Origin of the sequence: Paenibacillus sp. E194 (genome assembly GCF_000935845.1) — a bacterium.
In the GTDB taxonomy this organism is placed as follows: Bacteria; Bacillota; Bacilli; order Paenibacillales; family Paenibacillaceae; genus Paenibacillus_B; species Paenibacillus_B alvei_B.
The window spans coordinates 1-53,599 of record NZ_JMDX01000008.1; the positions used below are offsets into that span (position 1 = coordinate 1).

46 protein-coding genes, 2 pseudogenes and 1 riboswitch are annotated in these 53,599 nt (G+C 47.8%); of the genes and pseudogenes, 33 read left to right on the plus strand and 15 right to left on the minus strand.

Going from position 1 to position 53,599, the window contains the following annotated elements:
* Positions 1 to 110: 110 nt before the first annotated feature.
* The 3 genes from AZ66_RS02135 to AZ66_RS30330 all read right to left on the minus strand — a co-directional run bounded on the left by AZ66_RS02135 (position 111) and on the right by AZ66_RS30330 (position 2,553).
* A complete protein-coding gene (locus tag AZ66_RS02135; protein ID WP_044353398.1) occupies positions 111 to 1,505 on the minus strand; it encodes a sensor histidine kinase in 1,395 nt (464 codons plus the stop codon).
* Positions 1,502 to 2,182: a response regulator transcription factor gene (locus AZ66_RS02140; protein WP_082061411.1), complete on the minus strand. Its 681-nt coding sequence runs from the start codon at positions 2,180 to 2,182 to the stop codon at positions 1,502 to 1,504. Before AZ66_RS02140 ends, AZ66_RS02135 begins: the two co-directional genes overlap by 4 nt.
* Before the next feature lie 164 nt (positions 2,183 to 2,346).
* Positions 2,347 to 2,553, minus strand: a complete 207-nt coding sequence (locus tag AZ66_RS30330; protein ID WP_028533730.1) for a hypothetical protein — start codon at positions 2,551 to 2,553, stop codon at positions 2,347 to 2,349.
* 196 nt (positions 2,554 to 2,749) lie between these two features.
* Here AZ66_RS30330 and AZ66_RS02145 point away from each other — a divergent pair, with 196 nt between their 5' ends.
* Together AZ66_RS02145 and AZ66_RS02150 are read left to right on the plus strand one after the other, a co-directional pair.
* Entirely contained in the window at positions 2,750 to 3,412 is a 663-nt protein-coding gene (locus tag AZ66_RS02145; protein WP_044353399.1) for a YheC/YheD family protein, read from the plus strand.
* 271 nt (positions 3,413 to 3,683) lie between these two features.
* Positions 3,684 to 3,833, plus strand: a complete 150-nt coding sequence (locus AZ66_RS02150; RefSeq protein WP_028533731.1) for a sporulation histidine kinase inhibitor Sda — start codon at positions 3,684 to 3,686, stop codon at positions 3,831 to 3,833.
* A gap of 20 nt (positions 3,834 to 3,853) precedes the next feature.
* Here AZ66_RS02150 and AZ66_RS31155 read toward each other — a convergent pair whose 3' ends face one another.
* Both AZ66_RS31155 and AZ66_RS02155 read right to left on the minus strand, forming a co-directional pair.
* Positions 3,854 to 4,129: a hypothetical protein gene (locus AZ66_RS31155; protein ID WP_156159870.1), complete on the minus strand. Its 276-nt coding sequence runs from the start codon at positions 4,127 to 4,129 to the stop codon at positions 3,854 to 3,856.
* Between the two features lie 63 nt (positions 4,130 to 4,192).
* Positions 4,193 to 5,200 (minus strand): NAD(P)/FAD-dependent oxidoreductase, encoded by a 1,008-nt coding sequence (locus AZ66_RS02155; protein WP_197081640.1) that lies wholly within the window; start codon positions 5,198 to 5,200, stop codon positions 4,193 to 4,195.
* Between the two features lie 519 nt (positions 5,201 to 5,719).
* Between AZ66_RS02155 and AZ66_RS02160 the strand changes: the two genes are divergently transcribed.
* Positions 5,720 to 6,916: an NAD(P)/FAD-dependent oxidoreductase gene (locus AZ66_RS02160; protein ID WP_021258538.1), complete on the plus strand. Its 1,197-nt coding sequence runs from the start codon at positions 5,720 to 5,722 to the stop codon at positions 6,914 to 6,916.
* Between the two features lie 218 nt (positions 6,917 to 7,134).
* On the opposite strand, the gene hemQ is transcribed toward AZ66_RS02160, so the two are convergent.
* Positions 7,135 to 7,887, minus strand: coding sequence for a hydrogen peroxide-dependent heme synthase (gene hemQ / locus AZ66_RS02165; protein WP_044353402.1), 753 nt, complete (start codon positions 7,885 to 7,887; stop codon positions 7,135 to 7,137).
* A 249-nt stretch (positions 7,888 to 8,136) separates the two neighbouring features.
* On the opposite strand from hemQ, the gene AZ66_RS02170 reads away from it, so the two are divergent.
* The 6 genes from AZ66_RS02170 (at position 8,137) to dnaI (ending at position 16,397) form a co-directional block, all read left to right on the plus strand.
* Positions 8,137 to 8,430, plus strand: coding sequence for a YuiB family protein (locus AZ66_RS02170; protein ID WP_044353424.1), 294 nt, complete (start codon positions 8,137 to 8,139; stop codon positions 8,428 to 8,430).
* A gap of 479 nt (positions 8,431 to 8,909) precedes the next feature.
* Positions 8,910 to 10,649 (plus strand): ribosomal protection-like ABC-F family protein, encoded by a 1,740-nt coding sequence (gene abc-f, locus AZ66_RS02175; protein WP_044353403.1) that lies wholly within the window; start codon positions 8,910 to 8,912, stop codon positions 10,647 to 10,649.
* Positions 10,650 to 10,892: 243 nt separating this feature from the next.
* Entirely contained in the window at positions 10,893 to 12,737 is a 1,845-nt protein-coding gene (locus tag AZ66_RS02180; RefSeq protein WP_044353425.1) for a S9 family peptidase, read from the plus strand.
* An 86-nt stretch (positions 12,738 to 12,823) separates the two neighbouring features.
* Positions 12,824 to 13,630 (plus strand): phosphotransferase, encoded by an 807-nt coding sequence (locus tag AZ66_RS02185; RefSeq protein ID WP_231586699.1) that lies wholly within the window; start codon positions 12,824 to 12,826, stop codon positions 13,628 to 13,630.
* A 274-nt stretch (positions 13,631 to 13,904) separates the two neighbouring features.
* Positions 13,905 to 15,419 carry a DnaD domain protein gene (locus tag AZ66_RS02190; protein WP_044353404.1) on the plus strand — a complete coding sequence of 505 codons (1,515 nt, stop codon included), beginning with the start codon at positions 13,905 to 13,907 and terminating at the stop codon, positions 15,417 to 15,419.
* 30 nt (positions 15,420 to 15,449) lie between these two features.
* Complete coding sequence (gene dnaI / locus AZ66_RS02195) at positions 15,450 to 16,397, plus strand: primosomal protein DnaI (protein ID WP_021258533.1); 948 nt, start codon at positions 15,450 to 15,452, stop codon at positions 16,395 to 16,397.
* Between the two features lie 158 nt (positions 16,398 to 16,555).
* On the opposite strand, the gene AZ66_RS31160 is transcribed toward dnaI, so the two are convergent.
* Positions 16,556 to 16,705, minus strand: a complete 150-nt coding sequence (locus AZ66_RS31160; protein ID WP_005551050.1) for a hypothetical protein — start codon at positions 16,703 to 16,705, stop codon at positions 16,556 to 16,558.
* Between the two features lie 247 nt (positions 16,706 to 16,952).
* On the opposite strand from AZ66_RS31160, the gene trxA reads away from it, so the two are divergent.
* A complete protein-coding gene (gene trxA / locus AZ66_RS02200) occupies positions 16,953 to 17,273 on the plus strand; it encodes a thioredoxin (protein WP_005551049.1) in 321 nt (106 codons plus the stop codon).
* A 189-nt stretch (positions 17,274 to 17,462) separates the two neighbouring features.
* Complete coding sequence (uvrC, locus tag AZ66_RS02205; RefSeq protein ID WP_052648344.1) at positions 17,463 to 19,613, plus strand: excinuclease ABC subunit UvrC; 2,151 nt, start codon at positions 17,463 to 17,465, stop codon at positions 19,611 to 19,613.
* A gap of 149 nt (positions 19,614 to 19,762) precedes the next feature.
* On the opposite strand, the gene AZ66_RS02210 is transcribed toward uvrC, so the two are convergent.
* Positions 19,763 to 20,164 carry a GNAT family N-acetyltransferase gene (locus tag AZ66_RS02210; RefSeq protein ID WP_044353405.1) on the minus strand — a complete coding sequence of 134 codons (402 nt, stop codon included), beginning with the start codon at positions 20,162 to 20,164 and terminating at the stop codon, positions 19,763 to 19,765.
* Between the two features lie 402 nt (positions 20,165 to 20,566).
* Here AZ66_RS02210 and AZ66_RS02215 point away from each other — a divergent pair.
* From AZ66_RS02215 to AZ66_RS02255, 10 genes and pseudogenes are all read left to right on the plus strand, one after another.
* A pseudogene (locus AZ66_RS02215) lies at positions 20,567 to 21,486 on the plus strand (carbohydrate ABC transporter permease).
* A 16-nt stretch (positions 21,487 to 21,502) separates the two neighbouring features.
* Positions 21,503 to 22,314: pseudogene (locus AZ66_RS02220) on the plus strand (carbohydrate ABC transporter permease).
* Positions 22,315 to 22,354: 40 nt separating this feature from the next.
* Positions 22,355 to 23,143, plus strand: coding sequence for an SDR family NAD(P)-dependent oxidoreductase (locus tag AZ66_RS02225; RefSeq protein ID WP_156159872.1), 789 nt, complete (start codon positions 22,355 to 22,357; stop codon positions 23,141 to 23,143).
* Between the two features lie 37 nt (positions 23,144 to 23,180).
* Positions 23,181 to 24,656: an aminomethyl-transferring glycine dehydrogenase subunit GcvPA gene (gcvPA, locus tag AZ66_RS02230; protein WP_044353407.1), complete on the plus strand. Its 1,476-nt coding sequence runs from the start codon at positions 23,181 to 23,183 to the stop codon at positions 24,654 to 24,656.
* 6 nt (positions 24,657 to 24,662) lie between these two features.
* Entirely contained in the window at positions 24,663 to 26,246 is a 1,584-nt protein-coding gene (gene gcvPB, locus AZ66_RS02235; RefSeq protein WP_044353408.1) for an aminomethyl-transferring glycine dehydrogenase subunit GcvPB, read from the plus strand.
* A gap of 3 nt (positions 26,247 to 26,249) precedes the next feature.
* Positions 26,250 to 28,004 carry an amylo-alpha-1,6-glucosidase gene (locus tag AZ66_RS02240; protein WP_197081641.1) on the plus strand — a complete coding sequence of 585 codons (1,755 nt, stop codon included), beginning with the start codon at positions 26,250 to 26,252 and terminating at the stop codon, positions 28,002 to 28,004.
* A 244-nt stretch (positions 28,005 to 28,248) separates the two neighbouring features.
* Positions 28,249 to 30,003: a cache domain-containing sensor histidine kinase gene (locus tag AZ66_RS02245; protein ID WP_231586700.1), complete on the plus strand. Its 1,755-nt coding sequence runs from the start codon at positions 28,249 to 28,251 to the stop codon at positions 30,001 to 30,003.
* Positions 29,984 to 30,280, plus strand: a complete 297-nt coding sequence (locus tag AZ66_RS33495) for a response regulator (RefSeq protein WP_331436876.1) — start codon at positions 29,984 to 29,986, stop codon at positions 30,278 to 30,280. The genes AZ66_RS02245 and AZ66_RS33495 overlap by 20 nt, the downstream gene beginning before the upstream one ends.
* Before the next feature lie 20 nt (positions 30,281 to 30,300).
* On the plus strand, positions 30,301 to 31,227 hold the full coding sequence (locus AZ66_RS02250) for an AraC family transcriptional regulator (protein ID WP_331436877.1): 927 nt from the start codon (positions 30,301 to 30,303) through the stop codon (positions 31,225 to 31,227).
* Positions 31,228 to 31,365: 138 nt separating this feature from the next.
* A complete protein-coding gene (locus AZ66_RS02255; protein ID WP_044353409.1) occupies positions 31,366 to 32,637 on the plus strand; it encodes an ABC transporter substrate-binding protein in 1,272 nt (423 codons plus the stop codon).
* A 175-nt stretch (positions 32,638 to 32,812) separates the two neighbouring features.
* On the opposite strand, the gene AZ66_RS02265 is transcribed toward AZ66_RS02255, so the two are convergent.
* Entirely contained in the window at positions 32,813 to 34,513 is a 1,701-nt protein-coding gene (locus tag AZ66_RS02265; protein WP_044353411.1) for a CPBP family intramembrane glutamic endopeptidase, read from the minus strand.
* 248 nt (positions 34,514 to 34,761) lie between these two features.
* Positions 34,762 to 34,920: riboswitch (cyclic di-AMP (ydaO/yuaA leader) on the plus strand.
* Between the two features lie 58 nt (positions 34,921 to 34,978).
* Between AZ66_RS02265 and AZ66_RS02270 the strand changes: the two genes are divergently transcribed.
* On the plus strand, positions 34,979 to 36,337 hold the full coding sequence (locus AZ66_RS02270; protein WP_044353412.1) for a TrkH family potassium uptake protein: 1,359 nt from the start codon (positions 34,979 to 34,981) through the stop codon (positions 36,335 to 36,337).
* 39 nt (positions 36,338 to 36,376) lie between these two features.
* Positions 36,377 to 37,060, plus strand: coding sequence for a potassium channel family protein (locus tag AZ66_RS02275; protein WP_021252661.1), 684 nt, complete (start codon positions 36,377 to 36,379; stop codon positions 37,058 to 37,060).
* A 95-nt stretch (positions 37,061 to 37,155) separates the two neighbouring features.
* On the opposite strand, the gene AZ66_RS02280 is transcribed toward AZ66_RS02275, so the two are convergent.
* Both AZ66_RS02280 and AZ66_RS02285 read right to left on the minus strand, forming a co-directional pair.
* The gene (locus tag AZ66_RS02280; RefSeq protein ID WP_044353430.1) at positions 37,156 to 37,926 is read right to left on the minus strand and encodes a hypothetical protein; all 771 of its coding nucleotides are present in this window, start codon (positions 37,924 to 37,926) and stop codon (positions 37,156 to 37,158) included.
* 108 nt (positions 37,927 to 38,034) lie between these two features.
* Positions 38,035 to 38,940 (minus strand): LysR family transcriptional regulator, encoded by a 906-nt coding sequence (locus AZ66_RS02285; protein WP_044353413.1) that lies wholly within the window; start codon positions 38,938 to 38,940, stop codon positions 38,035 to 38,037.
* Between the two features lie 330 nt (positions 38,941 to 39,270).
* Between AZ66_RS02285 and AZ66_RS02290 the strand changes: the two genes are divergently transcribed.
* From AZ66_RS02290 to AZ66_RS02320, 7 genes are all read left to right on the plus strand, one after another.
* Positions 39,271 to 39,942: a succinate dehydrogenase cytochrome b558 subunit gene (locus AZ66_RS02290; protein ID WP_044353414.1), complete on the plus strand. Its 672-nt coding sequence runs from the start codon at positions 39,271 to 39,273 to the stop codon at positions 39,940 to 39,942.
* A gap of 16 nt (positions 39,943 to 39,958) precedes the next feature.
* Positions 39,959 to 41,716: a succinate dehydrogenase flavoprotein subunit gene (gene sdhA / locus AZ66_RS02295; RefSeq protein ID WP_044353415.1), complete on the plus strand. Its 1,758-nt coding sequence runs from the start codon at positions 39,959 to 39,961 to the stop codon at positions 41,714 to 41,716.
* 2 nt (positions 41,717 to 41,718) lie between these two features.
* On the plus strand, positions 41,719 to 42,483 hold the full coding sequence (gene sdhB, locus AZ66_RS02300; protein WP_021258512.1) for a succinate dehydrogenase iron-sulfur subunit: 765 nt from the start codon (positions 41,719 to 41,721) through the stop codon (positions 42,481 to 42,483).
* 209 nt (positions 42,484 to 42,692) lie between these two features.
* Complete coding sequence (locus AZ66_RS02305) at positions 42,693 to 43,055, plus strand: hypothetical protein (RefSeq protein ID WP_231586701.1); 363 nt, start codon at positions 42,693 to 42,695, stop codon at positions 43,053 to 43,055.
* Positions 43,056 to 43,419: 364 nt separating this feature from the next.
* The gene (locus AZ66_RS02310) at positions 43,420 to 44,250 is read left to right on the plus strand and encodes a metallophosphoesterase (protein ID WP_052648348.1); all 831 of its coding nucleotides are present in this window, start codon (positions 43,420 to 43,422) and stop codon (positions 44,248 to 44,250) included.
* A gap of 139 nt (positions 44,251 to 44,389) precedes the next feature.
* Complete coding sequence (locus tag AZ66_RS02315) at positions 44,390 to 45,142, plus strand: metallophosphoesterase family protein (protein ID WP_044353417.1); 753 nt, start codon at positions 44,390 to 44,392, stop codon at positions 45,140 to 45,142.
* A gap of 88 nt (positions 45,143 to 45,230) precedes the next feature.
* The gene (locus AZ66_RS02320; protein WP_231586702.1) at positions 45,231 to 46,316 is read left to right on the plus strand and encodes a DMT family transporter; all 1,086 of its coding nucleotides are present in this window, start codon (positions 45,231 to 45,233) and stop codon (positions 46,314 to 46,316) included.
* A gap of 294 nt (positions 46,317 to 46,610) precedes the next feature.
* On the opposite strand, the gene AZ66_RS02325 is transcribed toward AZ66_RS02320, so the two are convergent.
* Together AZ66_RS02325 and AZ66_RS02330 are read right to left on the minus strand one after the other, a co-directional pair.
* Positions 46,611 to 47,423, minus strand: a complete 813-nt coding sequence (locus AZ66_RS02325) for a histidinol-phosphatase (protein WP_044353418.1) — start codon at positions 47,421 to 47,423, stop codon at positions 46,611 to 46,613.
* A 57-nt stretch (positions 47,424 to 47,480) separates the two neighbouring features.
* Positions 47,481 to 48,383, minus strand: coding sequence for a LysR family transcriptional regulator (locus AZ66_RS02330; protein ID WP_044353419.1), 903 nt, complete (start codon positions 48,381 to 48,383; stop codon positions 47,481 to 47,483).
* Between the two features lie 324 nt (positions 48,384 to 48,707).
* On the opposite strand from AZ66_RS02330, the gene AZ66_RS02335 reads away from it, so the two are divergent.
* The gene (locus tag AZ66_RS02335; RefSeq protein WP_044353420.1) at positions 48,708 to 50,021 is read left to right on the plus strand and encodes an MFS transporter; all 1,314 of its coding nucleotides are present in this window, start codon (positions 48,708 to 48,710) and stop codon (positions 50,019 to 50,021) included.
* 141 nt (positions 50,022 to 50,162) lie between these two features.
* On the opposite strand, the gene AZ66_RS02340 is transcribed toward AZ66_RS02335, so the two are convergent.
* The gene (locus tag AZ66_RS02340; protein ID WP_044353421.1) at positions 50,163 to 51,014 is read right to left on the minus strand and encodes a hypothetical protein; all 852 of its coding nucleotides are present in this window, start codon (positions 51,012 to 51,014) and stop codon (positions 50,163 to 50,165) included.
* Between the two features lie 148 nt (positions 51,015 to 51,162).
* Between AZ66_RS02340 and AZ66_RS02345 the strand changes: the two genes are divergently transcribed.
* Positions 51,163 to 51,591: a helix-turn-helix transcriptional regulator gene (locus tag AZ66_RS02345; RefSeq protein ID WP_044353422.1), complete on the plus strand. Its 429-nt coding sequence runs from the start codon at positions 51,163 to 51,165 to the stop codon at positions 51,589 to 51,591.
* Between the two features lie 11 nt (positions 51,592 to 51,602).
* Positions 51,603 to 51,836 carry a GyrI-like domain-containing protein gene (locus AZ66_RS30335; RefSeq protein ID WP_197081642.1) on the plus strand — a complete coding sequence of 78 codons (234 nt, stop codon included), beginning with the start codon at positions 51,603 to 51,605 and terminating at the stop codon, positions 51,834 to 51,836.
* 82 nt (positions 51,837 to 51,918) lie between these two features.
* On the opposite strand, the gene ppk1 is transcribed toward AZ66_RS30335, so the two are convergent.
* Positions 51,919 to 53,599, minus strand: a 1,681-nt coding sequence (gene ppk1, locus AZ66_RS02350; RefSeq protein WP_156159873.1) for a polyphosphate kinase 1, incomplete at its 5' end; no start/stop codon positions are given.

Below are 53,599 nucleotides of genomic sequence, written 5' to 3' on the forward strand. Positions count from 1 at the left end.
AGTAAACTCTCTCCTTTGTTTCGTCATTCGCATGGATGATAGGAGTGTACCGCAGTTGTATGAACCCAATATGAACAGAACATGACAACGGGTCATGTTCTGCTTATACGCTATTTAGGGAATCGGATCATGAATATGGTTCCTTGTCCTACTTCGCTAGACACGCGGATCGTTCCGTTGTGCAATTCAATGATTCGCTTTACGATGGCTAAGCCAAGCCCTGTTCCATGCTGGCTCTGTCCTGGTTCAGCAAGCTCACTGTATTTGTAAAATCGCTCGAAGATATGTGGCAGTATATCCTCTGGAATACCTCTCCCCGTGTCAGATACAACTACGATAATGTCTTCTCCTTGTTGTTTGCATTGTATCCCGATGGTTCCGTGCGACGCAGTGAATTTAATCGCATTCGTTAGCAGATTTGTCCATGCTTGATACAGCAATCCTGTATCTCCCGTTAACATCACGCTATCAAGCTGAAGATCCAGTTCGATGTCTTTCACGTTCCATTGCGGCTCAAGCAGGATGATGACTTCTCGCAGCTGTTCATCCAGTCGGATAGAGGCTTGCTTCATCATCTCGCTTCCTCGCTCCAAGGAGGCAAGCGTCAGCAATTGCCGACTTATGCCGGATAACCGCCGCGACTCATCCGCAATGATGTGCAAATAGCGCCGTTCTTGTTCGGGCGGCAGCGGGTGATCCATGAGCTGCTGCGCTAATCCTTGGATCGAAGTCAAGGGAGATTGAATCTCATGGGACACATTCGCGACGAACTGCTTCTGTACGGCGTCCAGTTGCCCAAGAGCTTCAGCCATTACGGTGAATCGTCTTGCAAGCTCACCAATTTCATCATTGCGGTGGAGATCCAGCTTAACTTCGTAATTGCCTTTTTCCAGTTCCATAGTGGCTCGGGTTAACCGCTGCAGCGGCTTAACGAGATAGCGTGTCTTCACGGAAATGAGCACTAGGCTGATAACGAAGGTAGAGACGAGTAGCACCGCAATGAGAACACGCACTTCTTCAGTCTGCTGCACCATATCTGGGCGAATGAACAGAGCGTGCTGCACGCCATTAACTGTGAGCGGGATACCGTGGCTCAAGGCAAGTCGATTCTCGAATATAGCGGGGACGAAGAAGCTGCTCCATGCTCTTTGCTGAAGCATGCCGCGATACGTATTCCCTTGAAGAACGCTGTCAATCGCTTCAGGAGCAAGATCAGCATGCTTGAATGGTCTGCCGAATGTCTTCACATGATGATCAGGATCGATAAGGTACAGCTGATAGCCCAATTCAGCGAGATTCGTTAACGCCTCGTCAGCCGTGTCTTCACCAGACGATAACATGTTGTTCATGCGTGCCAGTGCTTGCCCAACCTTCTCCATCTTCTGCTCGTAATGACTGGAGATCGCTTGATTGTGCGCGATATTCGCAAGAAAGACGCCGCATACGAAGCTGATGAATACGATTACAGCTGAGAAAAACACGATTCGGGTATACAGTGTCTTCAAGGTTCAAGAACCTCCAATTTGTAGCCAAGGCCTCGGATTGTAGTGATTCGGAATCCACTTGCATCCTCAGGAAAACGCTCCCGCAGACGCTTAATATGCACGTCAATGGTTCGGCTGTCTCCTTCGTAGTCAGTACCCCATATCCAAGCCAGCAGCTGTTCGCGTGTGAAGATGCGCCCTGGATAGGAAGCAAGCTGCGCTAACAGCTCAAACTCCTTGCGGGGAAGAGTCAGTTCTTCGCCGGAGGCTGCAACGGTATAGCTCTTGCGGTCGATAGTTGTTGCACCAAGGCGTATGAGGCTGTCAGATACGATCTGATACCTCCGAAGCAGCGCCTTCATGCGGAATAGCAGCTCCTTTGGCTCGAAGGGCTTCACCATATAGTCATCGGTGCCGGCTGCGAAGCCTTGCTCCTTATCTTCAAGTTCGCCGAGCGCGGTGAGCATAATCACCGGGATATCATATTGCTGTCTAATTTCGGCGCATAATGTCCAGCCATCCTTCAGCGGCATCATGACATCTACGATCGCAATATGAATGGTTTCCTGCTCCAATAGTTGTGCTGCAGCTTGTCCATCACTCGCGTCGAACACATGATACTGCTCAGATTCGAGCACAAGCCGCAGCATCGTTACAATATTCGGGTCATCATCCGCAACGAGTACATGAATGATCAATGCGATTTACCTCCATTCCAAGGTGGGGAGTGATCAGGTCTAATTATGAGGGGAGAAGCACAAAAATCCCTGGAGCAGGCGCCAAGCGCGAAGTCCAAGGATTTTGCCCCATTGTCCGTCTTGCGGGAGTCGATCAAGTCTTCCTTGATGATCAGAACTGACAATTATAAAAACGTCTTGTTGATCATGATGGAGATCAAATAAAAACAAAATACCGAAAACAGCCAGCACGCTGTTCCAAGTACCCGTCTATGCTTTCTCCAAAATTGAAAACCGATCGCAAGTATACCTACATTGGCAAGCACGAGTACGACAGACATAGATACGATCGCAATCCAGTACAACGCTTCATATACAGCTGCAGTTGACATGACGGTCGCTCCCATCCTTTATATCCATCCATTATTATCCCTTATACGATACCATCCCAATCTTGAAAAAGACAAGCACTATGCGTCCACTTGATCTAGTTTTGTGCAATTCAGGCACATGCCATGGACAATCATACAAGAATCGGATGGGAGCCATGAGTATGTATAAGTATTAAGGACGAAAGGGGAGTGGCGAATGGAAGGCAGACAGTTGGCCAGCAAATGGTTGAAAACCGCGGCGCTAATATCGGATTCACGTGTAGCAGGGCATATTCCGGCAACGCGTATATACAATACGTCTAATCTCCATGAAATGTTAAACATACACGGCTTCGTCGTCATCAAGCCTGTCGTTGGTTCTGGCGGTGCCGGTGTTATTAAAGTAACGAAGAGCGGATCGACTTATCGATATACGTATCGGGCCAATACACGCAGCTTTGGAGATTTCGATGCCATGGTGCGATCATTGTCTGGTACGAAAAAGAAGCGTACCTACCTGATTCAGCGGGGAATCCATCTAGCTACGATTAATGGAAGACCGATCGATTACCGGGTTAAAGTAGTGAAGTCAAATGGCAAATGGGGTGTACGCTCGATGGTTGGGCGCTTGGCGAGAAGAGGCTTGTTCGTGACGAACTTGTGCAAAGGAGGTACGATGGTAACCGCAGCACAAGGAATTGCAAGATCGCTCTCTGGACAGAGCGTCCGCGCCAAGAAGAGTAAGATGAGATATTTGACACGGATCTGCACATCGCTATTAGAGAGGAAATATCCGGGGATTGGCCAGCTCGGCTTTGATTATGGCATTGATCGCTCCGGTCATATCTGGATATTTGAGGTGAACACAAGACCACAGTAAGGGTCAGTCAGCGTGGGTGGTAGGATTTGATAGATTAGATTTACTAGAGATTGTGAAATGATTAAACATTTTTATTAGCAAAACAATCCAAAAAGATGTGAATAACCATATCCACATCATCCCCACTGATAGATAGCGTTTTTTGACGTTTATCAACAAATTATTCACAATTTTTCCACAAACGCCTGTGGATATTGGAACGCTTGTTCTGCTTTCTGAGGCCGTGATATGATGAATGCGGCAGGAAAGTTTAGGAAAGGTTGTGATGCAGATGGCTTTGCTTTCCGATGAACTGCTTATTGATTCCTATGAGCAGGCAATCAGGCTCCGATTGGATGAAGAATTCATCGCGTTGCTGCTTGAGGAAATGAAAAGGCGCTGCCTTTGTCCGACCCTCTTCCGAATACCGGTGTGCACATAGATGACCGGCATGCCGAGGCTTTACTCCCAAGCCAGTCCGTTCACATAAGTGGTTGCGTGGCAGTGCTCACAATAGATTATATGCAGGCACTGCATGGATACAGAACTAGATACAGAACTAGATACAGAACTATCATCCAGCATCGTTTGATGGGATACGGAATCGTCTGGCTGATATGGGGCGTAAGGTCCAACATAATCTTCCAGTTTGCCGCTGTCAGTGGTTGGGTTCAAACAGTTCGGACATTGAATTTCGGGACTGATCATGCCGTTGCATAGTGGACAAACATGAAACAAGGGTATCCTCCTCCGTTAGATAAAGATGTTGGAGATAGGATACCCTTTCTTTCGTTTATTTAGTTACATTTTCATGCTGCTGCTGTGTCCAGGAGACAGCTTAGCTGATGGATCAATATACACCTTAGCGTTATTGATAGCGGTTGGCGCCTCGCCAAAACCGACAGCGATGAGCTTAAGCTTGCCTGGGTATGTCGTAATGTCGCCAGCAGCGAACAAGCCTGGAATGTTCGTCTCCATACGGGAATCAACAACGATGGAACCGCCTTCGATGTTCAGGCCCCATTCAGATATTGGTCCGAGGGAGGACACGAAGCCGAAGTTGACGATAACTGCATCGACATCGAGTTCCACCGCTTCTTTGGATTTGGTATTAGTCAGCGTTACGCGCTCAATACGACTAGCATCTCCATGCAAAGCAGTAATTTCTGTAGGCGTAATCACTTGAACCTTGGAATTCATCAATTGCTCAACACTATGTTCATGCGCGCGGAATTTGTCGCGGCGATGAATAAGTGTAACTTGTTCAGCAATAGGTTCCAGCATGAGTGCCCAATCGACAGCAGAGTCTCCGCCGCCGCTGATCAGCACGCGCTGGCCTTTGAACTGCTGCAGATCGCTAACGAAGTAGTGCAGGTTCGATTTCTCGTATTGGGCTGCTTCTGGCAGCTCCAAGCGGCGTGGTTCGAATGCACCTACACCAGCTGTTACGATAACGGATTTTGCGTGATGAACGCTTTTATCTGTAGTAACGGCGAATAGACGCTCGTCGAGCTTCTCTACTCCCTGAACCTTTTCTTCCAAGCGAACATCAGGATTGAAATGTTCCATTTGCTTTTTCAAGGAATCAACAAGTTCTTGCGCTGTTACTTTCGGGAATCCGGCAACGTCATAGATGTACTTTTCCGGGTATAATGCTGCTAATTGGCCTCCTAGTTGAGGCATGCTTTCAATAAGACGAACGGAAGCTTGTCGCATGCCGCCATAGAATGCAGCGAACATGCCGGCAGGCCCGCCCCCAATAATTAAAATATCTACTACATCTTGTTGTGATACAAGTTGTGAATTCAAGGCTGAGCACCTCCAATGGCGATGTCTGACCATGTGATCATGGTCATTGTGTGTTTTGGCACATCTATCATTATAAACCGTGCTCGACAAGAAGGAAACCGTACATTTTCCAGGGTTTTCGATATAAATGTGAAATTTATCAAAATTAAACGCTTTCATACATCGTTCAACAAAAAAGGTGCTTGTAATTTAATTGGAAACTCGATATCATTGCAGTTGAATTGTATGTAAATTGTCGACAATTTGTCGATGTTGGACATAATGCGATGTGCACATAATTATGGTTCTATCTGAATGAGTTACTTTCAATCATTTGGATCATAATAAAAATGATTACCAGTTGTATAATGGATCGGTATCTAGATTTCGTTTGTTGTTTTTTGTGGGGTTTTTCACAACTTCACAAGATTGATGTATATACGCGGGTTTCTAGAACGAGGGTATTCATATTCAAGTTGTAACATGTTATTACCAACCTATACAAAATGATTGACCCGATTTGGAAGGAGCTAATGAAAGATGAGTAACATTCCTAAAATCGTAATCCTAGGCGCGGGTTACGGCGGCATCATGGCAGCGCAACGTCTTCAGAAAGAATTAAACTATAATGAAGCAGATGTAACATTAGTCAGCAAACATGACTATCATTACTTCACAACTCATTTGCATATGCCTGCTGCTGGTACGGATTCCTATGAGAATGCTCGAGTGTCTATCTCGAAGTTGATCGATGAGTTCAAAATTGACTTTGTGAAGTCTTCGGTGAAGGAAATTCGTATTCAAGATAAGAAAGTCATTCTTGAGGACGGAACTTTGTCTTATGATTACTTGGTGATCGGTGTTGGTGGGGAGCCTGAAACATTCGGTATTCCTGGACTTGGCGAGTATGCGTTCAGCATTCGCAGCATCAACTCTGTTCGCGTAATCCGTGAGCATATCGAACATCAATTTGCTCTATATAAGCAAGATGAGACTCGTGCTGAACGTCTGAATTTCGTTGTAGGTGGCGCAGGCTTCACAGGTATCGAATTCATTGGTGAATTGTCCGATCGTATTCCAATGCTGTGCAAGCAGTTTGATGTCGATCCCAAATTGGTCAATATTTATAACGTGGAAGCGGCGCCAACAGCACTTCCAGGATTCGATCCTGAGCTTGTTGAATATGCAATGGACGTGTTGAAGAAAAAAGGCGTTACATTCAAGCTGGCAACAGCGATCAAGGAATGCACACCTGAAGGTGTTCTACTTGCAACTGGAGAAGAAATCAAGTCTTCCACTGTTGTATGGACAGGTGGTATTCGTGGTAACCGTCTCATCGAGCAAGCAGGCTTCGAAGCAATGCGCGGTCGTGTGAAGGTTGATGAATTCTTGAGAGCGCCAGGTCATGATAATGTCTTCATTATTGGGGACAACTCGCTCATGATTAACCCGGCAATTGATCGTCCATATCCGCCAACAGCGCAAATGGCGATGCAGCAAGGTCCGGTATGCGCAAGCAACATCGTTGCTTCGATTCGCAACCAGCCGCTTAAGAAGTTCGAGTACCACAACAAAGGTACAGTTGCCTCCTTGGGTAAAGGCGAAGCGATCGGCGTAGTGGGCAAGAAGAAGCTGAAAGGCTTCTGGGCTGCTCAATTGAAAAAAGTCATCGATATCCGTTGGTTGTTCATCATTGGCGGAATTTCTCTTGCTCTTCGCAAAGGTAAATTCCTGTAAGAAGAACGTGACCAGTTTTACGGTTGAATGGTTTAGATCATAGTATTAAATCAAATATATGCCGCTGCATCTCTGGTCTTTGTGATCGGGGATGCCAGCGGCTTTTTGTTTGCTGCCATATGACAAGCAGAGACGCAAAAGGCCTGCATGATCGCAATCATACAGGCCTTTCGATGCCAGAATTGGCATTCCATATAGATGAATCTTAATATCTTATCTTAAATTTTCATCATATCATTCAGGGTATCTGGTGTAAGCAGGTTGCCTACATAGAAGGAGCCGAACTCGCCGAAACGGGCGCTCACTTCGTCGAAGCGCATTTCATAAATGAGCTTCTTGAATTGAAGCGGATCGTCACTGAATAACGTAACGCCCCATTCCCAATCATCCAGACCTACGGAGCCTGTGATGATTTGCTTCACTTTACCCGCATAGCCTCGGCCGATCATGCCATGGCTGCGCATCATATTGCGGCGCTCCTCCATGGACAGCATGTACCAGTTGTCGGCCAATTCACGCTTCTTGTTCATTGGATAGAAGCAGATGTGCTTGCTCTGCGGCAAGGTTGGCTTCAGACGCGCGATAATTTCCGGATTCTCCATTGGATCTTCGGTCGATCCTGGCTTCGTCATATAATTGCTTAATTCAACGATGCTGACATAGGAATACGTTGGTGTTGTAAATTGAGCGAAAGACGTTTTATTCAGCGCATTTTCAAGCGCGTTAAGCTCTTCGAGTGTTTCACGAAGGTGGAAAATGACAAAGTCGGCTTTTTGGCCTACGATGCTGTATACGACAGTGCTGCCCTTCTTGTCTGCTTCCGTTTCGGACCATTCCGACCATAACGTTTGCAATTCCTCAAGCGCATGCGCACGCTCTTCATCGTCCGCCTTTTTCCATTGAGCCCAGTTGATCGTACGGAAATCATGGAGTGCATACCAACCGTCGAGCGTTAAAGCTGCTTCATTCATATCGCATTATCCTCCGTTATCGTAAAAGATTGTGTACCACAACCACTTTTGTGTAAATCGCCATACTAAAGTCATTGTAGCATTATTTGCAGCGCATTCAACTATGAGGTGATAAATGTCACTGAATGTTCGTTGATTTTTGGCCTTGGTACAAGTACACTAAGACTATTCAGGAATTAGCGAAATATGGATATTTAATTGGATAATAATAGATTGTGCGAAGCGAAGCAGGAGGCGGGTTGCAACATGTTGGGCTGGATAATGGTCTTCATATTAATGGTGCTATTCTTCGTGATGATGTTCGGCATAGGCTTTATTCTGAACATGCTGATGAAGACAACGTGGTTCCCGATCGGCATCTATTTAGTCGTATTGCTGCCGGCAATGGTCATTATGCTATGGAAGCAGGATGTATCGATTATGGGCAATTTGGCGGGCATCGGCTTGCAGGGATATTTAACGGCGATAGCTGGACTTGCTGGGGCATATATTAGCGGAAAAACGATTCATTTCTTGCGCAAGAGCGGGTATCAGATGTTTTAATGTAAAATTGTACTTGATAAATCTGAGCAAATTGGCATACAATGATACAGGTCGCGTCAGAACTTTTCGATGCGTAAGATTTTATTCGAATGAAAGGGCAAGGTATCTACTGCGATGGAGAACTAATCTGATCTGATAGAAGTCATTTTGACAGCTTTATATTTCAAAATGTACGTTCAGAGAGGATAGGTCTGCCCATTTTCGCAGATTGATATCGGCCGTTATATTTTAGCTTGCATCATTCATCACTTATTTTGTAATGGAATAACGCACGGTGCTGCACTTGTACTCATTACCTCAGTGTCAATTTTGAATGAGGAGATTCGGGGAGTGACGTATCGCTGCTTAGAACGGATTGCTGTGGCATACGTGTATAGACACGTGCATTGCATACTTGTTCGATTCCATACCATAAGTGAAGCGCAGGCTTGCAGCCGTATGCACACTATCCTCTCTGGGTTACCCAGGGAGGTTTTTTTATGACTAACAACCATATAGCACAATTCAAAAATAAATCGGGCCATCTTGTATTGGAAGCCCATCAATTGGCAGCCTATGTTGCCGATCGCCGCTTGTTCCGCACAGACGGTTCTCTTCGCATTTATGCAGGGGATCGTATCGGACTTATTGGCGCCAACGGAGTCGGAAAGACGACATTACAGCGTATATTGGCTGGCATGGTAGAGCCGGATGAAGGAAACGTAGTCTGCAATGTGGTAACATCCTTCGTGCCACAGCTGGATGATGTGCGGGAGGAAGAAGCAGAGGAAGTGACATTAAGCGGCGGCGAGCGGACAAAGCGTCGATTGAATGAGGCCATGAACGCAGGTGCAGGATTGTTGATGCTCGATGAACCGACAAGCCATTTGGATGTGGAAGGAATGGAGTGGCTTGAGGATCGAATGATCGAATATTCCAGAACCGGCGCTTTATTGTTCATTTCGCATGACCGAACGCTGCTCAATCATGTGGCAACGAGAATCTGGGAAGTGGAGAACGAACAGATTCATGTCTTTACTGGCGGGTATGAGGACTATCGTAGGGAAAAGGAACGACTGCGGCTGGAGCACCAACGCTCGTATGACAATTATGTCGCGGAGAGAGGCCGATTGCAGGAAGCGATTGTAGAGAAGAAGGAACATGCAAGTAAGGTCAGCAGGCCTAAGAAGGGGTTGACCAGTAAGGAGATGAGGCTTGCGCGTCCACACTTCAATCGCAAGCAGGCGAAGGTAGAGAAGACGGTTAAGGCGATAGAGAAGCGCCTTGATCAGCTGGAGGTCGTGGAAAAACCATTTGAGCAGGTGCAGGTGTTGTTCAATGCGGAGTGCCATGCTCCGATTCGCAGCAAGCAGGCTGTGGAGGTTCAAGGGCTTGCGCTGCGTGCAGGCGACCGTGAGTTGTTACAGAGCAGTTCCTTCAGCATTCGGCCGAATATGCGTGTCGCTTTAATCGGTTCGAATGGAGCTGGGAAGACAACCTTACTCCGTCGATTGGTGGAGGCATATGAGCTGAAAACTGCTGTCGAGCGGGATGTGACGATGGAGGAAGGACGAATTCGCTTCTCCCCTAGTGCGCGAATGGCGTATTTTGATCAGAAGCTGTATGCCTTAGATCTGCAGGCCAGTGTACTGGATAATGTATTGAAGTCGAGCGCCTATGATCAGACGATGGTGCGGACGGTATTGGCTCGGCTTAGACTGCGCCGGGATGAGGCGTTGAAGCCGGTATGGCAGCTGAGTGGGGGCGAGAAGGTGAAGACACAGCTCGCCAAACTGTTCATGAGCGAAGCGAATATGCTTCTGCTTGATGAGCCAACGAACTATTTGGATATCGACACGCGCGAGGAACTGGAACGTGTGCTGCTGGAGTATCCAGGCACGATCCTGTTCGCAACGCATGATCGCATGCTGCTGAATCGAACGGCTACCCATACGATTGTGTTCCGTGGCGGCGAGCTGGAATGGATGACGATTGAAGCATTTCGTGAGCGACAGCGCCCTCGACCTGCTGAGGCAGGAGGCTCTTCAGAATTTGTACCTGCACAGGAAGCTCTGAAAAATGAACAATCGCTCACATCGATGTCGGCTGAGGAGCGATTGAAGCTGGATCTGGAATGGGCGGACTTGATGGGACGTTTGTCTGCTCCGCGCAAGGGGGACAACATCGAAGAGCTGGAGCGGCAATATACGGAACTGCTTAAGCGGCGCAAGCAGCTATAAGCAAGGAGCTTAACAGTTCGTAATTCGCTAATCGGGCATGACTTTATACTATCCTAGCCAATGCAGTGAAGCATACCCAACCAGAACCTCCGAAGCACCTCCTTGCAGGTGCTTCGGCTTGTGCGTGCAATGGACGGGACTTTACCGTGATCAATGAAAACGTTATGATGGAACTATTATACATCTTGTACATTCACATACTATTCGACCCAATGCTTGGGCATATAAGGAGGAAGAAGCATGTTGTTGCAATTTCCAAAACCTGATGTTGAACAATATTTTCAATCGACAGTCATTCGTCAGTTCACGGTGAGCCTGGACGAGACAAGGCTTATATTCAGCAGCAACTTGAATGGTCATTACAACTTGTGGGCCATAGATTTGAATCAAGGCAAGCCATCATTCCCATATCCATTAACTTATAACGATCAAGTAAGCAATTTTATCTCGATTGATCCGCAGCAGCGTCATATCCTATGCGGCTTCGACAGAGATGGCGATGAGAACTATCATATGTATGCGCTTCCGACAGAGGGAGGCAAGCCGCTGCCGTTGCTTGAGGCAGATGAGAAGGATAAGTTCTATTTTGCACATTTGTCTGATGACGGGGAGCGTATCTATTATTGTACGAGCCGGAATAACCCGTCCTTTTTGAATGCTCGTGTATACAATCTCCGTACGAAGCAGGATGAGCTGCTTATTGAGGGGCAGGATGCTCTGCATCAGCTGGAGGCAGTAAGTCCGAGTGAGAAGCAGTTCGTGTATGCCAAGTCTTACGGCAACACCTATCAAGTTTTCTACGTACGCACGGAAAAGGGAGATTTCCCTCTTATTCCTCAAGCTGGGGCGGATGAGGTGCACCTGAGCTTGAGTGCGGTCTTTGTCGATGAGGATACGGTCGCCTTCTTGACAGACTACAAGGCAGAGTTCGCTTATGTGGCTACCTACCATATTCCTACCCAGCAATATGCTGAATTGTGCCGAATTAAGCATGAGAGCGGCATGGAACTCAAGTGGCATAAGGATACACGGATGCTTTATCTCGTGACAGAGGACGGAGTAGAGGATAGATTGTACCGTATTCCTCTTGATACAGGCACGCCAGAGGCAATCGAGATGCCGACGCCAATCTTGAATCAGCTTCACGTTGCGAAGTCGGGAACCTTGTACATCCTTAATCGTGGTGCGGTTACACCGACCAATATCTATAAGCTGGAAGAAGGCACAACTTGGGTTCAGCTTACGCAAAATATGCCGGTTGGTCTGACATCTGAGCAATTAGTTGATCCTGAGGTTGTGACCTATTCTTCCTTCGATGGAATGGAGATTGAGGCTCTATTGTTCCGTGCGAAGGATGAACTGGCGAACGGTTATACGATCTTTTGGCCGCATGGCGGGCCTCAGTCCGCAGAACGCCGCTTTTTCCGCAGTATGTTCCAATACTTCCTTGCACAAGGGTACCATGTATTTGCACCGAACTTCCGCGGCAGCACGGGCTACGGCAGTTCCTTCGTCAAGCTTGTCGAAGGCGACTGGGGTGAAGGGCCGCGTCTCGATTGTGTGGCAGGGATGGAGTGGTTGTTCGAGCAGGGCATCTCTTCGAAAGAGCGCCTCTTCGTGGTAGGAGGCAGCTATGGCGGTTATATGACGCTTCTGCTAGCTGGACGGCATGCTGAGTACTTCCGAGCTGCTGTCGATATTTTCGGTGTCAGCAACTTATTCACGTTCTACAATTCCGTACCGGATCACTGGAAGCCGATCATGGGGCAGTGGATAGGTGATCCAGAGAAGGATAAGGAGCGCTTCATTACGGATTCTCCGATTACGTACTTGGAGAGCATGACGAATCCGATGCTGGTTATTCAAGGGGCGAATGATCCTCGCGTTGTGAAGGAAGAGTCTGATCAGATTGTAGAGAAGCTTCGCCAGCTTGGGCGCGAGGTGGAATATATTGTACTGGATGATGAAGGTCATGGATTCTCTAAGAAAGAGAATGAGATGCGTGTCTATCGAGGCATCGTCGAATTCCTGAAGCGACATCATGAACAAGAAGCGGTGTCAGCAGTTGCAGCAGGAAATGTCGATTAGCAGAACGTTAATAACGGTCATTGCCATCTATTAAAACGAATGGTTTACATCAATGTGCAGCGTACTAGAAATGAGGTTATAGGCAAGTGACTCAGGAAGAAGTATTAACAGGCGGCAATGTGAATCATATTGTGCGCATGGCGAACACGGTTCGCCGCCCCACAGGCTACTGGAGTCCGTATGTACATGAACTGCTGCTACATTTGGAGCAGCAAGGTTTTGATGGGGCGCCAAGATTTCTCGGAATCGATGATTCTGATCGTGAAATCTTGTCATTTATTTCTGGAGAAGTTCCAGGGAACAATTACCCTGACCTTGAACCATACATGTGGTCGGACGAGACGCTTGCAGGTTTGGCGCGTCTTCAGCGTCGTTTCCATGATGCGACAGAAGGGTTCGTTTTCCTAACAGGGGGCAAATGGCAGCTTAGCTATTCCGATGAAGGCGAGCATGAAGTAATCTGTCATAATGACGCTGCATTGTATAATGTAGTCTTTCAACAGGAGACGCCTGTGGCGCTAATTGATTTTGACATGGCTGGCCCTGGTCCGCGTATGTGGGACATTGCGTATTCTCTATACACATCGGTTCCGCTTTCCAGTTTCGCACCGGATCATAGTGTTGGTAATACAGTAGAATACCGAGCAGATATGCACGCTGTAGAGCGCCGTCGGCGAATTCATTTGTTTTTTGAAGCGTATGGTATTCCGGTGCCTAACGATTTGCGGCGGTGGATTATTGAGCGTTTGACTGCGCTGTGCCATACATTGAGAACGGGTGCCGCTGATGGAAATCCTGCCTTTCAAAAAATGGTGGAAGAAGGACATTTAGCGCATTATGAAAGCGAAATTCAGTTTGTATCTGATCATTTCGATGAGTGGGTATCGGATTGAATAAAGTATTACACAATTCAGGAGCGTTCATTGAAAGCGATCGATCGCCTTTTAACATGATTTTTTCTGAGCGGACAATCATGAATTATGAATGGAATTACATTCATATTCCGACTTGCGCAGATGAGCATATAAATTGCTCTCTGCGCTTTTTTTGATGCTGTTTGCGATCGGTATAGCGTGTCTTTTTTACCACGATTTTGTCGGACGAGCGAACCCCATTTATGTTACAATAGGTGGACTGATAAGAGCGGAAGGAGAGAAAGATACGACGATGCGGATGTCGAATATGCACCATTTTACAGAACATCATCGTTATGTGACCTACCGGGAATTTAGCTTAAGCGAGTTGGATCAGAAGATGCTGTCCCATGTGTATCAGCCAATGGTGGGGGCATTTGCGATCGGCATGTATCAGCTTCTCTGCCAGCATGTAGCATTGGACAAGACGGGATATTCCGCTATAGATGCGCAGCGCCGGTTGTTCCTGCTTCTTGGATTGGAGCCAAGTGAGAAGGGGCGTACTTATTTCATAGAGCAAGCCTCCAAGCTTGAAGCTGTAGGTTTGTTGAACACGTCAAGAGTGATGCTGCCTGATATGGATGATTGTATGTATGAGTATGAGATGCAGTGTCCGCTGTCTCCGAAGGAATTTTTCGAGACGCAGCATTTGACTCTTCTCTTGCGGGATAAGGTCGGCAAATATGCGGTGCTATCCTTGCGCCAGCAGTTTACGACGGATGATCCCTATGAAGGAGTCGCCTCCAATATGCAGCGGGAGAACATATCCGTTCCTTTCTATGAGCTGTTCCGATTAAATACGCATGTCATTGATTTCGAGCTGGAACAGGCGCTTCAAGAAGTAGCCCCGAGCCGAACAACAATTTCAGATTCCGATCCAGAATCCGTTGACATCAATTATGCAGATATTATTATGCGGTTCCCGAAGCAATCCTTTAATCGGAAGTTCGTAGAACAACTTCGATACAATAAAGAAAGTATGGGCACAATTAATTACGTTGTCCGCAAGTTCGAGCTGACTCTGCAGGAGCTGTGCCGCTTGCTGGATGAAGACGGTGTCTTCTCGCAGGATGGGATAGTTGCACTGGAGGAACTTCAGCACCGAGCCCACCTTCACTTCCGTCAGAACAAGCGAAGAAGCGAACATCGCGAGCGAGTGCAGCATCGGATTGAGCAGAAGGAGCAAGTGAAGGAAGAACATGAAGAGGAAGTCGCGGTGCAAATGGAATTCTATGTAGAAGTGCCGCCGCAATTCCGTGATAAATGCGATATTCATCAATACAATATGCTGCTTCGCAATACCCCGTATACGCAGCTGCTTGAGAAGTTCTTCCCGGGTGCTGTTCCGGACTCATTCCTTGATATGTTTACCAAGATGGACTTGAATTATAAGATGCCTGATGAGGTTATCAATGTTCTTATTCATTATTTGATGACGATGCTGGTAAGCGGATCGGAGCACAGATTGAACCGGAACTTCGTTGAGGCGATTGTGTCCAATATGCTGGTCAAGCAGATTCGTACGTATGAACAAGCAGTTACGTATACGCGTGAGCAGACGCAGGTGAATGGAGCAGGCCGAACACAAGCCTCTCGTGCAGATGCAAGCAGACAGCCTCGTTCGCGCAATCGTTATAATAACAAAGCCGCCAAGCCTTCGATTCCGGTCGTGCAGCCTAGTGGAGCGGGAGCTGGATCAGGATTGTCACCCGAGGAGTTGGAGCGCGCACGTGAGTTAGCGCGACGTTTGGACGAAGGGCGCGTATAATAAAGCTATATCAGAATGGAGGTGCGAAGTATGGAATCAATCGGAGATATATTGAAGCAATTGCCGGTTAATGCCCGCAGAGCTCATGCGGAACAAAAAATTGAAAAGCTGCTTACTGATCCGCAGGTCATGCAATTTCGCTCCAAATATCCAGAGCTGACGGAACGCGACCTTCGCATCAATATGAACAAGCTGTATCAGTATGTAACGGAATATGATCATTGTTCCCATTGTCCGGGCTTGGATCAATGCCCAAATGACTTCCATGGCCATTACACGATGTTGAGCGCTGACAACTTGAATGGGCACAATTATATCTATGATCGGAAGGTGCCCTGCAAGAAGCTGCTGGCAAGTGAACGCCAGCAGGCGATTCATAATCGAGTACGCTCCTTCTATGTGGACGAGACTGCATTGAAGCGGGGGTATTCGGCATCTGAAATACTGGAGAATGATATTGAACGGACGCCTGCTGTTTTAAGCATCATTGAATATATTGAGAAGACGAAGAGCGAAGGCTTAATGCCAGAGGGATTATATCTCGTAGGATCGTTCGGAACCGGCAAGACCTTCTTGATGAGCTATGTATTGTATGAGCTTGCCCGTGCCAACTATACGGGGGTTATCGTATATATGCCTGAGTTCGTGGAAGAGCTCAAGTCGATGTTCCAGGAGCCGCAAAGGCTGCGGGAGACCATTGAGATGATGAAGGAAACTGATCTGCTCGTGTTCGATGATATTGGTGCTGAGAATATAACGCCATGGGTTCGGGATCATGTGCTTGGCTCGATCTTGAATTATCGGATGAACCGCAAGCCTACGTTCTATACGTCGAATTATGATATGGAAGCCTTGCAGAAGCACTTTAGCTTCACGCGTGAAGGTGAGGATGTCCATAAGGCCGAGCGACTGATGAATCGGATTGCTCCATTTGTCAAAGAGGTGCACGTACAAGGTCGGAACAAGCGTGGAAAGTAAAGACGATAATCCAATGAGTGTTGTATACGAGCTTTGTTTCAGTGGCTCCATACAAATTACAATAAAGCCCGGTCGCATCTAGTGCGAGCCGGGCTTATTTCACGAGCTGTGGATACCACTGTGGTGCGTTCCATGAAGGGAACGCACCGTAGCCAGGGTTAGGAGATGATGAACTTCACGATAACCATGCCGAAGAAGACAACCGTCATAAATCCGGCCATTGCACCGAACCCGAACATCAGATCGGAGAAATCGTTGCGCGGTTCCTCGTTCACATGCTCACGCGGATCAATTGCTCTCGCTTCCATCAAGGGGCCTCCTATCTTACATGTCTGATGCAATGACGTATGTCATGGCAACGACAGGTATTTTCACCCAATTTCTTATCGTTTTTAGTATACCGAACTGCGTCGTTACTGTAAAGACAGCGCTCTCTTAGGATGTGACAAATTGGATGCAAAAATGAGGTGCACATTTCACATAAAACCTTGAACTGTGGTATACTTTACATGTTGACTCAAATTGTAAGCTTCTCACATAAAGGAGGAACCAAATATGGCTATCGTTAACGTATCCGACCAAACGTTCAAGACTGAAGTTGAAGGTCAGCAAGGCGTTGTATTGGTCGATTTTTGGGCGCCATGGTGCGGCCCTTGTAAAATGCTTGCTCCTATTCTTGATGAATTGGAAAGCGAAGTAAACGGTCAAGCGACTGTTGCAAAAGTGAACGTGGATGAGAATCCTGAATCCGCATCTCGCTTTGGCGTAATGAGCATCCCTACAATCATCGTGTTCAAGGACGGCCAACCTGTTGATAAGGTTGTAGGCTTGAACTCCAAGGATGCATTGAAGAACTTGATCAGCAAGCATCAATAATCGAGTTTGTCCACAGAGGACAACCTATAGAAGGTCTGTTCTGTTGCGGAACAGCTTGAATGAGCTTGATGTGTCGAAGCGCAAGCTATAGATTGCCAGCCCTTCCCGTTGTGGGAGGGCTTTTTCTTATGTCTCCGCTCGTATACAATAGGATCATATATTCGTATTATAGAAGAAAGGGGGAGGACGATGAGCGAAATAGACAACAATCAATCCAATTGGCGGGCAGTTCGCTGGAAGGAGCGTTGGAACGAACGTTATTCAACGGACGAGCAGCAGGAGCTGTCTCCAGAGGAGCTTGCAGAACGGGAACAGGCATTGGAACGAATACGCAATAAACTGGCTCTGCTTCCTGATTCGCCGGGATGCTATCTTATGAAGAATCATGAGGGAACCATTATTTATGTCGGTAAGGCCAAAGTGTTGAAGAACCGAGTGCGTTCTTACTTCAATGGCAGCCATGATGGCAAGACGCAGCGGCTGGTCTCGGAAATTCGCGACTTTGAATATATCGTCACTACCAGTAACATGGAAGCCCTCATTTTGGAATGTAATCTAATTAAGCAGCATCATCCTAGATATAATGTGCTGCTCAAGGATGATAAGACGTTCCCATATATTAAAATTACGAATGAGCGCCATCCACGGCTTGAGGTTACACGTCGTGTGCTGAAGGACAAAGCGAAGTATTTCGGCCCATACCCGAACTCCTTCGCTGCAACGCAGACGAAGAAGCTGCTTGATCGCTTATATCCGCTACGCAAGTGCAATACATTGCCGGATCGAGTGTGCTTGTACCACCATATTGGACAATGCCTTGCGCCTTGTGTATACGAGGTAACAGAGGCACAGTATGAAGAGATGGTGCAGGAGATCGCGAAGTTCTTAAGCGGTGGACATGAGGAGATTAAGAAGGAACTGCAGCGGAAGATGGAAGAAGCTGCTGAAGAGATGCAATTCGAGCGTGCTAAGGAATATCGGGATCAGTTGATCGCGATTCGTGCCATTATGGAGAAGCAGAACATTAATACGTCTGATCAGCTTGATCGCGACGTATTTGGCTTTGCCGTAGACAAAGGCTGGATGTGCGTTCAAATTTTATATGTTCGACAAGGCAAAATGATCGAACGGCATGCAACCAAATTCCCATTCTATGGGGAACCTTATGCAGACTTCATGTCGTTCGTTACCCAATATTATAGTGAGAACCCTGCGCTGCCGAAGGAAATACTGCTCCCTGATTCGGATCGCCTTGGACTATTCTCTCGCGAGGAAGATGGAGGAGAGAAGGACTCGGGCAGCTTAGACTCTGATGCCGGTGAGAATGCGCAAGATGCTGCAATTCAGAATGAGCATGAACCTATGCAGGCGGAGTCTATCGATGAGGAAGCGGATAGCGGCACAGATGGCAGTATAGCGGGTGCTGAGGAGCTTCAGCAGTGGCTGAATGTCAAAGTGCACATTCCGAAGCGCGGGCTGAAGAAGCAGATGATATCGATGGCGATGGAAAATGCGCGTGTTGCGCTCGATGAGAAGTTTAAGATGCAGGAACGGAATGAGGATCGTACGTTGCGTGCTGCTGAACGACTCGGAGAAGCGCTTGGCATCGACAATGCCCGCCGTATTGAGGCTTTTGATAACTCGAATATTCAAGGCTCAGACCCGGTATCGGCTATGGTGGTCTTCATCGACGGCAAGCCCGCGAAGAAAGAATACCGGAAGTACAAGGTACGCACGGTGCAAGGGCCGGATGATTATGAAACGATGCGCGAGGTCATCCGCAGACGGTATGAGCGGGTCTTGAAAGAACAGCTCGACATGCCTGATCTGATTATTGTGGACGGAGGAAAAGGCCAGATGTCCGCTGCCCTTGATGTGCTGGAGAACGAGCTTGGCTTGACGATACCAGTGTGCGGTCTCGTGAAGGACAATAAGCATAAGACAGCGCAATTAATGGCCGGCGATCCGCCTGAAATGGTGGCATTTGGACGAGACAGCCAAGAATTCTATATGCTGCAGCGCATTCAGGAGGAAGTTCACCGCTTCGCAATCTCATTCCATCGGGAGCGGCGTGCGAAGTCTATGGTCGCGTCAGCGCTCGATTCAATTCCAGGTATAGGCGAGAAGCGGCGCAAGCATCTGTTGAAGCATTTCGGATCATTAAAGAAGATTCGCGAGGCTTCGATCGAACAATTGCGCGAGGCAGGGATCGGAGAGAAACTTGCTCAAACGATTCTGGATGCTTTGCGATCAGATAGTGCTCAGCTGGCACCTGATGGACTCCTAGATTCAGAGGATCAGCCGGATGGAAGCGAGCGTGAGCATGATTCCGAACAATAGCGCTAATTAGCCTCGATGGTATGTGCTGAATGCTCTAAAAAGATCGACGATATAAGAAGTATGCATCATGACTGAGGCCCTGGCTCACTGGCTTCCTCAGTCATGTTTTTTTGTAGAAGGCTCTTCGAATGAAGCAGAAAACTGCCGCATTATCTCGTCTCCGCTGGCTTCATCCCCACGGCAAATACGGTAAAGCCTAACCTTTCATAGTATGAAATGAGTTCTTCTTCACAGAAAAATTGAAGATGCAGGTTATGATTGCTGCACTGCTCCATCAGCAACCGACTGATTGCAGTTCCAATACCTTGGCCTCGATAGTCTGGATGAACGCCCAGCCCACACAAGTACGCATTTATTACCCCATCAGATATGATTCTTCCCGTACCGATCAACTGATCCTCATGATAGGCGTAGATAGCAAAGTAGCTCTGCTGCATCGCCTCCAACAGCTTTTCTTGTGATAACCCCAAATAAATGTTCCATTGAAGATGTTCATACAACTCATATATCTCCTCTGCTGTGGGAAGTTCCGATTCATATCGAATTTCCATAGTACATCTACAACCCCTTTCTCAACTTAGCTAAACGACATACTCCCCGCACATTTACCGCGAGTAATCAAGTGTGATCTTTTTGATAGTGAAACATGGGTGAGTTGATCTTCCTCCTATCAATCTTCTTGCAATCGAACAAAATGACGTCACATTGCAAACAAATACACCCCCACACCTAGATGATCGAGAGGATGTTCAAACAAAGTCCCCCCCAATGAGAAACAGCCTTCCGTGTAAAAACGCTTACATCTCATCTACAATGATACCTACGAGGTGCCCCATCAATTAGGGCTGTGCTATAGAAAGAGCCGATCATCCAGTCTATAACATTATCGTACGGCAGCGCCTGTTGCACTGCAACCTATGATTACGAACAACAAAGAAAGGAACGAAGCCCCTATGGAAATGAGAAAAAAACGATCGTTTTCGCTTCGCATGCATTCAGCCGTGCCTTACTTATTCATTATGCCATGGATAATTGGCTTTCTCGCATTCACCCTCGGTCCACTTATTTTTCTTTCATTATCAGCTTCTTTGATTGGCCAATTGTTGGGGAGAAGACGTTTGTCGGCTTGGATAACTTTATTAACATGTTCACGGATGATCCCTTATTCTGGACATCACTGACGGTTACGGTTAAGTTCGCCATTATATTTGTGCCCGTTAACATTCTAATTGCGCTTGGACTTGCGATACTGCTGAACCGCAACGTGCGAGGCAGTGGATTTTTTCGTACAGCATTCTATGTACCTTCCGTTATTTCCGGTGTTGCGCTGGCGATGATTTGGTCGTGGGTGTATGACGGAGAATATGGAATTTTGAACTATGCCTTATCGCTGATTGGGGTAGATGGGCCGAACTGGCTGAACGACCCGAAATGGTCTCTCGTAGCGATGGTGTTCGCCAGCCTGTGGGGACAGGGTTCCATGATGCTCATTTTCTTGGCAGGGTTGAAGAACATCCCTCGTGAGCTGTATGAGGCATCTGCCATTGATGGTGCAGGGACGGTATCGCAATTTTTCCGGATTACGCTGCCTATGCTTAGCCCGACCATCTTATTTAACTTGATTACAACGATTATTTCTGCGTTCCAACAATTGACGCTCGCATTAGTGTTGACGGGTGGAGGCCCGCTCAATTCCACGTATTTCTATGCGATGTATATGTACGAAAATGCCTTCAAATATTCCAAGATGGGCTACGCTTCTGCGAACGCATGGTTCATGTTCGCGATTGTGCTTGTTCTGACGATGCTCGTGTTCCGCTCATCGTCGGCATGGGTGTATTACGAAGGTGAAATGAAGGGCGGCAAAGGCTGAGGAGGGAGAGATTCTGATGAAAAAAATAATAACTTACGTACTGCTCATCTTTTTACCGTGTTGTTCTTGGCGCCCTTCTATTGGATGCTCTCAACATCATTGAAGTCGCCCGAAGAATTATTCTTGTTCCCACCGCAATGGATTCCGAGCACCTTGAATTTCGGCAACTTTGCGAAGGCATGGAATTCACAGCCGTTTGACGTGTTCTTACAAAATTCATTGATTGTATCGGTTATGTCACTTATTGGTCAGGTTGTATCCTCAGCACTGGTTGCTTATGGATTCGCCAGATTCCGGTTCAAGGGAAGCAAAGTATTATTCATTATTTTGCTAGCATCCATGATGATTCCTTGGGAAGTGACGATGATTCCGCTGTATATGGAGTTTAATGCGCTTGGTTGGATCAATACGTTGAAGCCGTTGATTGTTCCTTCTTTCTTCGGCTCAGCATTCTATATTTTCCTGCTTCGTCAGTTCATTATGACGATTCCGCCGGAACTAGAGGAAGCAGCCCGCATCGATGGCGCAAATCCGCTGCAATCATTCATACGTCTCATTGTGCCGCTCATGGCTCCAGCATTGATTCTGGTTGCGGTGTTCAACTTCCTCGGCACATGGAACGACTATTTGGGTCCGCTCATTTTCTTGAACGATCAGAGCAAATACACGCTGACGCTGGGCTTGTCTCAGTTCAAAGGGATGTATGAGGTGAAGATGGATGCGATCATGGCCGTAACAAGCATGATTTGCTTGCCGCCGCTTGCGATCTTCTTCGCAGCACAGCGTTATATCGTAACGGGAATTGCAACAACAGGCATGAAGGGCTAACAACTTGACACATAACGCAGATAACGGAGGGATTATGAATATGACGCAGCAGATAGATATAGATCTATTTGGCCTGAAAGGCAAGACAGCGATCATTACAGGAGGAGCATCCGGTATCGGACGTGCTACAGCACAATGCTTGGCGCGTTTCGGTGCAAATGTAGTCATCGCTGATATTGGGGAGAAGCAAGGACAGGAGACAGTCGAAGAGATTCGGAATGCTGGAGGAGAAGCGCAGTTTGTGTCCTGCAATGTAACGAAGGCCGAAGACTGTGAGCGTGCAGTTCGCATGACGCAGGAATGGTATGGAGGCATTGATATTCTGTTTAATAATGCAGGCGTCATTCGCCGCAAGACAGTTGTTGAACTGGAGGAGCAGGATTGGGATTTGGTCATAGACGTGTCCCTGAAGGGTGCATACCTGCTGTCTAAATACGCGATTCCGGTAATGGCTGCTGGAGGAGGCGGAAGCATCATTAATACGGGCTCTGGATGGGGCCTGAAGGGGGGCGACCAAGCTGCTGCGTATTGTGCTGCGAAGGCTGGGGTGGTGAACTTGACCAAGGCGATGGCAATCGACTTCGGCAAGGACAATATTCGTGTCAACTGCGTATGTCCGGGCGATACAGATACGCCGCTGCTGCGTGAAGAGGCGGTACAGCTGGCTGTTGAAGAAGGAGCATTCCTTGCTTCCTCTGCGGTAGGAAGACCTTTGGAGAGAATCGGCACACCGCAGGATATTGCGAATGCCGTGCTGTTCTTGGCTAGTGATCTGTCCCAGTGGGTTAGCGGTAGTGTATTGGTTGTGGATGGCGGAGGACTGGCGTAACACTTGATCCGAATTATGAAGGGAGAGAACGTAGGTCATGAAGGAACGTCAATCGAATGTGCACCCTTATATTCCGAACACGGTTCCGGAAGTCAAAGCTCAGATGATGCAGGAGATCGGCATTGCGAATATCGACGAACTGTATCGGGATATTCCGAAGCATTTGCGGATGCAATCAGAGATGGAGATGCCGTCAGCATTGAATGAGTATGAGCTGAAGCGTCATATTGAACGACTGCTTGCGGCGAATGTGAGTACTTCGCAGGCAACTAGCTTCTTGGGTGGAGGCTGCTGGCAGCATTTCGTGCCTGCTGTATGCGATGAGATCAATCAACGGTCGGAATTCGTGACAGCCTACGCGGGAGAGCCTTACGAGGATCATGGACGATTCCAGGCCTTGTTCGAATACCAGAGTCTTGTCGCTGAACTAGTTGATATGGATGTCGTCAACGTACCAACATTCGATTGGCCGCAGGCTGCTTCTACCGCACTTCGGATGGCTGCCCGAATGACAGGGCGTACAGAGGTGCTCGTGCCGGAGATTCTCTGCCCTGATAAGCGCATGATTATTGAAAACTATTTGCATCCACAAATCCGAGTCATCACAGTTCAAGCCGAGTCGGATAGCGGGCTTCTGGATTTGAACGATCTGAAGAGCAAGCTGTCTGATCAGACGGCAGCTGTCTATATAGAAAATCCGAATTATTTCGGCGTTATTGAGCAGCAAGGCGAGGAAATTAGCCGCTTAGCTCATGAATATGGGGCCATCAGCGTAGTAGGCGTTGATCCGATATCACTTGGGGTTCTGACGCCGCCAAGCGGCTATGGCGCGGATATCGTATGTGGCGATTTGCAGCCGCTCGGTATTCGTATGAACTATGGCGGTGGCCAGTCTGGCTTTATCGCAACTCATGATGACGAGCGGTTCGTCATGGAATACCCATCCCGCCTGTTCGGCATCGTGCCGACCGTTGTAGAAGGCGAGTATGGCTTCGGTGACGTTGCCTATGAACGTACCTCCTTCGCACAGCGCGAGCAGGGCAAGGAGTCAGTAGGTACACAGACGGCACTATGGGGGATTACGGCAGGCGTATATTTGGCCTTGCTTGGCCCACATGGCATGCGCGAAGTTGGCGAGACAATTATGCAGAAATCCCACTATGCAGCGAATGCATTGAACGCATTGCCTGGCGTAAATCTGCGTTATGCAAATTCCTTCTTCAAGGAGTTCGTCATTGACTTTACCGCAACAGGCCAAACGGTGTGTGAGATCAATGAATACTTGCTTACCAAGAACATCTTTGGCGGTCTGGATTTGTCCGGTACGTTCCCTGAACTTGGACAGAGCGCGTTATTCTGTGTCACTGAGGTCATGTCGAAGGAACAGATCGATCAATTGGTGGAAGAGCTTCGAGCTGTGTTAAGTGCGGATGCTGAGCAGGACAATGGCTTGCTTGCAGGAGTAGCTGCAGCAGGGAGTTCGGAGACAGTGAATATGGCAGAGGGGGTGTGACAAGCGATGCAAACAATCGTCCGGAAGGATCGTACAGTTAGACAATTTCATCAAGCGAAATGGGATGAACCGGTAATATTTGAACTGCATCGAGAAGGAGAACGGGGCGTTCTCGTTCCAGAAGCGGAGCAGGAGCTTGTCGAAGCTGTTGGTGACGTCGTATCAGGCATTCCAGCCTCGATGCAGCGAGCCAAAGCGCCGCAGCTGCCTGAGATCGGTCAGGCCAAGGTGCTTCGGCATTACTTGCGCTTGTCGCAGGAGACACTCGGCAGCGATCTAAATGTAGAAATCGGTCAGGGAACCTGCACGATGAAATATATTCCGCGCGTCAATGAACTGCTCGTTCGCAATCCGCAGCTGACGGAGCTGCATCCGTTGCAGGATGTAAGCACGGTACAGGGAATGCTGGAAATCACCTATCGACTGGATGAGGCAATGCGTGAGATTTCGGGCATGGACGCCTTCTCCTTCCAGCCTGGAAGCGGAACACAAGCATTGTTCGCAATGGCCTCCATCGTACGTGCGTATCATGAGGCGAATGGAGAAGGCAGGCAGCGCGATGAGATTATTACAACGATCTTCTCTCATCCTTCTCAAGCAGCAACCGCAGCGGTGAAGGGATATAAGATCATTACCCTACATCCGGACGAGGATGGATTCCCGGATATTGAGAAGCTCAAGCAGGTGGTATCGAATCGAACAGCAGGCTTCGTGGTAGCGAATCCTGAAGATACAGGGATCTTTAATTCACGCATTAAAGAGTTCACGGACATTGTACATGCGGCAGGGGGCATTTGCTATTACGACCAAGCTAACGCGAACGGCCTTCTTGGCATTGCTCGTGCGAAGGAAGCGGGATTCGATATGTGCTTCTTCAATCTGCACAAGACGTTCGCGGCGCCTCATATGTGCGGCGGCCCTGCGGCAGGCGCTCTGGGCGTTACGGAGCAGCTAAAGCCATTTTTGCCAGGCCCAATTGTTGAGGGTGTTGGCGATCAATTCCTGCTGCGCTCGAATCAAGAGCTGAGCATTGGCAAGGTCAGAAGCTTCCATGGTGTTGCGCAGACGATTGTTCGGGCGTATGCTTGGATCCGCAGCTTGGGGGCAAGAGGACTGCGGGATGTTGCGGAAATTGCGGTATTGAACAATAACTATTTGTACCATAAAATATTACAGATTTCTGGCGCAAGCGCTCCATATGTCAAAGGGGGACGGCTTGAGCAGGTACGCTATAGCTGGGAGCAGCTGACGCGTGAGACAGGAGTAACGACCGAAGACATTCAGCGCAGAATGTGTGATTTCGGCTTACATTACTGGACGAGTCATCATCCTTATATTGTACCGCAGCCATTCACCTTGGAGCCAACGGAATCATACTCCAAGGATGACTTGGATGAATATATTCAAGCGTTAGCCCATATCGCAGAAGAAGCTCGCAGCGTACCGGAGATCGTCAAGTCAGCACCACATCGCAGCACGGTACATCGGAATATCGAGGAATCGCTGGATGATCCGGCTGAATGGTGCATTACATGGCGAGCTTACTTGAAGAAGACGGGACAGGCGAATGGCCTGCCAGAAAAGGAGTAAAGGATGTCGGCAATGATTACATTTGATATTCAGCATATCCCATTTAGCCGATTTGGATCTTTTCTGACGGTATCGCATTTGCCGCAGTATGGCAAGCGAGAGGAAGGCTTGTTTTTGCGTACCGTTCGTGGTGGTGACGAGACGAGCGGTGCAGTATTCCGCCTAGAGCTGGTAGCTGGTGGCGAGGTTGTACCTTATTCGGTTCATAGTGCGCCATCCTCCTTAACCCTTATTGGAGAAGGCGGACAAGGAAAAGCAGAACTATGCCTGCCGGAGCCGGGAGCGATACGGATACGTGTGCGCGAAGCGGGAATCCGTCTGACATTAGTTGCGGGTACTTATGATTATGTGCTTCCACGTCAGGATGGACGTTACGAGGTGAATCATTTTACTACGGAAATGCGCTTTATGTTGACTTCGCTTCAAGGGAAGCTTACGGTCGATGCTCCATGGGAACGTTCCAGATGCAAATATGCGGTGGTGGAATGCTTCCCAGGTGGGGATAATCAAGACAAAGCAGCTGAAGCGGAGCTAATGCTTGAAGAGTATCGGATAGAGCCGCCATCCATTCGTCCTTTCGAGTCGCTGGTTTCCTTTGACGAAGCTCTTGCTAGAGTAGAGCAGGAATTTGCTGTATGGCTCGATAAGAGTCTGCCTGCTTCCTTGGAAGAGTTGGAAGAGGCGCGCATCTTGGCTGCATATATCACATGGTCCTGTGTGGTGCCTGAGGCCGGACATTTGTCTCGTCCCGCGATGTACATGTCGAAAAATTGGATGACGAACATTTGGAGCTGGGATCATTGCTTTAATGCAATGGCGCTCGCGGCGAATCAGCCAGAGTTGGCTTGGGATCAGTTCATGATCATGTTCGACAAGCAGGATGAATCTGGTCAGCTTCCGGACTTCGTCAATGACAAGTACGTCTTGTGGAATTGCTGCAAGCCTCCTATCCATGGCTGGTCGCTGCGCTGGATGATGGAGCGTAATAAGTGGTTCAGCCATGCCGATCGCTTACGTGAAATCTATGGACCGCTTGCACAGTGGAGCAAATGGTGGATGAATTGCCGTGATGATGATCGGGACGGGATACCTCAGTACAATCATGGCAATGACAGCGGCTGGGATAATAGCACGATTTTCCGCAGTGTGGGACCTATTGAGAGTCCGGATTTATCTGCTTATTTAACTATCCAATTCGAGGTTCTTGCGGAGATTGCCGATCAATTGGGCAAGCCATACGAGGCGCAGGAATGGCGCAATGCTGCGGATGGCCTGCTCGGACGCATGCTGGAGCATTTCTGGCATGACGGCCAGTTCAAGGCGGTTCGTTCAGGTACACATGAGCCGGCGGAAGGAGACAGCTTGATTCCGTTTATGCCGATCTTGCTAGGTGATCGTCTTCCAGAATCGGTGCGCCAAGCGCTTGTGAAGGCAGTTGCCGATGAAGAGCGGTTCTTCAGTCCGAATGGATTCTCCACAGAAAGCCTGAACAGTCCGTTCTATGAACCGGACGGCTATTGGCTTGGTCCTATCTGGGCTCCAGTCATGATGCTGCTGATCGACGGATTGCAGCGCAGTGGGGAGCGGGGAGTGGCGCAAGAAGCAGCGACACGATTCTGCCGCATGGCTGCTCGCAGCGGCATGGCAGAGAATTTCGATGCACGGACAGGGTGCGGACTTCGCGATCGGGCATTTACGTGGACGTCGAGTGTGTTCCTCATTCTAGCGAATGAATATGTAATGCAGCCAGCTCAATAGACGAGGTGGAACAGGCTCCCTGTCGCTTAGCGCGTAAGGGAGCCGTTTTGTTTCTTTGAGATCTCCCCGCCTAATCGCTTCTTGATGAGGACAAATCGGTGCTTCCGTCTCCATTGTCAGATTAAAATTGGTTATGATACACTTCTGATACATCAACGCTCATCCACATCATGACTAGTCCAATAAGCAACAGGGGATGATTCCTATCGCAGAGCCACGTGAAACTCTTACTGGATTAACCCATGTGACACAATCGGGTGTCTTACATCGACTACAGCAATGGATGGCCAATATGCCGCCCAATCCGAGGCGAAGCCTTCGCTTAAAGCTCGTGCTGTTCTTCTTGGCAGCATCACTGCTTCCGCTCATGATCCAGGGCGTGCTATCTTATCAACAATCCTCACGCCTTCTGCAAGAGCAGTTCGGCAAATACGGTCAGAACAGTGTTAATCAGCTGCAGTATCAGCTGGATACGGAATTAAATCAGATGAGCATGATTGCTGGTTATATTTATTCGTATTTGCTTAATCCATATAAGAGCGTCATCAATGCAGAGATTCCAAAGACGTATTCGCAGGTGCAGGACAAGAACAACATGGAAGATTTCCTGAAAGCGCTTAAAAGGCTGCATGACCGAGGGATTTTCATTATTACGAAATCCGGCTATTATTACGGGGACAGTATCTTGAATGTGGATGTCCTGTTTGAACAGCCATGGTGGAAGCGGATCCCTACCGATCATGCAGGAGAGTATTGGGCAGGATTCTACCCTCCGCTGCATTATCGCGATGAGAAGGATACACCGGATCAGAAGCTGCTTGGCTTGGTTGTGCCGATCCGTAATCAGACAGGGCCCTTGCAGGACAGCAAAATCCTTATTGAAATGAAGGCAGATAAGCTGATCGAACTGTTCCGTATGTTCGAACAGGATACGAAGTCGATTGTGACGGTGCAAAGTGCAAGTGGTCAGACGATCTATCACTCCCCGAGCAATTATACTGCGCAAGAAAATGATATCGTGTGGAAGCAGAACTTGAAAATAAATGATTGGACAATAGAAGCTAGACTTCCTTATGAATATTTTAATCAGCCATCAAGTGTTATTAAGTCTTATACCTTACTTGGTTTAGGCTTGTCAGGCTTTCTCGCTCTTCTGCTTGCCTACTTGTTCTCCACTCGTGTAACGGGCAGAATTAAGCGGATCAAGGAATCGATGAATTCCGCAGGAGCTGGTCGCTTGAAGACCCGAATCCAAGTTCAGGATGAGGATGAGCTGGGGACGCTTGCGAATAGCTTCAATAAGATGATCGGACAGATCGAAGAGCTTGTGAAGGAAATAGCGGCTAAGGAGCAGCTCAAGAAGGAAGCCGAATTGCGAGCATTTCATTATCAGATCAATCCCCATTTATTGTTCAATACGTTGAACTCCATACAGTGGAAGGCTAGGCTGCAGGGCAATGATGATATAAGGAAAATGATCGCACACTTAACGATCGTGTTAGAAGCTAACTTAGACGTGACGCGTGAACTGGTTCCGATATCGAAAGAGCTGGAGCTTATTGATCATTTTCTGCAAATCCAGCAGGTTCGTTATGAAGGTGAATTTATATATGAGTCTGAAATTGCTCCAAGTGCGCTGGGAGCAGTCATCCCGCGTATGAGCTTACAGCCGCTGTTTGAGAATATCTTTTTCTACGCCTTCGAGGATGGGTATGGGACAATAATACTCCGCCTAGTAGATACTGGGTCAGAGCTGCGCTTAACCTTATCGGACAATGGCAAAGGGATGAGCGAAGAGCGTCGAATCTCCTTGCTGCAAGCTCCGAAAGACCACAATCAGAGACATGGTCTCGGGATGTACAATGTGGATCAGAAGTTCAAGCTGCACTTTGGTTCCGAGTATGGATTAAGCATCGAATCCCAGTTAGGAAGCGGTACAACGATTGCGATACGCTGGCCCAAAAAGGAGGAAGAATCCAATGACAGACAACCCTATTAAAGTGCTGATCGCGGATGATGAGAGCATTGTTCGCAGAGGCTTGATGGCAACGGTAAATTGGAGCAGATTCAACATGGTAGTCGTAGCCGATGCCCCAAATGGTCAGAAGGCATGGGAAGCATTCCTTCTCCATGAGCCGGAGGTTGTCATTACAGATATCGTGATGCCGGAGATGGATGGAATTGAACTCGCCAAGCGAGTGAAGGAAAAGTCGCCGCATACTCGGGTCTTGCTGCTGAGCTGTCATCGAGATTTCGAATATGCACAAAGGGAATGATGCTTGGAGCTTCCGGCTATTTGTTGAAAACGGCCTTCGAAGATGAGGAACTGGCTTATTATCTTCAAAAGTTCGAGGAAGAGCTGGCGGGGAATTCGGAGCCTCCTCAAGCGGTTCGTAGTGCAGATTCTAACGAAGAGGATGCACAGTGGAATGCGGCGTTCTATGCCTGGTTATGCGGTTTCCGCAACAACTTCCAAGGAGAGCTGAAGCTGCGCTGGGAGACGCAATGGTTTTGGTTGAATGAACCTCATGAGGTTATATTGGTCAAAATATTCGACAGTTCCGAGCAATCGCTCCCTGCTGCTATCAAGTCATCCAACCGTGGAGGGGAGTACTGGAAGTATCTTGGCGATAAGCTGCTGCAAGAAACGGAAGGGCCGTGCGCCTATATTCCCTGCGGTGTAGATCGATGTTTCTATTTCTATCGTCCTACAGCTCGCCTGAAGGTGGAACGGCTGTTGAAAGAGAGCAAAGCATCTTGTCCGCAGCTGCATTGGAGCAGTCGTGGCCCGTTAAAGGGCATGGACGGCTGGCTGGAGGCGGTTCAGGAGCTGCACCGAGCGGCGGAGTTGGAGCGTAAATTTGAGCTGCGAGTCAATTCATGGCCGGAAACGGTGATGCGATCGGTGCTCTTGGTAGCAGAGAATGTGAGTGAGCCTTGGTCCGTCAGTGATGTAGCACATCGAGTTGGATTGAGTCGAAGTCATTTCAGTACTTTATTCAAGAAGGTAACAGGAGAGAATTTTGTCTCCTTCTTATACCGTATGCGGCTGAAGACGGCACAGGATTTGCTGCTGAATACTACGATGACGCTGCAGGATATCGCGGAGCGGATCGGTATGGTGGATGGAAAATATGTTAGCAAATGGTTCAAGCGCTGCTGTGGAATGACACCGAGTCAATACCGAAGCGGACAAAAGGGAGAACATGTTGCTCAAAAATGACGAAGAGCGTACGATATTACGCCCTTCCACCGAACAAAATCACCCCATATTCGGAACAATTCGCCGTTTTGAAAACGCTTTATTGTCTTTAAAGTGAAGGTATGCTTGAGATGCAATCATTTGGGGGGAATGTGCAAAATGAAGAGAACGTCAAGATTGGTTATTCTGTTAACGGTCTTTGCACTTATGCTTGCTGGCTGTGGCGGAGGATCTGGAGAACAAGGTTCCTCCTCCGGAGGAGACAAGGGGAAACAGACCGTTTTGCGTTTTGCAACATGGGATACTGGCGAGAAGCTGAAGGTTCAAGAAAATATCGCGAAGGCGTTCGAAAAATCCCATCAAGGTGTCAAAGTACAAATTGAACCTTATGCAGACGGCTTCGATCAGAAGCTGGCGGCATCGTTCGGTGCGAGCAACCCGCCTGATGTGATGTTGATGTGGGATTTCCCAACATACCATTCAAACTTGGAGCCGCTGGATGCTTTTACGGAGAAAGATGCAAGCCTGAAATTAGACGATATATATGATGGCTTGTTCAATTATGTGAAGGTAGATGGCAAGACGTATGGTATGCCTGCGGGCTTCACGACACGGGCTATGTATTACAACAAGAAAGTGTTCGATGCAATGGGAGTCCCATATCCGAAAGATGGCTGGACATGGGATGACTTCAAGGATATTGCAACGAAGCTGACAGATAAATCGAAGAAGCAGTATGGATTCGGTGTCCGTGCTGAGAACGACCCGTATGATCTGCAAGGATTTATCTGGAGTAATGGGGGCAGCTTCATCAGCGAAGACGGCAAGACGATTGAAGGCATTATGAACGGGCCGGATACGGTAGCGGCTGTTCAAATGTTCGGGAATATGGTGAAGGACGGATACGGAGTCCTCGTAGGAGGAAAAACGCAGCTTGGCGGTAACGACATCTTCAAAGCTGGTAAAATCGGAATGTGGGAGAGCGGTGTATGGCCACTAGACGGGTTTAAGGAAGCGAAGGTTGATTTCGGGACTGTTGAAATGCCAGCGTTCCCTGGCAAGCCTGTGAAAGGCGTAATTTCGGTAAGTGCAGTATCGATTGCGAAGCAATCGAAGCAGAAGGATCTGGCATGGGAGTTCGTGAAGTTCTTTATTTCGGAAGAAGCTGTTAAGATGAAGAGCGATGCTGACCTGCCGATTCGTAAGAGCGTCGTGCAAGGAATGAAGCTGGATACATCCGAGCTGTACGCACCGTTCTATCGCATGCTGGAGCGTTCCGACAACACGCCAGCCTTCTTGCTCAACAGCAACTGGAACCAGATGAATCGTCACCTGTCTACTGCAGTTGATTCAGTCATGCTGGGTGAAGATGCACAGAAAGCGCTAGATACGGCAGTGAAGGAAGCGAAAAAATTTATTGAGAAGAAATAAGTAATAATGAGAAATAAACGGGGCCGTTCCTTCGATGAGGCGCATTACGTACATGCGTCCTTCGATATGAACGGCCCTTGGCTTTTCAAAATGATAGGGTATGGAGATATGCTCATGTACTCGTTCTATTTCTGTACGAACAAATGGATTAAATTGCATTCAACGGTGTTGATGTTTATGTCCATGTCGTGATCGCTCTAGCGTGATCTTGGTTGCGATGAATCTTCGCAAGCGCATATACAATCCCAATTGGAGAAAGGAGGTACACAAGACCGATTAGGAAACCGACTATTGTTCCATCAAGCATGAATGACAGGGACATTAAGAAGTTGTCGAGCATAAGGTGAGCGAACATGGCCGTCCACCAGCTATGCTTCAGCATAATGAACAGGAAGAACATGCCGATAAACAGGAGCTCTACCGGCCGAGAGTAGTACGGATAGATTGGATAGGTGACATGTCCGAACGCCCATACAAGGGTAGGGATAATCCCGGCTAACCATGGGTTGCGGAACAATCGGTTCAGCAGTCCAACCCCGAACAAACGATATATCCCTTCCTCCGAAATAGCTGCAACCCAAGCTAGAAGAGGGAACAGTGGTGCAATTCGCAGGTTGAGCGGTGATTGTGAGGCATCGGTCGATGACCACGCATGAAACCCTGATTCCAAAATGAAAAATACAACTGTTTGCATGCCGAGCAATACGCCTGTGTACGCGATTCCGATCCATAATGCTTGTGTGAGCTTGCCGCCAAATGCGCGGTCACTCCATGTAGGCAGTACATCTCTGTACGCAGACAACTCCCATGCTCGCTTTCCTGCATGGAGAGAGAAGTAGAGGATAACGCCTTGAATTACTGTAATTGCGGCTTGAATGGCAAAGGACAGCCCCATATTCACCCCGTCCACAGGGGTACGGAGTTCCAGAGCGAAGAGACCCGGAAGCACGTTCCATAGATGCAGCAGAGAAATTCCGCATGAGACGGCAGTAAGAGCGAACAATGTCTTCGATCCGAACTTCAGGCCATGACGGTAGACGATGCAAGCGATCAGTGAACATGCACTTAGTAGGATCGTCATCCACATATAGCCGATATTGTAAATGGACGATGCGGTCTTCGTTTGATGTAGTTCTTCAGCTAGGTAGCTGTTCGGGATAACCCAGAAGGGCTTCAGCATGACAATACGATCTTGGGAGAAGACGGCCTTCACATTCAATGCAGCTTCACCTAGTCGTGCTTCAGGCACGTTATACTCAACCGTGTCTAGCTCTGACGATGAATCAATGAGTTTTAATTGGGCAGGATTCCATCCCATGTGTTTCAAAAGTGTATCAGCAAGCTTCTTACGGTTCACTGGATCCAAGGCAGTCTCCTCATTTTCTGCTGACGCCATATCCACCTGGTTTCCCGTCACCCCGTCTAAGTTCGAGGTGATAGGAGGCTTCTCCTCCCATTCGAATCCAATAATACGACCGCTTGTCATGTGAACGTCAATGCGCATGACACCGGATTTTCCAGCTCGATTCATATTCAATAATACCTGAAAAGTATCATAGGGGCTGGATGGTTCCCATTTCTGAAATGAAGCGGTCAGCTTCTCCTTGCTCATGTAGCCGGAAACCGTTGATTGACTGCGATAAATGACGGTTGGTGCAGTAGCTTCTTCAGGCGTAATTGAAATATGGAACTGTTTCAAGTCCTGTACAAATGTGAGTGCCTTTTGCGCTGCTTTTTCTTTGGTTAAGAGGGATTGGCTGGCTGCTGATTCCATCATGGCTTCTGTCTGTTGAAAGGGAATGAATACCTGAACAATGAGGAATAATAGAAATCCGGCCATAGAAGAAAGAAGAAGCGGCTTGGATACATAGGACATGTTGGAACCTCCATTCCATCACACATTTAGCGTATGGTTGCTTATTTGTTCATTTTATCCACTTCAACTTTGTAAAGTCCAGCAGAGAAAATGAAGAAACACCTAGCGATAATGAGTGTTTTGAATACAATTGAAGAAAATAGGGGATTGTAAGCGCTATTTATTCAAGTTTTTCGTCTTATTCTGGTTAATTTGTTCATTCCTTGACTTTGTATGCTGCAGGGGAAACGTATATAATCTCGTTATGAATTGCATACAAGCCGAGTTTCGTGAATGAACGAAAGCGGGGGACCCGATAAATGGGGTGAATATCGCAGTTGTGGATGCATAGAATCCACTTGCGATTAGGGCAGCCTGAACGTGCCCGAATCCGACAGCTAACCTCGTAGGCATGTACGTCAGGATACCAGCGATAGCATTGGATTTCCAGTGCTTTTTTTCGTGGGGAAAAAAGAGGTGACTCCCGTGGAGGGAACAAAAAAGGCCATTCGATTCAATCTGACACCACCGCGAATTCTGGTTGTAGGGTTTGCAGCAATTGTATTATTGGGCGCATTTCTACTCATGCTTCCGATATCAAATGCGGATGGGATTCCGCTGCCATTCCTCGATGCATTGTTCACGTCAACGTCAGCAACTTGTGTGACGGGGCTCATTGTGGTGGATACGGGCACTCATTTTACCGTATTCGGGCAGGTGGTCATCATGCTGCTTATCCAAATTGGTGGGCTTGGATTCATGACAATGGCAACGCTGTTCGCATTAGCACTGAAGAAGAAGATATCGCTGAAGGAAAGGCTTATATTACAGGAAGCGCTTAATCAGGGCAGCATGGAAGGCATCGTGCGCCTTATCCGTAAAGTGATCTTGTTTGCGGTATGTATCGAGGGGACGGCAGCTGTACTGTTCTCCGTGCGATGGGCATTTGATCTTCCGCTAGGCAAGGCCATTTATTTCGGTATCTTCCATGCTGTTTCTTTTTTCAATAACGCAGGCTTTGATTTGTTCGGCTCTGTCAGTGGGCCGTTTTCGAGCTTAACCAGTTATGTCGGAGACCCTATTATTAACCTGGTATCGATGCTGCTTATTATCCTTGGCGGGATTGGATTTATCGTCTTGTCCGATTTGGTGGAATACAAGCGTACTCGCAAGTTGTCTCTGCATACGAAGATCGTGTTAACGATGACGGGATTGCTCATTGTAATCGGAACGGTCGTTATATTTATATTTGAATTTACCAATACACGCACGTTAGGCAGTTTGAATGGCTGGGAGAAGCTCTGGGCATCCCTGTTCCAGTCGGTCAGCCCGCGTACCGCTGGAGCGAATACGATTGACATCGGAGCCATGCGCCAAGCCTCGCAATTTTTTATGGTTCTTTTGATGTTCATCGGGGCATCACCAGGATCCACTGGTGGTGGTATTAAGACGACGACGTTCGCCATTCTCATCGGAGCCGTATTTGCTATGATTCGCGGGAAAGAAGATATCGTCATTTACCGGTATCGACTCGCCAAGGATCGTATCTTCAAAGCAGTTACACTAACGCTGCTGTCATTGTTCTTGGTCATTATCGTATCGATGATATTGTCGACAACAGAAGATCATAGCTTCCTGATGATATTATTCGATACAACATCGGCCTTCGGAACGGTAGGGTTATCAATGGGATTGACGGCGGATTTATCAGATATCGGAAAAGTGCTGCTGAGCCTGACGATGTTTGCAGGCCGTCTTGGTCCATTAACGTTGGCTTATGCGTTAGGCCCGAAAAATGAGCGGGAATTATACCGACACCCAGAAGGAAAAATAACGATAGGATAAGCAAGTTAGATTGTAACGGACGAAGGAGTATACAGGGATATGGAGTTGCAGCAGTTTGCAGTGATCGGGATGGGACGTTTCGGTTCGAGTCTCGCGAAGGAGCTAGTAAAGCTTGGACACCAGGTGCTAGGCATTGATAAAGATGAGGAAGTAATTGGGGATGTTATGGGCTTCGTAACCCATGCAGTTGTAGCGGACGCATCAGATGAAGAGGTGCTGCGCTCACTCGGCATACGTAACTTCGATTGTGCGATCGTAGCCATTGGTGACGATATTCAGACGAGCATTCTGGTTAGTATTCAGATGAAGGAACTTGGCGTGAAGAAGGTTGTCGCCAAAGCACTTTCCGAATTGCATGGACGTGTTCTGGAGCGGATCGGTGTGGACAGGGTTATTTACCCAGAGCGGGATATGGGCATTCGCGTAGCTCACCAACTTGTATCACCGAACTTGCTGGATTACATTGAATTGTCCAAGGAATATACCATTGCAGAGCTGAGCGTGCCTGGCTGCATGCAAGGAATGGCGCTCAAGGATGTGAATCCAAGAGCTAAGTTCGGGTGCAGCATCGTGGCGCTGAATAAGCCGAAAGGCATTATTATTGCACCATCAGCCGAAGATGTGCTTGATGAGAAAGATATTATGGTTATGATCGGTACGAATACGCAAATCGAAGATTTTGAAGAAGCATTTATGTTGAAGGGGAACGATAAAAAATCGTAAAGCATCCCTTGCCATAGAAGGTCACAAATAAGCCTGCAGTCATCGCTTGTATGGATAAGCGACAACTGCAGGCTTATTGCTTATGTAAAATGGCTCTACATGACTACAATTTTGAATACGATATAAGTCAGGAAGAAGTAGGCACCCATACTTGCTGTGATGAACAGAAAGCGATTCGGACGTACAACTTCTGTCTGCTCCATTGCTTCGGTCGTGACCAGAATAACGGATACGAACCAAGTGAATGCTGCTACTGCAACAGCTAATGAACTGAAACCAATGATCGCGAGAAGGAATGCGAGCACAAATCCTAAGCCGAAAGGCATTTGCATAGCAGCCAATTGGACAAATGTCGTCTTCAAATCAAGCGGCTTGCTGCCCTTCCAACGGCTAATGAACCAAATACTAATAAAGAGTGCGGCCAATCCAATAATCTGATAAATGAACAATTGAATGAAAAAGCTAAATGGCGGGGTCAGAGAACCTGAACCGCCTAATAAGCTAAGTGGACCCATTAGTGAAGCGAACAAGCTTCCAAAGAGCGTGTAGCCGAACAAGGCAAAGGCCAGTGCGGAGACTAACGCGGCAATGACCGCATACACCCAATCAGAGACTGCAAGATTGCGAGCACTTGCCGGATTCTTCAGCAGTTGAAGGATATTCTTGCTGTCAATTGACTTGGCCCATTCAGGTACAGTGCTGCCTGGTGTCTTGTGGGACGCTGTCTCAGCAGTGGCGGATACTTGCTGTACAGATGCCTCTGCTGCGGAACTAGCATGCTGCGACGAGGCAGCCCCTGCCCCTGCGCTGCACTGATGGGGCTCATTGTCGTTGATTGGCTTGCCACAACGATTACATACAACCATGGTTTCCATTTCCTCCTTATTCTCCCCTAGTTGAGAATGTTTTTTGTCTAATCTTACTCCATTCGACAGCAAACGAGTGTAATCCTCCTTTTTCCTTTCTATCCATGACTATTTCCCTAGCTGTGATAATGATGCTGCTTCCATAATTTCCTCAATAAACTGCGTAGCGATAGGACTCAGCAGTGCTTGTTCCCCATATACAATGGAAGTTACACGTTCGGTTTGCCTCAATTCCTTCAGGGGTACGGCAATCAGATCGTTATCCTTGAGCCATTCCAACCGAAGATAGGAGCGTGGCAGCAAAGCAGCTGCATGACAGGTCGTGAGCAAGCGAACTATCGCTTCGAAGGAATCGATCTCCATGCGAATATCAGGCATGATGCGGTATCGGCGGAATAGATCATCGATAAGCTTGCGGTACCAGGTTCCCTTAGAGAAGAGAAGCATAGGCAGACCGTCCAAGCGGGACATCGTCCAATTGCGGATGCTGGCAAGTGGATGACGGCGTGGCAGCACCAACTGAAGATGATCCGCAAACAATGGAATACACATCAACCCTGGCTCACGAATCGCATCGGCGACGATGCCAAGATCAATGGATTGTTCGCGGACAAGCGAGATGATTTCATGCGTCTTGCCGGTAACTGCCTTGAGTCTTGCGTCCGGATGCTTCTCGACGAAGGAGGAGATGAACAGCGGCAGTGTCGTCTGCAGTGTGGTTAAGCTGGCCCCAATAGTGATGGACGATTGGCCTTCTGCTTTGAAGGACGCAATGGACTTCAAGAAATCGAGCTGACGATTGCGAATATCGATTGCAAATTCGTACGTGAGCTGGCCAACGCGCGTTAGCTCCAGCCGCTTGCCATTCCGGATAAACAGCTCTACACCCAGCTCTTCCTCAAGCTTCGCTACTTGCCTGGATAGAGCCGGCTGAGAGATATTCAACCGCTTCGCTGCTTGATTCAAGCTCGTCAGTTCCACAACCGCTGCGAATGATTCTAACAAATCGAGCATATTTCATAGCCTCCTACGATATGAATGGTGAGCTAAGCGCAAAAATGAATGGCTTCTTATGCGTTTTAGTTATAAAAGATATAAAAACATTGCAATTCCATTATAAGGGGATTAGGAGTAACATGGTAGTGTCACAAGTTGTTCACATAACTACAGAAGAGCGGTTTGCAGGAAGAACCGCGAATGTTGTCGAAAGCGGTAACAATTGCGTCATGTCAGTGGTTTTTCGTTGTGACAAATTATTGACGCTTTCGACATGCACAGGTAAAATGAGGATGTTTATTACCAAAATCTACTGGGACACAAATGGAAAGGGGAACCGGCACGCTTATGAAACGAGGATATTTTTACTCGCGCAAGCTGCACTCGCTTCTTGGAATTATTCCGCTCGGATTCTTCATTGTCGAGCACATGCTGACGAACTACGCTGCGTTCGATGGCGGGAAGGAAGCATTTCAGGGCAGTGTCAAATTTTTGAATGAATTGCCGCTTATATTTTTCCTAGAATTGTTTGGCATCTGGCTTCCGCTTCTGTATCACGGCGTATATGGGTTGTACATTGCGTACACATCCAAGAACAACGTAGGCAATTATAATTACGGCCGTAACGTAGCTTTCTTGATGCAGCGGATAACAGGGGTCATTACATTCGTATTTGTCACATGGCATGTGTACGAAACACGTGTTCAGATTGCGCTTGGCAATATTACGCATGAGCAGCTTGGCACATACATGCATGACATTATTACTTCTCCAATTATGTTTATCATATATTTGGTCGGTGCGATTTCTGCATCCTATCATTTTACGAACGGATTGTGGGCTTTCCTCGTAAGCTGGGGCATTACGGTTGGTCCACGCGCACAAAATGTATCCGCAAAAATCTGCATGGGCTTGTTCATTATTATGGCAGTCATGTTCACATTGTCGTTATTCGGATTCCGTTCTGCTGAGTTCCAAGCGGCAGAAGCGGTTCAATCAATTATTCCATTCATAGGTTAAGGGAGGGTGACGCATTATGGCAAAACAGAACATTATCGTCGTTGGCGGAGGACTTGCTGGTCTTATGGCAACGATCAAAGCAGCGGAAGCAGGCGTTCACGTCGACCTTTTTTCATTAGTTCCAGTGAAACGTTCTCACTCCGTCTGTGCGCAGGGCGGAATTAACGGCGCGGTAAATACGAAGGGTGAAGGGGATTCCCCTTGGGAGCACTTCGATGACACGGTATATGGGGGAGACTTCCTGGCGAACCAGCCTCCTGTAAAAGCGATGTGTGAAGCAGCGCCTGGCATCATCCACTTGATGGATCGTATGGGCGTTATGTTCAGCCGTACGCCAGAGGGCTTGCTTGACTTCCGCCGCTTCGGCGGGACGCAATATCACCGTACAGCATTTGCTGGAGCTACAACGGGCCAGCAGCTGTTGTATGCGCTTGATGAGCAAGTGCGCCGCTGGGAGGCAGAGGGGCTTGTAACGAAGTATGAGCATTGGGAATTCCTCTCTGCCATCGTGGATGATGAAGGCGTATGCCGAGGCATTACAGCGCAGGACTTGCGCAGCATGAATATTACGCACTTCGCTGCGGATGCCGTTATTTTGGCAACAGGTGGACCAGGGATTGTCTTTGGCAAAACAACAAACTCGGTCATTAATACGGGGACTGCGGCCAGCGCAGTGTATCAACAAGGCGTTCGTTATGCGAATGGGGAGTTCATTCAAATTCACCCGACAGCTATCCCGGGAGATGACAAGCTCCGTCTTATGTCTGAATCGGCTCGCGGTGAGGGCGGTCGTATCTGGACGTATAAGGACGGCAAGCCATGGTACTTCCTTGAGGAGAAATACCCGGCTTACGGGAACCTCGTACCGCGTGATATTGCGACTCGCGAAATCTTCCATGTGTGCGTAGATGAGAAGCTGGGCATCAACGGCGAGAACATGGTCTATCTCGATCTGTCGCATAAAGATCCGAAGGAGCTGGACGTGAAGCTCGGCGGAATTATTGAAATTTATGAAAAATTCATGGGTGACGACCCGCGCAAGATACCAATGAAAATCTTCCCTGCTGTGCATTACTCAATGGGCGGCATGTGGGTCGACTACAACCAGATGACAAATATCAAGGGCTTGTTCGCAGCAGGTGAGTGTGAATACCAGTACCACGGAGCGAACCGTCTTGGAGCGAACTCGCTGTTGTCAGCGATCTTCGGCGGCATGGTGTCCGGACCAAAAGCAGTAGAGTATGTCCGCGGTTTGAGCAAAGCGACAGAGGATGTATCGGCAAGCGTATTTGAACGTGAAGCAAAGATGAGAACATCCCAATATGAGGACTTGCTCAAGATGGACGGTACGGAAAATGCATACGTCATCCATAAGGAACTGGGCGAATGGATGACCAACAATATGACTGTCGTTCGCTACAATAACAAGCTGGCAGATACAATCAACAAGATTAAGGAATTGAAGCAGCGTTACAGCAAAATCAACATGACGGATACGGCTCGCTGGAGCAACCAAGGGGTAGCCTTCACTCGTCAGTTGTGGAATATGCTGGAGTTGTCGGAAGCCATGACGAAGAGTGCGCTGCTTCGTAACGAAAGCCGTGGGGCACATTACAAGCCTGAATTCCAGGATCGCAATGATGAGCAGTTCCTGAAGACGACTATTGCGTCATGGACCCCGGATGGACCGGAAATTTCATACGAAGACGTGGACGTATCGCTTATCAAACCGCGCAAGCGTGACTATACGGCGAACAAGAAGAAAGGGGAATAACGATGGCGGAAGCTGTGGCTCAATCCAAAAAAGTCAAGTTGATCGTGACGCGTCAGGATGCGCCGGACGCGCAGCCGTACACGGAAGAATTCGAGATCCCATATCGCCCGAATATGAACGTCATTAGCGCATTAATGGAAATCCAACGAAATCCTGTGGATGCAACCGGTAAATCAACTGCTCCGGTATGCTGGGAATCGAACTGTCTTGAAGAAGTGTGCGGAGCTTGTTCTATGGTCATTAACGGCAAGCCTAGACAGGCTTGCTCCGCGTTGATCGATAAGCTGGAACAGCCAATTCGAATCGCTCCAATGAAGACGTTCCCAGTTGTTCGTGACCTCGTGATTAACCGTCAGCGCATGTTCGATGCCTTGAAGAAAGTCAAGGCATGGATTCCGATTGACGGTACGTATGACCTCGGGCCGGGGCCTCGTATGGCGGAGACGAAGCGACAATGGGCGTATGAATTGTCGAAGTGTATGACCTGCGGTGTCTGCCTGGAAGCGTGTCCGAATGTAAATGAGAAGACGAGCTTCATCGGGCCTGCTCCAATCTCTCAGGTTCGATTGTTCAATGCGCATCCGACAGGGGAAATGAATAAGGACGAGCGCTTGGAACAATTGCTTGAGGACGGCGGTATTGAAGGGTGCGGCAATTCCCAGAACTGTGTCCGTTCTTGTCCGAAGGAAATTCCGCTTACGACATCTATTGCTGAGATGAATAAAGACACAACGAAGCTGATGTTCAAACGCTGGTTTATGCAATAAAGTAAGGTAGGAGCGCCCCGAATAGGGGCGTTTTTTTATACAGATAATTCGGATATCCACGTATGGCGTTATGAGCGTGAAACAAGTCAAAGCGAAGCAAAAAATTTTTAAGAAAAATTTGTATTCCAAAACTGAATTTTCGATTATAGTATTGGTTAACAACTTGAATGTGCGCTGGAAGCTTGTGAAGATGACTAGGGGGTGCCGAGTTGATAGTCCATTTGCCAATACAGGACACGAACAGCTGGTACGAGAACAGCCTCTTCAGTAAGGTGAAGCTGCTGGTGGACGAGTGGGATCCACTAGGACTGCGGGCGCTTGGGGCGCCGGACGATGAATACGATTGCCTTACCGCGTACATAGTCAAGCTTAGTGCTGCCAACTCGGACATGAAGATGATGGAAGAGGCGCTGGAACAATGCATGGAGGAGCATTTCGGAATTGGGCCTTCCATCATGGAGAGGGAAAGGCTTCAGCGTTGGAGAACGAGTGTTTCAATGTTTTGTAAGCGTTTAGATTCGCTAATCGAGCATGCGGCTCAGCCGTATGTAGAGTATTATTCACCAGGATAATGGAAGCGCAATCAATTCGTGGAGATCGATACAGGCAATGGACTGCCGGCCCTATTATAGTGGTCGGCAGTTGTTGTATAGACGAAGCGAAATAGGAATAGTGGGATGTGACACAATACGTTCTGATAGCCAAACAGGCTCTCTACTCCAAACGAATGGGAACATGGATAAATCACCCTCACTAGGATTTGCATTGAATACAGAGCTGATTCATAATAAAAGGACGAGACAGGATAGTCATACATAGGAATCGGCGATTACCGAATGCACGAGGTAAAGGTAGGGGATAGCTATAAAATCTCCAATGACGAGAGACACGAATCCGAATACAGTTGCGAATCCGGGAAGACGGCGTTTGTTGCGCATGATGGTAGGGGCAGTGGTAACATTGCCTTTCGCGATTGGGGGCTATGCCAGATTCATTGAGCCTAACAATATCCGGCAGCGTAAGCTTGAGCTGGATATTTACGGACTGCCGGCTTCTTTCAACGGTCTGACCATAGCGCATATATCCGATATCCATTACGGGCATCATCTAAGTGAATCGAAGCTGGCGAGCATTGTCCAAGATGTACAAGCCAATCAACCGGATGTGATATGCATTACAGGAGATATTGTTGATCATGGGGATGTGGTTCCAGCAGAGATTGTACCAATCCTACGCCAACTGCGAGCACCATATGGTTCCTATGCTGTGCTTGGCAATCATGATTATCGGGGAAGAGGCGCAAAAGCTGTGGAGAATGCGCTGCAAACGGCAGGAATCCGCGTGCTGCGGAATGACAATGTGATACTCAGGAGGAATCATGAAGTGCTCGCTCTGGCGGGAATCGACGACGCATTGGAAGGAATTCCTGATATGACACGTGCAATGCAAGGGGTATCGGGTAAGATGTGTTGTATTCTGCTCGCTCATGAACCGGATTGGGGAACGGTTGCCCTTAACTATCAAGTTGATCTTCAATTGTCTGGTCATAGTCATGGAGGTCAGGTTCGTGTGCCACTGGTGGGACCCTTGTTCCTTCCAACTTTAGGTGAGCGGTATCCGGATGGATTATACATGCTAGAGCGTATAGATAGACCGAATCGCCCACTTCACATTTATACGAGCAGAGGATTGGGGACGACGTTTCTGCCCGTTCGCTTGCTATGCCCGCCGGAATGGACCTTGCTTACCTTGCGATCAATTGGATAAGGTGTTATGCATAATGAGCCCGTTTGAGGCATAGCAAAGATATATTAGTAGGGTCACATGGCTATTCGTGATGATCAGTAGTATTCGGCTTATCCCCTTAGGGTGTATAATGCTGATATTAGGGAGGAGACGAAGCGACATGCAGTCTATAGCTATCATTTCCGATATACATGGGAATTTACAGGCGCTAGAAGCCGTGCTTAATGATATTCAGCGACAAGGCGCTGAAAAAATATACTGCCTAGGCGATTTAGTGGGGAAAGGGCCAAACCCCGCAGAAGTTGTTGATATGTTATTTGAATATTGCGATGTAATCGTCAAAGGGAATTGGGATGAGCTTGTTCGGCAGATTGAAGATGACGAGCAGTTCTGCTGGCATGCACAGCGGCTTGGTTCAGAGCGGTTAGCCCGTCTGGAACGGCTCCCCTTCTCTTATGACTTCAATATGAGTGGGCGTCATATTCGCCTGTTCCATGCATCCCCACAGAGTGTGTTCACTCGTGTACAGCCATGGGATGCTGCAGAGAATCGCCTTGCCATGTTCGATTTCACTGCGTCATTGACGGAACCGCTCCACCCATGCCAATTACCAGATGTGGTCATCTATGGGGACATTCATAATGCTTTCTTGCAGCATTTTAGAGGGCATACGTTAGTGAACTGCGGCAGTGTCGGCAATCCGCTAGACATGACGCAAGCCTCTTATGTGATGCTGCAGGGCTATTTCGGGCAAGTACAGCAAAGTGAGTTCTCTATTCATTTCCACCGTGTTCCTTATGATATTGAGCAGGCTGTTCGGGCTGCGGAAATGAGTGATATGCCTGGGGTGAAGCCGTATGTGCGAGAGCTGCGTACAGGGGTCTTTCGCGGGCTGCATCAGAACGAAGAATAATTGATGGAAATGATTGTTGTCAGCGTGCATTCATGCTAGGATAGAATAGGTCAATGACGATGCCGCCCTAATTAGGGCGGCATTATTGTTGCACATTCAACTAGAACTTAATGTGATCGTAGCGGATCAGAGCATGATCTACTCGCAGCATTATGGACAAGAGGCGGCGGAAGCCGCACGTAGAAAGGTGGATACATCAGTGACAGCGCAGAAATGGTTCACTCACCCTGTAGGCATGACCGTAAGTGCGATCATTGCTACATTGTTGTGGGGAAGCGCGATGCCGGCGATTAAGCTTGGGTATGAAGCACTCAAGATTGGCTCGGACGCGGCTTATGAACAATGGGTATTTGCAGGATATCGATTTGCTTTGGCTGGACTTATGCTCATTCTATTGACTGCTTGCATGAATCGTGGAACGCGAGCTGATGGGGTTCATTACGGTCAGTCTCGGCGTGTTGGCTGGCGAGTCACACGTCTTGCAGTCATACAGACTTTTTTGCAGTATATTTTCTTCTATATAGGCCTAAGTTTAAGTACCGGAATGAAAGGCGCGATTATTACTGGCGCAACCTCCTTCTTCCAAATGGTCATTGCACGGGTGGTTGATCGCAGTGAAAGCTTCACAATCGGCAAGATACTCGGATTAGGCTTGGGGTTCGCGGGCGTTATTATTGTAACCTTCAGTAATACAGGCGGCGCAGGTATGTCATTTGGCATTGGTGATGTGTGCCTGATATTATCGGCATTGTTCGGTGCGATAGGGAATGTGCTGGCGCGCCATGAGTCGCGTGATTTTCCGGTATTGTGGCTGACTGGACGCCAGATGGCTCTAGGTGGAATTGGGCTTATTCTGGTAGGCGCATGGCGTGCTGGTTTCGCTCCCTTTCAATGGGATGCCTCATCCTTGCTGCTGCTCCTCTATCTGGCCTTCTTGTCGGCAGCGGGATTCAGCTTGTGGAATTTGATTATGAAATATAATCAGGTAGGGAAAGTATCGATGTTCCTCTTCCTCATTCCGTTGTTTGGAGTACTATTATCCGCATGGCTGTTGAATGAATCTTGGAATGGTGGGACATTGGCAGCACTTGGCCTTGTTGTTGCAGGGATCATTGTGGTGAATCGATCTTCTGCAGAGAAGTCTGCTCGCAAGGCAGTTCAGAGGGCGGTTTAACACAGGCTTAATGATTTGTTACACAATGGTAATATTCCTGTTAACGTTGGTTAATGTACAGAGGGTATATTAATAACAAGACCCCCTTTTGATGAATATATATCCCTTGAGACGGATCTGTGAGATACAGGTCCCTTTTTTTTGCCCTTAACTCCGTATCATAAAAGAAAGATGCAGCCAGAGCACTGCATGAACTTCGTATCCCGATGAAGTTCCTTATGCCCCAGAAGCATCTTTATGTTGCGCGTGATATATAACTATAATAATCGAACTATGGTCGTGCCTCCTGACAAGTTAATCAATGGGTACGACCTGTTTCTGCTTCTCTTTATAGTACACCCAGTACGTAAATCCGATGTCCTTCAGCCGAGAGCGGACTTCCTCCCAGTCCTCGCCGACGCGGGAAGGCTTATGTGCATCCGAGCCAAAGCTAACCTCGACTCCGAAATGAAGGGCACGTTCCAAGATGGCGTCCGCTGGATACCAGCCGCCGCTCAGCTTTGTTTTCCCGGATGTATTGATTTCGATGGCAACGCCGCATTCTGCAATGACCTTCAAGGTGTCGTCGATAATGTCAGGGGCTTGAATGTCCGAGAACGGGGGATAGTTGCCCTTCATGGCGTCAATATGGCCTAAAATTTGAAACATGCCTGTGCGAGCAGAATCACGAATCATCTCATAATAGATCCGTTTTTCAGCAATTTGCTGCTCGGCGTTTAGCTTCTTCCATCTGTTTTTATTGAAAATGCTGACGCCATTTGTGCTGTGAACGGAGCCAATAATGTAGTCGAACGGATATTTTGCAAGCGTCTTGCGATAGGTCTCCGCATGCTCAGGGAAATAATCTGACTCGATGCCCAGCAGCACGTCGATGCGGCCTTCGTATTCCTTTTTGAGGCGCAGCACCTCGTCTACATAGTTGTGAAAATCGCTTTTGGCCATCGTAATATTCGGATGCGGATGATCTTCATCCTGGCCGAAATAGGGCGTGTGATCGGATATGCCAATAACTTGAAGTCCATGGGCGATCCCCGCCTCAATATACTCACGGATGTTGCCATCTGCATGACCGCAGCGAAAATGATGAGTGTGCAAATCGAATTTCATAGCTTCCCCTCCTGTTCATTGAGTGGTAGTGTCATATCTACGAAGTGAGCGTTATCGTTACTCGGAACCGATGAACTGGGTTTCAGGCATGCCCTTCACATCATTTAAAAATTGCTGCATGGCAGAATTCAAGTAACGGCCTGAGCGATACATAACCCCAACAGGATGAGCGGTTTCGAGTTCATGAATTTGAACGATCTTCAGCGTGCCGCGACGCAGTTCATTGCTGACTGATAGCTTGGAAATGATACCCGCTCCAAGATTTAACTCGGCCATCCGCTTCACTTCCTCACTGCTGGATAACTCCATAACGATATGAGGAGTGATATTGTATTGGCGGAAGGTTTCTTCGGCGAACCTGCGGCCTACAGTATCAGGCGACAATAGAATGAGCGGAACTTCCTTCAGCATATCAACCGTTGCATGCTCATGCTTGGCCAGCGGATGGTCTGGACAGACGACGAGTTCGAACGAATCGTAGTAGAGCACAGACGTATTCAGATTCGGATTCGGTTCGTTCAAATATCCGATGCCAATATCAACGGTGCCATTCTCGATATGTGCCATGATCTGTGAGGATGACATGGACATAATGGTCGTCTTAATGAGTGGGAATTGATCCTGAAAATAGGAAAGAATCCGCGGCAGGATTTGAATAGCAATCGAAGTCGTTGTACCTAGAACAATATGCCCTTGCGGAATTTGGTTCAAATCACTCAGCTTCTGTTTCACTTCGTCGACGATATCTAAGATGCGCGTTGCATGCTCCAAAAATACTTTGCCGCTGTCTGTCAGGGTGACAGGTTGGTTGCGGTCAATGAGCACCGTTTTGAACTCATCCTCCAAGCTTTTGATCTGAGCGGACACGGCAGGTTGAGTCAGGTTAAGCAATTCTCCTGCCTTGCGGAAGCTCATCGTCTTGGAAATGGTGATTAGTGTTTCCAACTGGCTTAAATTCATGACTGTTTCCCCCTTTCTTGCCTATTTTGACATAGGACTAAAATATGGTGTGAGATGTGTACATGGTGGTGAATATGTAAAATCCGAAATAGGGTGTGAGAACGGAGCTTCAATACAATTTATCGCTTTTGTTGTACTAATAAAATGTTTTTCTCATTATACATTAGATTAGTTAAGGAAGCTATGCCGATGAGCAATGTTTACCAATGCGGCAGCTTATATGAAAACTTAATAATTGAAATAGTTGACCGCCGCGCAGGCCATGCCGCACAATGAAATGAAGACGTTCTCAACAACGTTACGTTATAGCTTAGGGGGAAAACAATGCGTTCGAAACAGGTTCGCAGTTGGATGATGTATGATTGGGCGAATTCCGCTTTTGCGACAACGATGTTGGCGGCAGTTCTCCCTATCTTTTATCAGTCTGTGGCTGCTTCAGGACTTCCGAATCATGAGGCGACGAGCTATTGGGCTTTTACACAGACGATCGGCATGATCCTTGTCGCACTGCTGTCTCCGATATTGGGAACAATGGCTGATCTATCACGCCGCAAGATGGCATTTTTGCGTGTCTTTGCGATTTGCGGCTCCGTGGCATGTATGCTTATGTTCTTCGCGGGAAATGGAGATTGGCTGTATGTGTCGGTACTGTTTATTTTGGCGACGATAGGCTTTTCTGGAGGCAATACGTTTTATGACTCTCTTCTGCCCGAGATTGCAGCACCAGATGAGCGGGACGAAATATCTGCCAAAGGGTACATGTACGGATACATCGGTGGCGGTGTGCTGCTGGCGGTCAACATTGTCATGCTTGAGAAATGGGAGATGCTAGGGTTTCCGAATAAGCTCGTTGCCACGCAGACCGTATTTTTGTCCGTAGGAATATGGTGGCTGCTCTTCTCATTGCCAATATTCCGCCACTTACAGGATCCTGTACGTACAGATCGGCAATCGGTGTCTTATTACACGAAGCAAGGCTTCGGCCGGCTAGCTCAAACGATTAAGCGGGTGAAGCATTACCCTGAGCTATTGAAGTATATGGTGTCCTTCTGGTTTTTCAATGACGGCATCTCCACGATTATTGGAATGGCGGCGATATATGGTGCAGGAATGGGCATTCAGACGAGCCATCTGATTATTGCGCTGCTTATTACCCAATTTGTCGGAATCCCGTTCACCTACTTGTTTGCGAAGTTCGCCCGCAGGTTAGGTTCTAAGCGTTCCTTGTACGTATCACTCAGTACGTATATCGTCATCGTGTTCTTTGGTTATTTTATGACAACAGCGCTTCATTTCTACATCCTAGCCTTCCTTGTTGGCATGGTGCAAGGGGGAAGTCAGGCAGTAGCGCGTTCTGTCTACAGTCAGATGGTGCCGATTAGCCGCGCATCTGAATTTTTCGGGTTCCTCAGTTTATCGAGCAAAGTGTCTGCTTCCATCGGTCCGGCCGTCTTTGGCATGGTGGGCTTAATGACCGGTTCTACACGCCTGGCAATCTTGTCTATCCTGGGCTTCTTCATTATCGGTATTATTTTGCTTGCATTCGTAGATATTGAGAAAGGGCGCAAGGAAGCAGCGATGGAGGAGGATACTTGGAATACAGATGCTTCTGGGGGTAAGGAGATACCTGTACATTAATAGAAAGACCCTAATCCGTATGTTTGTACTGCTTTACGCAGAGGGGCATACTGGATAGGGTCTTTCTTTGTGCGTTATCTCGGAAAAGAGACTACGTATTCATCGGATAAGAGATTACCCATTCAATGGAAGGAGCCATGCTTATGTTGTCATAATCATCCACCATTGCTTGTCATACGATTTCAACTCAACCTCTTTCAGTCCCATGTTCGACTCAGCAATCCACCCTCTGACCAATTGAATATATGCACTGTGGAACTCTGAAGAATACCCCATTTGCTCATATCCAGCATAGGTACAGTTGTCAAAAATGAGATAACCCCCTTTTTTCAACAGCCTCATGCAAGTATCGATAATGTTGATGAATGGCTCAAAGGCTGCCTTTCGTAGTTCTCCTCGATTGTGATAGCTCATCACAGCTTGAAGTAATTGAGGCTCGATATCCCACCAATTATTGTTGATGGTATCGATTCCCTCGATATCTGCAATTATCGTCTGTATAATATCATTAATCGCATGATGGAAAGAAATGACTTCGAAAGAATGAGGCTCATAATACTGCAATAAATTGTTCCCGTTATCTTCAATAATTTTGACTTGGATGTCCAAGTCAGCCGTTTTGTGCATGAACTGATGAGATAACTCTTTATTTAGATTTGCTGTCACATAGGTTGCACCGCTGGAGAATGCGTGAAGTGCTCTTGGAATACATACCGTATCACCCGCAGCTATTTCGTATAGGGATGCATGGGATGGGATACTTAGCTCAACAAATAAATGGTACCAAGCTGCTGTGTGATAAAACTCGATTAATTCTTGGCTCCATTGGCGAGACAAGTCAATTGGACTTTGCATGATCTGATTTAATAAGCTTTCGATTTCTTCAGCGTTCATTTCTTGAAGCTGTGAGCGTAATGCCGTAGGAAGATACTGTTCTAGATGTGGGGGGAAGTTCCCAGTCTTATAATGCTTGGCCAGTTCCTGCACATTCATGAATGTCACCCCATTTACCAATATTTTATTACATTCTAGGGGATAGCCGTGTAAGGAAATGAACGAATCTTGCTCAATTTTGGGGAGTAAATTTAGCAGCTAAGTTTAACAGGGAATGAAACAATAAATCTCAGAAAGAGAATGATCCATGGATAACCTGGTGAGTAGTATTTATAGAGCGACGGAATTCATAGAGAGCAATCTGTCCAGAAAAATAGCATTGGATGAGATTGCGGATGCTTGCTATATATCGAAATACCATTTGCATCGGGCGATGAGTGCTGCTGCACGCCGTCCGTTGATGGATTATGTAAGGGCGAGAAGGCTGGCCTCTAGTCTGGATATGCTGCTGCATAGCACCTATCCTATTCTACATATCGCGCAGGAATATGGCTTCGAATACGAACAGTCTTATATACGGGCTTTTGTAAGTGAATATGGGATGACGCCCTCTAAGTTCAGAAAAGGGCGCTTTACTGTTAATCTTACTGAAAAAATAAACATCGCCGAATTTATACAATTGGACAACAATGGCATCGTTTTCGAGACAGGATTCGTGTTGAAGCCAGCCTTCTGAGCGGTGAACGGGTGGAGACACATAAGTATGCTGTGTTTCAATATATTGGAGACATCCATCCCAACCAGCTCACCTATCAACATTTGAGCACGATCTGGTCATACATCGATGAGGAGTGGCTGCCGAACTCGGGGTATGTCCGAGCGGATTCCTTCTTCTTTGAATCGATTGACGTCTCAGTAGCTAACGATCATTACTGCGAAGTCAAATTGTATGTTCCGATTTGCTCCAGCATAACTCGATAGAATTGCATGCTCGTTCGATAAAAAAAGGAGAGCGCCCGACATAAACTCGTGGGATCGCTCTCCAATACGAATAGACCTTTTTCTAGAATTGTGACGTTGCGGCTACTTCATTCATTGCCTGCTCGTCTGTTGAATGTGTTCGCGGCTGAAAGGGAAGGGTAGCCGGGCTCATTGATTTCTCAGCTCGATCCCCAGCTCGCTTCAGCAGTTGTTCCTGCGCATGCATTTTCTGCATGCCTTTGGCTGCCTTCTTGCGGTACGTGCCGTCAGGCTGCAGGAATCGACTTTTCGCTTGATCTGACAAATAGCATTGAAGGATTTGAATAATCTGCTGCTTCAGCTCCGAATGCTCGATCGGGAACATGGCCTCGACACGGCGATCGAGGTTGCGTGGCATCCAGTCCGCACTGCTCAGCAGCACCTTGTTCTTACCGCCGTGCTCGAAGTAGAAGATGCGGGTATGCTCCAGAAATCGCCCAACAATGCTTCGTACCGTTATATTCTCACTCATATTCGGCACACCTGGGCGGAGGCAGCATACGCCTCTAACGATAAGCTCAATGCGTACGCTGGCTTTCGAAGCTTTATATAGCAGTGAAATGAGTTTTTCATCCACCAGTGCATTCATTTTGAGAATGATGTGCGCTTTTCGGCCTTTTCGCGCAGCCTCAATCTCATATTCGATATATTGCTCCAGCTTATGGCGCAAAAACAAAGGAGCGACGCTTAATTGATTTAAGCTGGATGGTACGGTGAAGCCAGAGAGCATATTGAACAGCACTGAGGCATCGCTGCCAATTTGGGGATTGACGGTCAGCAGCCCCATATCGGTGTACAGTTTGGCTGTCACATCATTATAATTGCCTGTGCCCAGATGAACGTATCTGCGGATGCCGTCCTCTTCGCGTCGTACGATGAGCAGTGTTTTTAAGTGGGTCTTCAATCCTATCAATCCATAGATAACATGGCAGCCAGCTTGCTCCAGCCGCTTCGCCCAGTGAATATTGTTCTCCTCATCGAAGCGGGCCTTCAGCTCCACGAGTACCGTAACCTGTTTTTTATTCTCCGCAGCTGCGATTAAAGCTTCAATGATCGGGGAATTGCCAGATACCCGATACAGCGTTTGCTTAATGGCCAATACGTCTTGATCTTGCGCGGCTGCTCTTACAAGCTGAACGACGGTATCGAAGCTGTCGAAGGGATGATGCAGCAGACGATCTTGATGGCGAATCCAGGTGAATACATCCTCCCCGTCCTGAAGGGGCTGATGCGGCTGATGGCTTGGGTAGAGAAGCTCTGGCTTCTTAACGAGCTGGATCAGCTTGAACAGGAATGTATAGTCGATGGGGCCGGCGATTTCGTATACACCGCCGAGCGGCTCGTCCTCTCCATCCTGTGTGATCATTTGAAGCAGTTCATGACTAATGCCTTCCTCCGCCTCAATCCGAACCACATTCCCCCATTTTCGCATTTTAAGCGATTCCTCAATCTCCTTGAGCAGATCCTCTGCGCCTTCCTCATCTATGTCCAGATCCGCATTGCGCGTTATGCGGTAAGCCTTCATATCGACAATGTCATAGCCATTGAACAAGATGTCCATATGCAGCTTGATGACGTCTTCGAGCAGGATGAACTCCTGCTTGTCCGCGCCTGTCGGTAGACGTACGAGTCTAGGCAATACTTCAGGCACTGCTACTGTTGCGAATACATCTTCTTCCTCGTCCGTATTGCGGACGATCAATCCAATATTCAAGCTCTTGTTC

Excerpts from the sequence above, each read along its gene's own strand:
- sdhA (WP_044353415.1), top strand. The coding sequence starts at position 39,959 with ATGGCAAAACAGAACATTATCGTCGTTGGCGGAGGACTTGCTGGTCTT.
- AZ66_RS02160 (WP_021258538.1), top strand. The coding sequence starts at position 5,720 with ATGAGTAACATTCCTAAAATCGTAATCCTAGGCGCGGGTTACGGCGGC.
- AZ66_RS02255 (WP_044353409.1), top strand. The coding sequence starts at position 31,366 with ATGAAGAGAACGTCAAGATTGGTTATTCTGTTAACGGTCTTTGCACTT.
- AZ66_RS02285 (WP_044353413.1), bottom strand. The coding sequence starts at position 38,940 with ATGCTCGATTTGTTAGAATCATTCGCAGCGGTTGTGGAACTGACGAGC.
- AZ66_RS02240 (WP_197081641.1), top strand. The coding sequence starts at position 26,250 with ATGTCGGCAATGATTACATTTGATATTCAGCATATCCCATTTAGCCGA.
- AZ66_RS31160 (WP_005551050.1), bottom strand. The coding sequence starts at position 16,705 with ATGGAAGCGAGAGCAATTGATCCGCGTGAGCATGTGAACGAGGAACCG.
- AZ66_RS02145 (WP_044353399.1), top strand. The coding sequence starts at position 2,750 with ATGGAAGGCAGACAGTTGGCCAGCAAATGGTTGAAAACCGCGGCGCTA.
- AZ66_RS02325 (WP_044353418.1), bottom strand. The coding sequence starts at position 47,423 with ATGAAATTCGATTTGCACACTCATCATTTTCGCTGCGGTCATGCAGAT.
- AZ66_RS02335 (WP_044353420.1), top strand. The coding sequence starts at position 48,708 with ATGCGTTCGAAACAGGTTCGCAGTTGGATGATGTATGATTGGGCGAAT.
- gcvPB (WP_044353408.1), top strand. The coding sequence starts at position 24,663 with ATGCAAACAATCGTCCGGAAGGATCGTACAGTTAGACAATTTCATCAA.
- dnaI (WP_021258533.1), top strand. The coding sequence starts at position 15,450 with ATGGAATCAATCGGAGATATATTGAAGCAATTGCCGGTTAATGCCCGC.
- AZ66_RS02150 (WP_028533731.1), top strand. The coding sequence starts at position 3,684 with ATGGCTTTGCTTTCCGATGAACTGCTTATTGATTCCTATGAGCAGGCA.
- sdhB (WP_021258512.1), top strand. The coding sequence starts at position 41,719 with ATGGCGGAAGCTGTGGCTCAATCCAAAAAAGTCAAGTTGATCGTGACG.
- abc-f (WP_044353403.1), top strand. The coding sequence starts at position 8,910 with ATGACTAACAACCATATAGCACAATTCAAAAATAAATCGGGCCATCTT.
- AZ66_RS30330 (WP_028533730.1), bottom strand. The coding sequence starts at position 2,553 with ATGTCAACTGCAGCTGTATATGAAGCGTTGTACTGGATTGCGATCGTA.
- hemQ (WP_044353402.1), bottom strand. The coding sequence starts at position 7,887 with ATGAATGAAGCAGCTTTAACGCTCGACGGTTGGTATGCACTCCATGAT.
- AZ66_RS02345 (WP_044353422.1), top strand. The coding sequence starts at position 51,163 with ATGGATAACCTGGTGAGTAGTATTTATAGAGCGACGGAATTCATAGAG.
- AZ66_RS02280 (WP_044353430.1), bottom strand. The coding sequence starts at position 37,926 with ATGGTTGTATGTAATCGTTGTGGCAAGCCAATCAACGACAATGAGCCC.
- AZ66_RS02265 (WP_044353411.1), bottom strand. The coding sequence starts at position 34,513 with ATGTCCTATGTATCCAAGCCGCTTCTTCTTTCTTCTATGGCCGGATTT.
- AZ66_RS02225 (WP_156159872.1), top strand. The coding sequence starts at position 22,355 with ATGACGCAGCAGATAGATATAGATCTATTTGGCCTGAAAGGCAAGACA.
- gcvPA (WP_044353407.1), top strand. The coding sequence starts at position 23,181 with ATGAAGGAACGTCAATCGAATGTGCACCCTTATATTCCGAACACGGTT.
- trxA (WP_005551049.1), top strand. The coding sequence starts at position 16,953 with ATGGCTATCGTTAACGTATCCGACCAAACGTTCAAGACTGAAGTTGAA.
- AZ66_RS02190 (WP_044353404.1), top strand. The coding sequence starts at position 13,905 with ATGCGGATGTCGAATATGCACCATTTTACAGAACATCATCGTTATGTG.
- AZ66_RS02210 (WP_044353405.1), bottom strand. The coding sequence starts at position 20,164 with ATGGAAATTCGATATGAATCGGAACTTCCCACAGCAGAGGAGATATAT.
- AZ66_RS02340 (WP_044353421.1), bottom strand. The coding sequence starts at position 51,014 with ATGAATGTGCAGGAACTGGCCAAGCATTATAAGACTGGGAACTTCCCC.
- AZ66_RS02315 (WP_044353417.1), top strand. The coding sequence starts at position 44,390 with ATGCAGTCTATAGCTATCATTTCCGATATACATGGGAATTTACAGGCG.
- AZ66_RS02310 (WP_052648348.1), top strand. The coding sequence starts at position 43,420 with ATGATGGTAGGGGCAGTGGTAACATTGCCTTTCGCGATTGGGGGCTAT.
- AZ66_RS02330 (WP_044353419.1), bottom strand. The coding sequence starts at position 48,383 with ATGAATTTAAGCCAGTTGGAAACACTAATCACCATTTCCAAGACGATG.
- AZ66_RS33495 (WP_331436876.1), top strand. The coding sequence starts at position 29,984 with ATGACAGACAACCCTATTAAAGTGCTGATCGCGGATGATGAGAGCATT.
- uvrC (WP_052648344.1), top strand. The coding sequence starts at position 17,463 with ATGAGCGAAATAGACAACAATCAATCCAATTGGCGGGCAGTTCGCTGG.
- AZ66_RS02275 (WP_021252661.1), top strand. The coding sequence starts at position 36,377 with ATGGAGTTGCAGCAGTTTGCAGTGATCGGGATGGGACGTTTCGGTTCG.
- AZ66_RS02290 (WP_044353414.1), top strand. The coding sequence starts at position 39,271 with ATGAAACGAGGATATTTTTACTCGCGCAAGCTGCACTCGCTTCTTGGA.